We start from the raw sequence: 57,671 nt of genomic DNA, 5'->3' as shown, positions 1-57,671 counted from the left end.
TATAATGCTTTATCGCATAGTCTATATATAGACCCCATATCATGGGTTACGAACAATAGCGTCGTACCCTTTTGTTTCATATCAAATATTCGATCAAAGCATTTTTGCTGGAAAAAAATATCACCAACAGCTAAAGCTTCATCGACTATAAGAATATCAGGTCGAACAGCCGTTGCCAGGCTAAAAGCCAGACGAACTTGCATACCGCTCGAATAGACTCGTACAGGTTGATCAATATAATCACCAATTTCAGCAAAAGACTCAATTTCTGGCATGAGTGCATTTATTTCATTGTAACTAATACCTAAGAGTTGCCCTGACATGTATACATTCTGTCTACCAGTAAAATCAGGGTGGAAACCTATTCCTAACTCAAGAAGTGCAGAAATTCTGCCAGATACAGATACGCTACCATTTGTTCCTGTGGTTGTACCCGTTATAATTTTTAGAAGCGTACTTTTCCCTGCACCATTAGAGCCAATAATACCAACAGACTCTCCAGCATGAATGTCAAAGTTTATATCTTTAAGAACCCATTTTAGTTCGTGTCTTTTAATATTAAATGGAGATATCCACTCTACTAGCCTAGACCACCTAGTGGGATACATCTTATAAGCTTTATTTAAACCGCTAATACTAATCATGGGCATTATAATTCATCCACAATTTCACCAGAATGTTTTCTGAAAAGAGTCAAGCCGAGCCAAACGAACACTCCCCCTACACATAGTGCAGGGATAAGTCCCCACCAATCAGGCCATACTTTTTTCACCATTACTGTATGACATGCTTCAATTATTCCTGTCATCGGGTTATAAGATAAAATGTTTTTAATCTTTTCAGGTAGGATATCTGATGTATATACTATTGGTGTAAACCAAAACCAAAACTGAACAACAATAGAAAAAAGTTGCCCAGCATCACGGAAGAAAACATTTATAACACCAACAGTAATGCCAATTCCAATAGCTAATAGGGATAAAACAAGTAATATTGGTATATATGATAATATCTCTATCCCTGGCATATTACCTGATAAAATTAAAAATATTAAAAATATAGAAAAACTTATTAAAAAGTTAACCAATGCACTCAGTATGGCAACTATAGGAAGGCATAAACGAGGGAATGTTATCTTCTTAAGAAGGTTTGCATTATCAATAAATGTATTTTGAGATCTAAGTACTATCTCACTGAAAAGGCCCCATGTTAGCAATCCAGAACACAAATATATACTATATCCAAAAGAGTTATCTATTCCAGGAACACGAGCCTTCATAACACCGGAGAAAATCACAGTATATACAATGATCATTGCTAAAGGATTAAGAATATTCCATACTGCCCCCAGCAGTGAGTTTCTATACCGACTTTGAAACTCTCGTTTAACACTACTGAGAATGAAACCCCTATATGCAATTATATTTCTTAATATCGTAATAGTCATTGGTATCTCTTTATCAACTCTTCAATTTCTTTTACTTTTTCCCATACCAATTCCTGGTGTGATTTTGTTTCTATATTCAACCGTAATAATGGCTCGGTATTAGATATCCGGATATTAAAACGCCATTCGTTCATATCCATACTCACGCCATCTATATGCTCAATATTGATAGCTTCCGATTTATAATAATCTTCTATTTTAGCTATAATATTATTAGCGCCAGCAACCTTATAATTTATTTCCCCACTGCATGGGTAGTTCTGCATCCTCAAACTAACTAGCTCAGATAACAAAGCCTTCCTTGAAGACAACAACTCTATAACCAATAACCAAGGGATCATGCCACTGTCGCAATAAGCGAAATCGCGAAAATAGTGATGGGCACTCATCTCACCACCGTAAATTGCATTTTCCTCACGCATACGCTCTTTAATAAAAGCATGTCCAGTTTTACTCTGAACGGGGAGCCCACCTGCTTTATTAACCACATCTATAGTATTCCAGATCAGCCTTGGATCATGGATAATCTTATCACCGGGATTTTTTGCAAGGAAAGCGTCAGCTAAGAGACCCACAATATAATAACCTTCGATGAAATCCCCATTTTCATCGAACAAAAAACAGCGATCAAAATCACCGTCCCACGCAATCCCCATATCGGCTCGATGTAATTTTACTGCATCTGACGTTGCGGAGCGATTTTCAGGTAATAATGGATTAGGAATGCCGTTAGGAAAGTGGCCATCAGGCTCATGATGAATCTTTATAAATTCCACGGGGATTTGCTGCTGTTGAAATCTTGCTTCAATCTCATCAATGACATGTCCTGCAGCACCATTCCCTGCATTGACTACTAATTTCAGCGGTTTCAATTCCCCCATATCAATATAAGACATGAGGTGATCAACATATTCATTTAGCAAAGAGCGTTTTGTATAATTGCCTCTGCGAGTAATGGTATTAAATTGACCTAGCACAGCCAAATCATGAATGTCATTTAATCCAGAATCACCACTAATTGGTTTAGCTCCACGCCCTACCAGTTTCATGCCATTATAATCCATTGGGTTATGGCTAGCTGTCACCTCAATAGCACCATCTATATCTAAATGGAAAGCGGCAAAATAGATCTCTTCAGTCCCAGTTACCCCAAGATCGATAACATCAACCCCGGCATCTCTTAAACCATCAGCCAATGATGATTTTAATTCTTCACTACTTAAACGAATATCGCCTCCGACAGCAACCGTTCTTGCATTCAAATATTGTCCAAATGCGCGACCAATACGATATGCGATATTTGTATTTAACTCACTCCCTAGTCGACCTCTAATATCGTAAGCCTTAAAACATGCAAAACTCATTGAATTATCCCCCCATTATCATCGAATCGAACAATGTCATCATCACCAAGGTATTCACCACTTTGTACCTCGATCATTACGAGATCTATAACTCCGGGGTTCTCAACTCGGTGCTGCTCACCAGCAAGAATATAAGTAGATTGATTAGTGGAAAGAAATATATTTTTGTTACCATTGACGATTTTTGCAGCTCCTGACATCACGATCCAGTGCTCACTTCTATGGTGATGTAACTGCATACTTAATTTGGCACCAGGTTTTACAACAATTCGATTAATTTTGAAATTATTCCCTTCTTCCAGGATGGTAGACGTCCCCCAAGGTCGGTGGACAGTTCGGTGAATTTTATAAGCTTGATGCCCTTTAGCTTTAAGCTGATTGTATATCGATTTAACATCCTGGCCGTTATCTTTACTCGCAACCAACAAGGCATCTGGGGTATCAACAATAACCAGGTCATTTACACCTACTGCACCAATAACTCTCTCATCGGCCTTGATGTAACAGTTGCTTACGTTATGAGTAAGCACCTCAGCACAACCTTCTACAGTATTACCATCCTTATCAAGGTCACCTAACTCTCCCAACGCTGTCCAGGAACCGATATCACACCAGCCGATGTCACAAGGAACAACTGCAACTTGTTTGGATTTCTCCATAACTGCATAATCAATAGATATGTCTTCAACCTGAGAAAAAGTTTCCATATCTAATTCAAGCTGTGTCGCACCACTACCTTCAAGGCGGCGAGAAACACTCATACTATGCTCAACATCAGCCAAAACCTGAGGGCATAACGTCTGCATCTCTTTGAGAATTGTTCCGCAAGCAAAGCAGAACATGCCGGAGTTCCACAAATAATCCCCTGACGCGACATATTCTTGAGCTTTACTGAGAGAAGGTTTTTCGACAAACTGCTCTACCTGGTTACCTTCGTATTTGATATAGCCATAACCTGTCTCAGGTTTCTCCGGTTGAATACCGAAAGTAACCAGTTTCGATTGTCCAGCTAACGAAGCTGCCTGAGAGACAGCAAAAGAAAAAGCTTCTCTATTTCTGATAAGATGATCTGCAGCCAGAATCATCAATACGGCATCATCGCCATATTTTTTATGTGCAAGCAGAGCTGCGGACGCAATTGCTGCGGCAGTATTACGCCCTACAGGTTCCAGGATATAAGAAATAGGAGTGGAACCTTTATACACTTCAGAAAAAGCATCAACAGCCTTAAAAAGCAATTCTTTGTTCGTGACAGTGATAATCTCTTTAACACCGTCAAATGATAACGCTCTAAGCAATGCCTTTTGAATCAAGCTTTCTCCATCCGATAAACGGATGAAAGGCTTCGGATGCTGTTCCCGAGATACTGGCCAAAGCCGTGAACCACTACCACCGCACATGATCACGGGAATAATTGCCGTTGACAAACCAACCTCCTGAACATGGTTCTCACCATGGTGGATTTAACTACCTAATACTTATTTGCGATCAAACAGCCCAAAATAAGCATACATTTCAGACGTAAAAGCCCCAAAAAGTACACAATCAAATATTTTTCCCAAAAACCCCTACATAAATATAAAGTTCAATATTTCTCTATGAGGAAAAATCTGCTAATGATGCAACTATTTGACAGAATTGCTTAATATTGTGACAGACAAAGACCCTTACTATTTTATTGCTCTCTGTATTAAAAAGCTGTCCATTATGAGGACCCACAAATGATAGATAACACCAGATCAGTGACTTAACTTGCACGCCCCAAAGATTACCGCCATTTGAGTGTTTTTTAGCCAAATGACTCTTGGTGAAAGCAAGCGATGATACTCAACAAAGTGACTAGGGCTTCAGGCATGCTACCGCCCTTGGGATTTAACCCACGCGTAGACACTGCCCTCAAATTGTCGTTGCACGTGTGATTCTGCTGAAAATATAGTCAGAAACAGGAAAAATAATTCGCGTATTTTACATGTCACAGCAAGGGAGGTGTAGCGCTATTGTCGACTCCCACCTTCCCCAAACCAAAAATTTACGCCTCATTCACAGCAATCGCCTGTGGCGTGAATAGAGTAAAATGGCCTTATGATCACAAATAAAAATAACGATTATTATTCTCATCTTAGATGAATTTTAGGCTAAAAATTTGACTAAAGAGATAATATGTTAATATATAAGATTATTCTGGAAACCATAAATGCAATAGAAACGATATCGCCTTTTAGGCTCTACAAATCGTCCAGAACGGGAATGCACCTATGCCACCGAGGAAACCGCGTTGAGTTCATCATACCGCTGCTGCGCCAGCATGACTTCATCGATGTTCCGCTCCGCCCAGTGGGTCAGTTCATGCACGGTCTTGACCAGTGTCTTACCCAGTGTAGTAATTGAGTACTCCACCGTCACTGGCACGGTAGCAAACACCTGCCGGTGAATCATGCCATCACGTTCCAGGTGTTTGAGCGTTTGTGACAACACTTTCTGCGATACGCCTTCAATATCACGTCTTAGTTGGTTGAACCTGACCGGCTCACATGCCAGCCGATCCAGAATCAGCAGCGACCATTTATTGGACAGACGATCCAGCACCACGCGCGCCGGGCAGGTTTTACTGTAAACACTGAATTCAGGCATCCTATGACCTCTGCTTTCCCAGTTAGTTAAGGTTTTATTCGGTATCTCTCGGTATCCCTACTTACCATAGCGCATGTTATTTCTTTTGGGGAGTTAGTTCTTTTCTGGATGGATAGTTTCTTTTTGATTGGATGGTTTCTATTGGAATGATAGTTTCTTTTTAAAACCTAATAAGGAGGGGAACTTACTTCACAAACCTTGCCAGTATTGAAAAGGAGCATGTGCCATTCCGTGCTTGCATCGTGCTGGAATGACACATCTTTTTGCTGTCTCGCCGGACTATTTGCTCATGGTATCTTTTTTATCTTTACCCATGTTATCCATCTTGCCCATACTGTCCTTCTTCATCTCGTCCGTTTTCATCCCTTCTTTGCACATGCCGTCTTTACACAGGCTGCTATGGGGTTTTCCCATCGCGTCTTTCGTCATTCCGTCGTGCGACATGCCTGCTTTTTCTTTCGTCATCCCGTCATGGCTCATGTTGTCGGCAGCCTGTACATTAGCCATCAACAATGTCGACAAAACGGCAGCAGCAATCATCATCTTTTTCATAGTATTTCCTTTTTTTGGGGTTAGTAGCCACCAAACCAGTTGTAACCTTGATCTTCCCAGTAACCCCCCAGGAAGCGGTTGGTGACTTCGATGGATAAAACATGCTTTGGATTTTTGTAACCGAGCTTAGTCGGGATACGGATCTTCATTGGGAAACCGTACTCGGGCGGCAGGATCTGGTTATCCCAGGTCAACGCCAGTAACGTCTGCGGATGCAATGCCGTCGCCATATCAATGCTGGTGTAGTAGTCGTCCGCACACCGAAAGTTGACGTACTGCGCTCGCTTATCTGCCCCGATCAGTGCTAAGAAATGATGAAACGGTACCCCTCCCCATTTTCCAACGGCGCTCCAGCCTTCCACACAGATATGACGCGTGATCTGACTCACCTGCTGCAGCCGATATAACTCCGGTAGCGTCCAACGACGGGTGTCCCGCACCAGACCCCGGACGTCAAGCTGATAGTCAAGACCATCAACCCGAGGAATATCTTCCTGGCCGTAAAAAGCGTTAAATGGGAAGGGGCGGGTAATGTCTGACTCGCGGTATTCCGGTGCCAGGTTGCGGGGGCTGAACAAGAACCCCTGCACCCGGTCATTAAAACGAGAGATAAGGGACAGCGTACTCTCGACACTTTCGTTGTTGCTGATATCACAACCGGTCAGCATCATGATGCCGCCCAGCGTCAGTCCCTGGCGTAACAGGCGACGGCGCTCTGGGCTGAGCAGTTTTTCGGCCTCTTTCACCAGATAGTGCGCGTCGCCATCGCTGAGAAAAGTGTTTTTCTTCATTGTATTATCCTCAGCGTCCCCTAAGCATGGCCAGCAGCGTGCGGGGAACCAGCAGCACCATCAGTAAATGGATAACCACAAACAACACCATCAGGTTCATGCAGAAAAAATGGACATATCGCGCGGTCTCGTAACCATCCAGCAAGTCTCGCAGCAAAGGTAATTGCACGGATTTCCACAACACCAATCCGGATAGCAACAACCCCATGCCCAACAGAATGGCACCCAGATAAGCCACCTTTTGTATGGCGTTGTAGTGGCTGAGATCGGTATGTTGAAGTTTGCCACGCAACGCCTGCGTCAGGTCATCCCGAAGATGGCGCAGCGACAGGGGAAAAAATTTGCGGCGAAAGCGTCCGTCAATCACGCCAAGCGTCAGGTAAACCACGCCGTTAACCACAAAAACCCACATCATGGCGAAATGCCACTGCAACGCGCCACCCAACCAACCGCCAAGCGTTAACACCGAAGGAAAGGAAAAATCGAACAGTGCAGAAGCGTTGTAGATACGCCAGCCGCTAAACAGCATGCCTGCAACAGCGATAGCATTAATCCAATGACAGCATCGCAACCACAGTGGATGAATATGTTCAGGATTGACAGAGGACATAGCCCGTACTCCATGAATGACAGGCCTGCATCATGGATCGGCGGCGATCACCACATCCTCACGGAAGTTTAAATAAAATGTGATAACTCGCGCTCCACGCCTGGGGTAAGCTTTGGCGAAAAGAGTGTGGGTAGAAAAGCCATGAATAGCGCAAGAAAAATACTGCTGGTAGAAGATGACCACGATATCGCCACGCTGCTGCGGTTAAATCTGCAGGATGAGGGCTACCAGATTAGCCATGAGGTGAATGGCGCGCACGCACTGGTTCAGTTGGAAAAACAGGTCTGGGATGCAGTAATCCTCGATTTGATGCTACCCGGCGTAGATGGGCTTGAGATTTGCCGCCGTATTCGTCAGATGACCCGCTACTTACCCGTGATCATCATCAGCGCTCGAACCAGCGAAACTCACCGGGTTCTCGGGCTGGAAATGGGAGCGGACGACTATCTGCCTAAACCATTTTCGGTGCTGGAATTAGTTGCCCGGGTCAAAGCCCTGTTTCGTCGTCAGGAGGCAATGGGACAGAATATCCGTATGGAAGCAGGCTCTGTTTCCCTTCACGGGCTGGATATCGATCCACTGGCACGGGAGGTATCACTGCATGGCGAGCCGATAGAGCTGACGCCACGCGAGTTCGATCTGCTTTACTGGTTTGCCCGCCATCCAGGAGAGGTTTTTTCACGACTGACACTGCTCGATCGCGTGTGGGGATATCAGCACGAAGGCTATGAGCATACGGTCAATACCCATATCAACCGACTACGAATCAAGATTGAACGTAACCCCGCCGAACCAGAGATTATCCTTACCGTTTGGGGAAAGGGATACAAATTTGCCGCCAACAAATCGGAGTCGCAGCCATGATCCGCCGTTTAAGCCTCAGCCAGCGTCTGACGCTCGCCTTTACCGCGATTCTTCTGCTGTGTGCTGTTACCGCCTGCGGCGTTCAGCTTTATAGCAGCAGCCAGTACGGTAATGCGATGGTCCAACGTCTCTCCGGTAGTCTGGCACAGCAAATTGTCAGCAGTGAATCACTACTGGACGCACAAGGCAGGGTAAACCAACTGTCGTTAAAAACCCTGTTTGACCGCCTGATGACGCTCAACCCCAGTGTCGAGCTCTACCTGGTTTCCCCTGATGGCCAGTTGCTGGCAGATGCCGCCCCACCGGACCATCTCAAACGCCAGCGTGTAGCTATCACTCCGCTGCAACGCTTCCTGAGTGGCGCGAGCTTACCTGTGTACGGCGACGATCCACGCAGCCCAAACAAGCAAAAGGTGTTTAGCGCCGCACCAATAAACCAAAACGGAGAACTGCGGGCCTATCTGTATATCATTTTGCAAGGCGAGGAGCTCAATGCACTGGCAGACAGCGCCTGGCAGAAAACGCTGTGGCGTACCGTGCTGTGGTCGCTACTGATGGTAGCTGGACTCGGCCTGCTGGCCGGCCTGTTGGTCTGGCGGTGGATAACGTGCCCGGTCAGAGAATTGACGACCGAAGTGCGTGGGCTTGAGCGAGATAGCATCAGCACTATCAAGCAGTTAGCGCAAAAGATACCAGAAAACCTGCCAACCAGCGAAGTGGCGCTACTGCGCAATACCTTCATTGAGCTGGCACGGAAAATCGTCAGCCAATGGGACCAGCTTTCGGACAGCGACAGACAGCGGCGGGAGTTTATTGCCAATATTTCACACGATCTGCGTACACCGCTCACCTCGCTGCTGGGTTATCTGGAGACCTTGTCAATGAAAGCGGAGACCCTATCGCCGGAAGATAACCGCCAATACCTGGCGATCGCCCTGCGCCAAGGCCACAAGGTTCGTCATCTGTCACAGCAACTGTTCGAACTGGCAAAACTTGAACATGGTGGAATAAAGCCGCAACTGGAGCGCTTTGCCATCGGTGAATTAATCCAGGATGTGGCTCAGAAATTTGATCTGGCTATCGCCACACGTCAGTTGCAGCTAAAAGTGGACATGCCACCGTCACTGCCACAGATATACGCAGACGTATCGATGATTGAACGGGTTGTAACCAACCTGCTGGATAATGCCATTCGGCATACACCGCAGGGAGGAACTATTCAGCTAAAAGTATGGCAAGAGCATCATCAATTGCAGGTGGAAGTGGCGGATAGCGGGCCGGGCGTCGAGCCAATATTGCGCGAGCAGCTGTTTCAGCGGCCATCGGCGCTCAGTCAACAAAGCGTTCGAGAGAACCGAGGTGGCCTCGGCTTACTCATTGTCCGGCGCATGCTCGAACTGCACGGAGGGGAGATCCGTCTGATTGACGCCGCAGTCGGCGCTAGCTTTCGTTTTTTCGTACCAATCTGAATCTATTCCTGTACCACGCGGTAAAACATGGGGAGCGCCCGCAGTTGAGACAATAGCAGTACATCGCTTACCTAAGCAGCAAGACGTAATAGCAAGAGGAAAGGGCTTAAAGGGACAGAAGAGAAAGGACTTGGAGCGGGCGAAGGGAATCGAACCCTCGTATAGAGCTTGGGAAGCTCTCGTTCTACCATTGAACTACGCCCGCGTAGAAAGTGACTGGCATTATAGCGTCATCTCTCTGGCGGGCAAGATAAAACACGGTTTGATTGCGCGTGTTTTGAGCGGTCGATTCACACCGCTGTCACCAGCAGCGTTTGGTAACCGTTGACGATCACCTGCACGGCAAACACCGCGAATAACACTGCCGATACCGCACTGCAGTAAAACGACAGCCTGCCTTTTAACGCACCACGCCCGTACTTGATTAAGACCGCCATAAACAGCGTCCAGAGTATGCCGCCAATGAAGAATCCCGCCAGAAACAGCGTAATTTGTCTGGCAGAACCATCCGTCGCCTGGGCAATCAACGTCCCACCCACAGCAGCAAACCACAGTAATGCGCTGGGTGACGCCAGTGCCATTCCCATTCCGCTGATAAAATGGCGGCGCGCGGGGGCAGATGCACCAGATGAAGGCTCGCTCACGGTTTCAATAGCCAAACCACGGTGCTGGCGATAGTCGCGCCAGGCGCTACGTGCCATGTTGAATGACAGCCACAACAGTACACCGCCACCACCAATCCACAACAGCCACCGTACTGGGGTGTAGTTAAAGATCACCGCCATCCCTAACACCGACAGGGTCGCATAGAGCAAATCACCAAAGCAGGATCCCAGCCCAATAAAGAACGCCGCGCCTGCGCCGTCCCGAATACCACGATTAATAATGGCAGTGTTGACGATGCCCAAATCCAGACACAGCGACAGCGACAGTAACAACCCACTCAACATCACCAGTAACATATATCCCTCTTCTTATTCTCTTCACTCTGTCTCATGCTGGGCCGATGAATCCACTTTCCTGCGAGCCTTACCGGCAAGACGGCTATGCCGATACAGCGAGATAAATGCGCTACGGCAATGCCGCATCAGGACAAACGACAGTAGCATTCCCCCCACGCCAACGGCAAGGCGAGCCTGTCAGATGATAATGCGCGTAAAAGAGGGAAACACGGGGAGATAAAAAAACGGCTCGTCTGCCTGCTGGCAAACGAGCCGGGATAGAGCGGTGAGGCTTATTTCTGCGGACGCATCGCCGGGAACAGGATCACGTCGCGAATGGTGTGACTGTTGGTAAACAGCATCACCATACGGTCGATACCAATACCCAGACCCGCCGTCGGCGGCAAACCATGCTCCAAAGCGGTAACATAGTCTTCGTCGTAGAACATCGCTTCGTCGTCACCGGCATCTTTCGCCGCAACCTGATCCTGGAAGCGTTGAGCCTGATCTTCTGCGTCGTTCAGCTCGGAGAAACCGTTGCCGATCTCACGTCCGCCGATGAAGAACTCGAAGCGGTCGGTGATTTCCGGGTTCTGGTCGTTGCGACGTGCCAATGGCGACACTTCAGCCGGGTATTCGGTGATGAACGTCGGCTGGATCAGATGGGCTTCCGCCACTTCTTCGAAGATCTCGGTGACGAGACGGCCCAGGCCCCAGCTCTTCTCTACCTTGATGCCGATAGATTCCGCGATGGCTTTTGCCGCGTCGAAGCTATCCAGATCCGCCAGGTTGGTTTCCGGACGGTATTTCTTGATGGCTTCACGCATGGTCAGCTTCTCGAACGGCTTACCGAAATCAAACACCTGGTCGCCATACGGCACCTCGGTGGTGCCCAGAACGTTCTGCGCCAACGTGCGGAACAGTGATTCGGTCAGTTCGATCAGGTCTTTATAGTCCGCATACGCCATGTAGAGTTCCATCATGGTGAACTCAGGGTTATGACGCGGCGACACACCTTCGTTACGGAAGTTACGGTTGATCTCGAATACACGTTCAAAACCACCGACCACCAGACGCTTCAGGTACAGCTCTGGCGCGATACGCAGATACATGTCGATATCCAGCGCATTGTGATGGGTAATGAACGGACGAGCAGACGCCCCGCCGGGGATCACCTGCATCATCGGCGTTTCGACTTCCATAAAATCACGACCGACCATGAACTGGCGAATACCCGCCAGAATCTGCGAACGCACACGGAAAGTGTGGCGAGATTCGTCGTTGGCGATCAGGTCCAGATAGCGCTGACGGTAACGAGTTTCCTGATCCGCCAGGCCGTGGAACTTATCCGGCAACGGGCGCAACGCTTTGGTCAGCAAACGCAGTTCGGTACAGTGGATAGACAGCTCACCAGTCTTGGTTTTAAACAGCTTGCCGCGTGCGCCAAGGATGTCGCCAAGGTCCCACTTCTTGAACTGCTCGTTGTAGACGCCTTCCGGCAGGTCATCACGCGCCACATACAACTGAATACGGCCGCCGACATCCTGCAAGGTCACAAACGACGCCTTACCCATGATACGGCGGGTCATCATACGACCAGCAACCGTCACTTCCAGACCCAGTGCTTCCAGCTCTTCGTTCTCTTTTTCGTCATAGCTGGCGTGCAGTTGATCAGCGGTGCTGTCACGGCGGAAATCGTTCGGAAAAGCGATGCCGGTCTCACGCAACGCCGCCAGCTTCTCACGGCGGGTTCTGAGTTCGTTGTTAAGATCCAGCGCCTGCTCGGCACCCTGATTTTGTGGTTCAGACATGAGATTCCTTATAACCCCGCTTTTAAACTTGCTTCGATAAACTTGTCCAGATCACCATCCAGCACCGACTGGGTATTACGAGTTTCTACCCCAGTACGCAGATCTTTAATGCGGGAATCGTCCAGTACATAAGAACGAATCTGGCTACCCCAGCCGATATCGGACTTATTGTCTTCCAACGCCTGCTTCTCAGCGTTCTTCTTCTGCATTTCGAACTCATACAGCTTGGCTTTCAGCTGTTTCATCGCCTGATCTTTGTTCTTATGCTGAGAGCGATCGTTCTGGCACTGCGTCACGATATTGGTCGGGATGTGAGTAATACGCACCGCGGATTCAGTACGGTTAACGTGCTGACCACCCGCACCAGAAGCACGATACACATCGATACGCAGGTCGGCAGGATTGATCTCGATATCAATATCGTCATCGACTTCCGGGTACACGAAAGCGGAACTGAACGACGTATGGCGGCGGCCGCCCGAGTCAAACGGACTCTTACGCACCAGACGGTGTACGCCGGTTTCGGTACGCAGCCAGCCAAACGCATAGTCGCCCATAATCTTGATAGTGGCAGACTTGATGCCAGCGACTTCGCCTTCAGACTCTTCAATGATTTCGGTTTTGAAGCCTTTGCTTTCCGCCCAGCGCAAATACATACGCAGCAGCATGCTGGCCCAATCCTGCGCTTCGGTGCCACCGGAACCGGCCTGCAAATCGAGGTAACAATCAGCGCTGTCGTACTCGCCGGAGAACATACGGCGGAATTCCAGCTGACCCAGCTTGTCTTCCAGTAGATCCAGCTCAGCGATGGCTTCGTTAAAGGTTTCGTCGTCGTCAGCTTCCACCGCCAGTTCCAGCAGGCCGGCGACATCGTCCAGCCCCTGAACCATCTGATCAATGGTGTCGACAATCATTTCCAGGGAGGAACGCTCTTTCCCCAGCGCCTGCGCGCGTTCAGGTTCGTTCCAAACGTCGGGCTGTTCCAGCTCGGCGTTTACCTCTTCCAGACGCTCTTTCTTGGCGTCATAGTCAAAGATACCCCCTCAGAACGGCTGTCCGGTCAGACAGGTCCTGAATGCGGTTTTTTACCGGATTGATTTCAAACATGGTCGTAAGATCTTAATAGTTGTTTGTCGATGACAGAATGCATGTAAACCGCGAATTGTAGCGGATCCACGCCGTGGTTTATAGCTTTTTACCGATTTTAGCGGGATGTCCCGGCGGATGAAAAGAAAACGCCGGGAAAACCCGGCGTCGATTTCAGCGTCTGTACGCTACAGTGGCCACAGGTGCTCGATCAGCAGTTGTACCGAGCGTTTGCCGCGGAATTCGTTAACGTCCAGTTTATAAGCCAGTTCGACTTCACGCACGCTGCTGTCAGGCCACAGCACGGTATCCACGTTAAACACGATACCATCCAACAGTGGGCCGCCACCCAGAGGCTCCACCATGACCTTGAGATGGCGTTCACCAACCAGCCGCTGTTGCAACAGGCGAAAACGGCCGTCGAAAAGTGGCTCAGGAAAAGCCTGCCCCCACGGCCCGGCCTCACGCAACATCTCGGCGGTGCCAAGCGACAACTCAGGCACGGCTAATTCGCCATCTGACCACACCACGCCTTCCAGTTGTGAAGCATCCAGCCACTCGCCAACCAGATCGGCAAAACGCTGGCGAAACTCGTCAAAGCGATCTTCGACCAGTGACAGCCCTGCCGCCATCGCATGACCGCCAAACTTCAGCATCAGGCCAGGATAACAGGTATCCAGTCGCTCCAGCGCGTCACGCAAGTGCAACCCGGCGATAGAGCGCCCGGAGCCTTTCAGAATGCCGTCGCCTGCCGGTGCAAACGCAATCACCGGGCGGTGAAAACGCTCTTTGATGCGCGACGCCAGAATGCCCACCACGCCCTGATGCCAATCCGGGTGGTACATCGCCAGCCCCAGCGGCAACGTATCACGGCTACGCTCCAGTTGTTCGCACAACTGCAACGCTTCTACCTGCATCCCCGCTTCAATCTCACGGCGACTTTGGTTGAGCGCATCCAGATCGCTGGCCAGCATCCGCGCCTGCACAATGTCATGGCACAACAACAGCTCAACCCCGACGGACATATCGTCCAGTCGACCGGCAGCATTCAGGCGCGGCCCGAGCGCAAAGCCCAAATCAGTGGCGACCAGTTGGGCAGCATCGCGGTTAGAGACTTCCAGCAAGGCGCGGATCCCCGGCCGACATTTCCCGGCCCGGATGCGGCTCAGTCCCTGTGCGACCAGAATACGGTTATTGGCGTCCAGCGGTACCACATCCGCCACCGTCCCCAACGCCACCAAATCCAGCAATTCCGCCAGATTAGGCTCGGCCAGCCCGCGTTCAGTAAACCAGCCAGACTCACGCAGGCGAGCCCGCAACGCCATCATCAGGTAGAACGCCACGCCCACGCCGGCTAACGCCTTCGACGGAAACGCACAATCCACCAGATTAGGATTCACCATCGCCTCTGCCGCTGGCAGGGTGTCCCCCGGCAAATGGTGGTCAGTCACTACCACCTCGATACCTCGCAGGTGCGCATCATCCACCCCAGCGTGGGACGAAATGCCGTTATCAACGGTAACGATCAACTCCGCCCCTTTGGCAGCCGCCTGAGCGACCACTTCGGGACTGAGCCCATACCCATCTTCGAAGCGGTTGGGCACCAGATACTGAACCTCTCGTCCTCCCATACTACGCAGCGCCAGCACCGTCAGCGCGGTACTGGTGGCACCGTCAGCGTCAAAATCACCGACAATCACAATGCGGCGCTCTTCCGCCAGCGCCCGACACAACACGTCGACGGCCTGAGCAATACCGCTCAGCAGACGATAATCCAGCAGCCCGCGCAGACTGCGCTCCAGTTCCTGCGCCTGTCTCACACCGCGCTGGGCGTATAAACGACGTAATAATGCCGGGAGGGAGTCAGGTAACTCCGTCTCCGTCACCGGGCGGCGACGGAGTTGGGTAACAACATTCACGCTTGATTAACCACTCGATTCAATTAGCCGCCTGATTTCAGCGAGGCTTTGTGCGCTTCCAGCATAGCCATCATTTCTTTAGGCGGCTGATACCCCGGCACCACCGTGCCGTCACTCAATACGACAGCCGGTGTCCCCTGCACGCCAAACAGCACACCCAGTTGGTAGTGCGCGCCGATATCCGTTTTACAGGTCGCCGGCGAGACATCATCCCCTTTCATGGCCGCATCAAACGCCTTGTTGCGATCCGCGACGCACCAGATGGATTGCATGTCTTTCGCTGCCTGAGAATTCATACCCTGGCGAGGGAAAGCCAGATAACGCACGGTAATACCCAGCGCGTTGTAATCTTTGATCTGCTCATGCAGTTTGTGGCAGTAGCCGCAGGTGATATCGGTAAACACGGTGATGACGTGTTTCTCCTGTGGTGCCTTATAAACGATCATCTGGTCTTTCAGGGCATTCAGACGATCATTCAAAATATGATTGGTGACATTTACCGGATCCTTACCGCTGACGTCATACAGTGGCCCCTGCAACAGGTGTTTACCGTCGTCGGTGATGTAAAGCACGCCATTCTCCGTCAGCAGGGTTTTCATCCCGCTGATGGGAGAATCTTTCACTTCTGCGTTCTGTATTCCCAAACGGTTCAGCGTCTGCTTAATCGCGGCGTCATCCGCGTGTGCCATGTTGCCGAAAGCCAGCGTCAGCAACGAAAGGAGTATTACACGTTTTTTCATGGAGTTATCCTGTTCTCAGGGCGCAAGCGCCGCGCTTATCCATTATAGGCGGAAACCGCCATTATCATCCTATCGACCCAGAGGCATCACGCCCGGGGATGGTGCTGTTGATGCAGTTGTTTCAACCGCTCCGTCGCAACGTGGGTATAAATCTGCGTGGTGGAAAGATCGCTGTGGCCCAACAACATCTGCACCACTCGCAAATCCGCACCGTGATTCAGCAGGTGGGTTGCAAAGGCATGACGCAAAACATGCGGAGAAAGTTTATTGCTGTCAATAGATGCCAGTGTCGCATAGTGCTTGATACGGTGCCAGAACGTCTGGCGCGTCATCTGCTGGGCACGGTTACTCGGAAACAGCACATCCAGCGTCTGCCCGTTTAGCAACCAGGGACGACTGTACTCCAGATACTGCTCCAGCCAGTACACCGCCTCTTCCCCCAGCGGCACCAGTCGCTCCTTGTTGCCTTTCCCCACGACGCGCACCACCCCCTGGCGCAGACTGACATCGCTCATCGTCAGCCCCACCAGTTCCGATACACGCAGGCCAGTCGCGTACAGCAGTTCCAGCATCGCCTTATCCCGCAGTTCGATCGGCTGATCGGTAACCGGTGCCGCCAGCAGCGCTTCTACCTGTGCTTCAGTGAGATCCTTCGGTAATCGCTGCGGCAGTTTAGGGGAAGACAACGGCGCACTCGGGTCATCTGCTCGTTGCTTTTCCCGGTACAGATACTGAAACAAGCGCCGCATTGCGCTCAGCAAACGCGCTGAACTGGTGGCCTTGTAACCGCCCTCCAGTCGCTCAGCCAGAAAATCCTGCAGATCAGACGGCTGCGCCTCCAGCAGATGACGGTCATGGTGCGCCAGCCACTCCGCCAGCGAGGACAGATCATTGCGATAGGACGACAACGTATTTTCCGCCAGGTTGCGCTCCAGCCACAAGGCATCCAGAAACTGCTCGATTAAGGCCTGATCCTGTTTCTGCATTACTCTCTCCTGCCATGCCGCAGACCATACTCTCCCGCCATTATGCCTGACAGAGTATGTTCGGGGTACAATTCGGTAATCATTCTCAACTTCATCACATCCTGTGGCAAAACGAAGCATGAAAGGGATTATATTTTCTTATTGATGCAGATCACGGAATGCTGTTACCACAAGGCTTGACTTCAGCCGCCGCAGTGGTTTGAAAAGAACTTTTTTCTATGCATAGAATGCGCGTCCGTGTGTTACAAAAAAGCAAAAAAATTATGCAAGCCTCCATCTCATCCACTATTGATACTCAAGCACCAGAAGCGCCAGTCAACTCGCGCAATAAGGTGGTGGTCGCCTCGTTGATCGGTACCGCCATCGAATTCTTTGATTTTTACATTTATGCTACCGCTGCCGTGCTGATATTTCCGCACATCTTTTTCCCGCAGGGGGATGCGACCGCCGCTACGCTACAATCGCTGGCGACCTTCGCCATCGCATTTGTTGCCCGGCCTATCGGTTCTGCGCTATTCGGTCACTTTGGTGATCGTGTCGGGCGTAAAGTGACGCTGGTCGCCTCGCTGCTGACCATGGGGATCTCCACCGTCTTAATCGGCTTGCTGCCGAGCTATGAAACCATCGGCGTTATGGCACCACTGCTGCTGGCGCTGGCCCGTTTCGGTCAGGGGCTGGGCCTCGGTGGCGAATGGGGCGGCGCGGCGCTGCTGGCAACCGAAAACGCGCCGGCGCACAAACGTGCGTTGTACGGCTCATTCCCACAGTTGGGTGCGCCCATCGGCTTCTTCTTCGCTAACGGTACTTTCCTGCTGCTGTCCTGGATGCTCACTAACGAGCAGTTCATGAGTTGGGGATGGCGTGTGCCGTTCATCGCGTCAGCAGTTCTGGTGATTATCGGCCTGTATGTGCGGGTGTCTTTGCACGAAACACCGGTGTTCGCCAAAGTTGCTAAAGAAGGGAAACAGGTACGTGTACCCTTGGGTACCCTGCTGAGCAAGCATGTGAAAGCCACCGTTTTGGGCACCTTCATTATGCTGGCAACGTATACCCTGTTTTACATCATGACCGTCTACTCCATGACCTACGGCACCACCCCAGCACCGGCCGGGCTTGGCATTCCACGTAATAACTTCCTATGGATGCTGATGATAGCGGTGATTGGTTTTGGTCTGATGATCCCGGTGGCAGGCTATCTGGCTGACATCGTCGGTCGTCGCAAGACCATGATCACCGTAACCTGCATTATGCTGGTCTTCGCGATGGCGTTCCCGTCGCTGCTGGGCTCTGGTAACCAGATGCTGATTATGGCCTTTCTGGTCTGCGGCCTGAGCCTGATGGGGCTGACCTTCGGCCCGATGGGTGCGCTGTTGCCAGAGCTGTTCCCCACTGAAGTGCGTTATACCGGTGCCTCGTTTTCCTACAATGTGTCCTCGATTCTGGGGGCATCCGTAGCGCCGTATATCGCCGCCTGGCTGACCAGCCATTATGGGCTGTTCTATGTCGGTGTTTACCTCGCCGCCATGGCCTCGCTGACGCTGATTGCACTGCTGCTGACAAAAGAAACCCGTCACCAGTCTCTCGGTTAAGTCTTACAGGGATGAAGGCGTTGCTTTCATCCCTGTTTTCACTCTGTTGTCGTCCCTGCTTTCTTGCTTACCGTCCTCTCATCTTCCGCCCCACCCTGTACGCTCCCCGGTTATTCCGTTAGGCTAAGCGCACAGCAATATCGCCTTTTATTGATGCAATCACGATCAGACAGCTTATGAAGATAGGACTTTTTTACGGCACCAGCACCTGCTACACCGAAATGGCAGCAGAGAAAATCCGCGACATTCTGGGTGAGGAACTGGTTGACCTGCATAACGTGAAAGACGTTGCGCCGCAGGAGATGGAAAACTACGAGATGCTGATCCTTGGCATCCCCACCTGGGACTTTGGTGAGATACAGGAAGACTGGGAAGCCATCTGGGCGCAATTGCCAACATTGAATCTGAAGGAAAAAATTGTCGCGCTCTACGGTATGGGTGACCAGTTAGGGTATGGCGAATGGTTTTTGGATGCGCTCGGCATGTTGCATGACCAGCTCAAACCATTAGGTGTGCGCTTCATTGGCTACTGGCCAACGGCGGGTTACGATTTCACCAGCCCCAAACCCGTCACCGAAGACGGTAAGCATTTCGTCGGCCTGGCGCTGGATGAGGTAAATCAGTACGACATGAGCGATGATCGTCTTCAGCAATGGTGCGAACAAATCCTGCTGGAAATGGCAGAGTTACTTTGACACGCTGTCGCGTTATTTGATGTCATCAGGCCAGATGAGCATTCAGGCGTGTCTGGCACGCCTGAATCGCACGAATACCGTTCGCCCGTTAATGATGGCGGGAAGATTCCGTTCCATGCAGCGCAGGCTGCTGCAGCTGTTGACGTAACAGCCGCCATTCCTCACTCCCCATACTGTCTGATGCCAGCCACAAACGCTGTTGCCCTTTACCATCCACCGCACGTAGCGATAACAATACGCCGTTGCGCATGAACCACGGTCGCCGGATAATCTGCCAGTCACGTTGCTGCCAGTGCAGTTGGTTATCGCCACGCAGGGAAATCTCCCCCTGGCGCGATTTGATGCTTCGCTGGCTACGCACAAAGTCAAACACGACCAGCGTCACTAACCCGAGCCACAGCGGCGCGTAGCCGTCCGGCCAGGGAGCCAGCAGGATCATCAGCATCAGAAATCCGTGCGTTAGCAGCGAAAACAACTGCATGCGCCAGGATACGCGTAAATCACATTGCCACTGGGCCACGATCTTTATTTCGCGTCTGAATAAGGGAAACCATCCGCTTCAAACCGGGATCACCCGGCTCGCCGTGGTTCATCAACCAATTAAACAAGTCAGGATCGTCACACTGCAGCAGACGAATAAACTGCTGCTTGTCGTCGTCGCTCAGCGTATCGTACTCATGCTCGAAAAACGGCATGATAGAGATGTCCAGTTCGCGCATTCCACGCCTGCACGCCCAGTGAATACGTGCTTTGTTATTGATGTCCATGCTCATGTCGCCTACTTCTCTGTTCTGTCTGGTTATCCGTGCGGGTCGATAACGACCGCCAGTGTAATGCTATTCTACCTGATGCCCTTCAACCAATAGTAACACTTTGACATATTTTCGCGTATTAGCGCCTGTACTATTTTACCGATACCTTGTGTATCGCACGATTCGCGCCATTTTGCTGATTCATGTTACCAGACGCGCTAATCAGCGACCGGATGACAGAACACAGCCTAAACTGCTTGCAAACCGTTGTCGCTCTTTTACCATTGGATGATTCGCTGACATTACGCATCGCAGGATTGTAATATGGCTCATCCGTTTACCGAACAACCGCTGTTTTCTTCTGCTCAACTCCCCGCCACCCTGATGTCGATGGACGACTGGGCGCTGGTTACCCTCACCGGGCCTGACACCGTCAAATACCTTCAGGGGCAGCTCACGGCTGACGTTAATGCGTTGCAGGCCGCTGAGCAGGTACTGTGCGCTCACTGTGACGCCAAGGGAAAAATGTGGAGCACGCTACACTTATTCCATTATGGCGATGGACTGGCTTATCTGGCGCGCCGTAGTGTACGCGATTCTCAACTGGCAGAGCTGAAAAAATACGCGGTGTTCTCCAAAACCACGCTCACCGCTGACGATAGCGTGGTATTGCTGGGTGCCGCTGGCGACAACATCCGTAGTCATCTGGCCCCGCTGTTCGATACCCTGCCCGATGCCGATAACGCCGTCGTACACCACCCCGGCGCAACGCTGGTGCACCTGTCACAGCCTGCCGAGCGTTTCGTACTGGTGCTGGATGCACAACGTGCCGCTGCGGTTATCGACGCACTGCAAGCGCAGATCACGCTCAATGATAGCCGCCAGTGGCTGGCGCTGGAGATAGCAGCGGGCCGCCCCGTCATTGACAGCGCCAACAGTGCGCAGTTCATTCCGCAGGCCACCAATTTACAAGCGCTGCAAGGTATTAGCTTCACCAAAGGATGCTATGCCGGTCAGGAAATGGTCGCCCGAGCCAAATACCGCGGTGCCAATAAACGCGCACTGTACTGGCTGGCAGGCTCTGGCGCACAGACACCTGCGGTGGGTGATGAGCTGGAACTGAAACTGGGTGATAACTGGCGGCGCACCGGTACGGTATTGGCGAGCAGCCAGTTGCATGACGGCACGCTATGGGTTCAGGCAGTATTAAATAACGATCTGGACGCAGACAGCGTACTGCGGGTTCGTGACGATAGCAGCAGCCAGCTTGCGATTCAGCCGCTGCCCTATTCTCTCGCAGAATAACCGATGTGGTAAAAAACCTCAGGGAGCCACCGCTCCCTGAGATTATCAACTCACCGCACTCACTGCGCCGTTACCCCACATACAGGTAAATGGCCAGAAAATGGCATACGCTGCCGCCCAACACAAACCCATGCCAGATAGCGTGATTGAACGGAATCCGCTTGCAGACATAAAACACCACGCCCAGCGTATATATCGCGCCTCCTATCGCCAGCAGCGTCACACCGCCGATGGACAGCTTCATCGCCAGTTGGTACACCACAATCAGCGATAGCCATCCCATCACCAGGTACGTAATCAGTGACAACACTTCGAAACGGTGTGCAAACGCCAGTTTGAAAATGACACCCAGTAGCGCCAGACTCCAGATGGCGATCATCAATCCTCGTGCCAGCGGTGAATCCAGCCCCACCAACAGAAACGGGGTATAGGTTCCGGCAATCAGCAGATAGATGGCGCAATGGTCAAATATCTTTAGCCAGCGTTTTGCGCGTTGATGCGGAATGGCGTGATACAGCGTGGATGCAAGAAATAATAAGATAAGGCTACCGCCATAGAGACTGTAGCTGGTAATGGCCAAAGACGTGGCACCGTTGTTCACTGCCTGTACCAGCAGCAACACCAGCCCGACTATCCCAAACACACAACCAATTCCATGGCTAATGCTGTTGGCGATTTCTTCCGCCAGCGTATACCCGGGTTCCCCCACATTTTTCTTCATGCCAACCTCTTGTCCCATACCTACCTCACTCTGTGTAACTGCGACACACAGACTGTCGCGCCGAGCAAGTTTTGAGCAGATTAACTGAGAACAATTCCAGTGTACACCTGTACGCTAAAATAAAAATCCGTTGCATCGGGGGGATATTCTTGCATGTTCATCGCCCCCTATATCTCCTACAATGACCTCTCTTTATTACAGGAGGTTAACGGATGTCGTCTGCTTTACCCGTACTGGATTTCGGCCCCATGACCGATGTCGTCAAATTTCTGATGGAAATCGACAAACTCAAGAGTGTTCAGCGCCGTTCCAAGGTAATCGGCACTGACCGTCAGGAAGACTCCGCAGAACACAGCTGGCATTTTGCCGTCGCCGTGATGAGCCTGGCGCCGTATGCCGATGACACTATCGATCTCACTCGCGTACTCAAAATGGCGTTGATTCATGACATCGTAGAGATTGATGCCGGTGACGTACTGGTTTACGACCTCAAAGCCCGCGAAGCTATTCAGCAGCAGGAACAGGCAGCCGCCACACGTATTTTTGGTCTGCTACCGCAACCGCAGCATGACCAGTTTCTGGCGCTCTGGCACGAATACGAAGCCGGTGACAGTGCAGAAGCTCGCTTTGCCTTGATGATCGACCGCGTTATGCCCGTACTGATGAACCTGCACAATGGCGGGCAGAGCTGGGTAGAACACGGCATTCGACTGGAACAGGTGTTGAGCCGTAACGATTTTATTCAGGATATTAATCCGGCGCTGTGGGGTTATCTGAAGCAGCATCTGGAAGATGCGCAGGCGAAAGGCTGGCTGAAGTAATCTGCCGCTGGTGCTAAGAGTCGGCACAAAGAAAAACGGGAGGCTCATGCCTCCCGGTTATTCACAACAAGCGTTGCGTTTACTGATACTCACTCATCGGCACGCAAGAACAGAACAGGTTACGGTCACCGTAGACGTCATCCAGACGTTTTACCGCAGGCCAGTACTTGTGGGTCTGCCCGGCCGGGAATACCGCCAGTTCACGGCTGTACGGATGTGACCAGTCGGCCGCCAGTTCGGTCTGGGTATGCGGTGCGTTCACCAGTGGGTTATCGTCATGCGGCCATTCACCGGCGGCAACACGGTCTACCTCCGCGCGAATCGCCAGCATCGCGTCGATAAAGCGGTCCAGCTCTACTTTGCTTTCTGACTCGGTCGGCTCGATCATCAGTGTACCCGCGACCGGGAACGACATCGTCGGTGCATGGAATCCATAGTCAATCAAACGTTTGGCGATATCCATCTCGCTGATGCCAGTGCTGTCTTTCAGCGGCCGAATGTCCAGAATGCACTCATGCGCTACGCGACCATCACGGCCGGTGTACAACACCGGGTAGGCGTCTTTCAGGCGCGTCGCCACATAGTTAGCGTTCAAAATCGCCATCTGGCTGGCCTGCTTCAGCCCCTCAGCGCCCATCATACGGATATACATCCAACTGATCGGCAGGATAGAGGCGCTACCGAACGGCGCAGCGGAAACCGCCCCTTGACGGGTCAGCACGCCGTCCATTTCCACCACCTGATGGCCCGGCACGAACGGTGCCAGATGCGCTTTCACGCCGATAGGCCCCATGCCCGGGCCACCACCGCCGTGGGGAATGCAGAAGGTCTTGTGCAGGTTAAGGTGCGACACGTCCGCGCCGATGTAACCTGGCGAGGTAATCCCCACCTGCGCGTTCATGTTGGCACCATCCAGATACACCTGACCGCCGTACTGGTGGACAATCTGGCACACTTCACGGATGGTTTCTTCATACACGCCGTGGGTAGACGGGTACGTCACCATGATGCAGGAGAGCTTATCCCCCGCCTGCTGCGCTTTTTCCCGCAGGTCGTGCAGGTCGATGTTCCCCTGTTTATCACAGGCCACCACCACCACCTGCATCCCCGCCATCTGTGCGGAAGCCGGGTTGGTGCCGTGGGCGGAACTCGGGATCAGACACAGAGTACGCTCGCCTTCGTTACGGCTTTCATGATAACGACGGATAGCCAGCAAACCGGCGTATTCGCCCTGCGCACCGGAGTTGGGCTGCATACACACCGCGTCATAACCGGTCAGTTGCACCAGCCACTCGGACAACTGTGTGATCAACTGACGATACCCCAGCGCCTGTTCAGTGGGGCAGAACGGGTGCAGCTCAGCAAATTCCGGCCAGGTGATCGGCAGCATTTCTGCCACCGCGTTGAGTTTCATGGTGCAGGAACCGAGCGGGATCATCGCCTGATTCAGCGCCAGGTCCTTGCTTTCCAGACGGTGCAGATAACGCATCATCTCGGTTTCACTGTGGTATTGATTGAACACCGGGTGAGTCAGGATGTCGTCACTGCGCAACAAGGCTGGGGGTATCGACGCCGACTGCCCGCTGACCGCCGCATCCAGCGTGTCGATGTCCAGACCATGCGCGTCACCCAGCAAGACAGCGAACAGCGCCAGAACGTCATCACGACCAGTGGTTTCATCCAATGCGATGCCAACCGCACCATCCAGATCGGCGCGCAGGTTGATACCGGCGCTCACCGCACGCTCCAGTACGGCCGCTTTATCCGCGACCTCAACGGTCAGAGTATCGAACCAGTGTTGATGACGCAGCGTCAGACCGCGCGCCGTCAAACCGGCGGCCAAAATATCGGTCAAACGATGGATACGCCCGGCAATGCGTTTCAGCCCCTGCGGACCGTGATACACCGCGTACATCCCGGCAATGTTGGCCAGCAGCACCTGAGAGGTACAGATATTGGAGTTGGCTTTTTTCCCGGCGGATATGTTGTTCACGAGTCTGCATTGCCATACGCAGCGCGGTGTTACCGGCCGCATCGCGGGAAACACCGATAATACGGCCCGGCATCGCACGTTTGTATTCATCACGACAGGCGAAAAATGCCGCGTGCGGACCGCCGTACCCCATCGGCACGCCAAAACGTTGGGCAGAGCCCAACACAATGTCCGCGCCCTGTTTGCCGGGTGCCGCCAGCAGCACCAGCGCTATCATGTCCGACACCACACTGATGATGACTTTCCGCTCTTTCAGTTCGGTCATCAACGCACGATAGTCGTGCAACTCGCCGGTGGTGCCTGTCTGTTGCAACAACACGCCGAACACGTCGTCGTATTTCACCGCGTCAGCGGCGTTGCCGGTCACTATCTCAAAACCAAAGGTCTGAGCACGGGTACGCACCACATCCAGCGTCTGTGGGTGAACATCGTCGGCGACAAAGAAACGATTGGCCTGCTTGAGCTTGCTAACACGTTTAGCCATCGCCATCGCTTCCGCAGCGGCGGTCGCTTCATCCAGTAACGAGGCGGAAGCCAGCTCCAGCCCGGTCAGGTCCTGTGTCAATTGCTGGAAATTCAACAACGCTTCCAGACGCCCCTGCGATACTTCCGGCTGGTACGGCGTATACGCGGTATACCAACCTGGGTTTTCCAGTACATTGCGCAAAATCACCGGCGGCGTCAGCACGGCGTGATACCCCATGCCGATATAGCTCTTATAACGCTGGTTGCGGCTGGCGATGGCTTTGAGTTCAGCGAGCGCCTGATATTCGGTGGCGGCGTCGCCCACCGCTGGTGGCTGAGGTAACTGGATATCAGCAGGTACGATGTGACGGATAAGTTCGTCCAGCGAAGCCGCACCAATGGCGGTCAGCATCTGCTGTTGCTGAGTCGCTGATGGGCCGATGTGGCGCTCGGTGAACGCACTGCCGTGTTCGAGTTGACTGAGAGTCTGGGTCATGTGGGGGAATTTCCTGCATTTGGCACAGTGATGTGCAGCGCAATTAACTAATTCATAAAACAAGAAAATTATTCAGAAAAACAAGCAAACCATTCACAAAACAAACCAATAGCAAAACCAGGCGGACCATAAAAACGCCCCGTAGCGGGAAGCAAACGGGGCGTCAGGCTTATTCTTCTTCGTCGCTGTCTTCTTCTTCCAGCAGTGCCTGATAGCCAGCGGCATCAAGCAATTCGTTCAGTTCGGCTTCGTCAGAGGCTTTGATGCGGAACAACCAGCCTTCAGCGTAAGGCGCGCTGTTTACCAATTCCGGCGCACCTTCCAGCTCTTCGTTGATTTCCACGATTTCACCGCTGATCGGCGCGTAAATATCAGATGCCGCCTTGACGGATTCCGCAACCGCGCAGTCGTCGCCAGCATTCACCGTACTGCCGACTTCCGGCAGATCGACAAACACCATGTCACCCAGCAATTCCTGGGCATGCTCGGTGATACCTACGCTGTAAACGCCATTGCCTTCCGCCATCACCCACTCATGGGATGAGGTATATTTCAGTTCTGCCGGAACATTGCTCATTGCCACCTTCTCCTTCCATTAATGCCAAAAATTAAAACTGAACCAGCGCTTTGCCTGCGCGGACGAAATTCGGTTTGGTCACGTGCACCGGCATCTCACGATTGCGAATCTGCACGATTGCCTGCTCGCCGATACCGGCGGGCACACGGGCCAGCGCAATGCTGACGCCCAGCGTAGGCGAAAACGACCCGCTGGTGATCACCCCTTCCTGCATCACGCCATGATTATCGGTAAAGCGAACCGGCTGACCGTGACGCAGTACGCCTTTTTCCGTCATCACCAAACCGACCAACTGTTCAGTGCCTTCGGAACGCTGACGTTCAAGCGCATCACGGCCAATAAACTGACGGTCTTCCGGCTGCCAGGCAATAGTCCAGCCCATGTTGGCTGCCAGTGGAGAGATGGTTTCATCCATATCCTGACCGTACAGATTCATGCCCGCTTCCAGACGCAACGTGTCACGTGCACCCAGCCCACAGGGTTTTACGCCAACAGCCAGCAATTGTTGCCAGAAGTTGACCGCGAGTTCCTGCGGCAACGCAATTTCATAGCCTGCTTCGCCAGTATAGCCAGTGGTGGCGATAAAAAGGTCGCCAGCCTGCAAACCAAAGAAAGGTTTCATGCCCGCAATGATGTCACGCTGTGCATCACTGAGCAGGCTACGCACTTTCTCCTGTGCCTGCGGCCCTTGCACCGCAATCAGCGACAGGTCTTCGCGTTCGGTAATCGCAACCTGGAAGGAAGCGGCATGTTCGGTAATCCAGGCCAAATCTTTCTCGCGCGTGGCGGAGTTCACCACCAGCCGGAAATAGTCTTCGGTCTGGAAATACACGATTAAATCGTCAATCACGCCAGCAGACGGCGTCAGCATCGCGGTATAGAGCGCCTTGCCGGGCTGGGTCAGTTTGGCAACGTCATTCGCCAACAGGTAACGCAAAAATTCGCGGACACGGGCACCGCGCAAATCCACGATAGTCATGTGCGACACATCAAACATGCCAGCACTGCTGCGTACAATATGATGTTCATCCAACTGGGAGCCATAATGCAGCGGCATCATCCAGCCATGAAAATCCACCATTTTGGCGCCATCGGCCAGATGCTGTTCATATAACGGGGTGTGGTTTGCCATTCTTTTCTCTCTACGTTAGCCGTGCGTTGTGACGCCAGACCTCACGACGCAAACGTTTATCCTGCACCTGAACTTACCACTGAAGTCGGCGTTCCACCACTCCCATAACCATAAGTTTATCTATATAAAAAGATAAAACCCCAACCAATATACAAAACAGCCACAAAGCATATAATCCTGTTAATTTTTAATTAATTGAAATTAAAAACCAAAAACTAAAGTAAAATTGGCAACAGTCATTATTAAAAAATAGTTTTATGGTGTGATATCAAAACCAAAATCAGTCATTTAAATTAGATAAAGTAATGCGAAAAAACCCTAAAATTAGATTATTTCAGGCAATCGAGGTGCCCTCAATCATCACGTGCACAGGCTGATTTTGTGATCACCATCGTGGACATCTTCCCGCTAACGACAATGTGGAGCGGTTACTGGCAACCGCGAGAAGGCAACCCACCCCATCAGGTTTCACACTGACTGCATCGGCAGGCTCTCCATCCGGCAAAGGTTTGACTTGCATCAATCGAACGTGAGCTTTCGTTTCCCGGCTCGGTAGACAGAACTAGATTGATTATTAACCATCACCGACTACCAGCCGACGGCAAAAAAGGAGAGCTGGTCAGCCACAATATTTAAAAATCAATACATTAAGGGGCGTTCATTGTGACACAGAGAATGATTTTGAATGAAACATCCTACTTTGGCAGCGGCGCTATCCGCCACCTGACAGAAGAAGTACAGCGGCGTGGTTTTCGTAAAGCGCTGGTGGTCACGGATAAGGAACTGGTGAAGTACGGTGTAACCGGCAAAGTGACCGGGTTGCTGGATAAAGCTGGCCTGCCTTACGACCTTTACGATGACGTGATTCCCAATCCAACCATCGCCGTTGTTCGTCACGGGGTTGAGCGCTTTCAGGCATCAGGTGCGGATTATCTGATAGCCATTGGCGGCGGTTCCCCGCAGGACACCTGTAAGGCCATCGGTATTATCATTAATAACCCGGAATTTGCCGATGTGCGCAGTCTGGAAGGGGTCGCCGCGACCCGCAAACCCAGCGTACCGATCTTCGCCATTCCCACTACCTCGGGCACCGCCGCTGAAGTGACCATTAACTATGTCATCACCGATGAGGAGAAACGGCGTAAGTTCGTCTGCGTCGACCCACACGATATCCCGATAGTGTCGTTTATCGATGCAGACATGATGAGCAGTATGCCTGCCTCACTCAAAGCAGCCACTGGCATCGACGCACTGACCCACGCCATCGAAGGGTTTACTACCCAAGGGGCCTGGGAGTTAACCGACATGCTTCACCTGAAAGCCATCGAAATCATCAGCCGTTCGCTGCGTGATTCCGTCGCGGGGAAACTGCAAGGTGTGGAAGACATGGCATTGGGGCAATACATCGCCGGGATGGGGTTTTCTAACGTTGGTCTGGGGCTGGTACACGGCATGGCACACCCGCTGGGCGCGTTTTATGACACCCCGCATGGCGTCGCCAACGCCATTCTGCTGCCTCATATCATGGCCTGGAATGCGCCATACACCGGTGAGAAATTCCGTGCCATCGCGGTAGCGATGGGTGTACCCGGAGCAGACAGCATGCCGCTGCCCAAGGCGCGAGAAGCCGCGATTCAGGTGGTACGGCAACTGGCGCAGGACGTGGATATTCCGGCGCAATTGCGCCAGGTCGGCGTCAAAGAACAGGATATCCCAACGCTGGCGCAGGCCGCGTTTGATGATGTGTGCACTGGCGGCAACCCGCGGCCAGCCACAGTGAAGGAAATAGCAGCGTTATACCAGTCAATCTACTGAAAACATATCGACTGCCTGCTTACTCACAACACTGACCGCTCACTGATGAAAGTGATAACCGGTTCGTTGGTAAAAGCGACAGGGCATGATATAGAGGAGCGAGCGAAAAAATGCGCGTCCTGCCACTATCGGCAGCGTTCCCCACCGCATGGAACATAGAACACGGTGGGGCTTGCGAAGCCCCCTATTTTGGGGCTTCAGGACGCGAGGAGCATCATGAGCGAATTACACTCAAAAAGGCTGCAAATCCTGCAGCAGGTAGGATGAAAGAGCCTGAATGACTGACGATACGACGTCTTAAATCAGGTGGCTGATGTTGACGTTCTCCATCAGGTAATGGTTGTCGGAATAATCCACCGGGATGGCGATAACCGCCGGGCCATCCACGTCCATCGCCTGCCAGAGTTTCGGCACCAGTTCAGCCGCCGATTCCACGGCAAACCCTTTGGCACCGAAGGCTTCCGCATAGGCTTTGAAGTCGATGGGCCCGAACTTGACGCCGGAAGCACGGTGATACTTTTTCTCTTCCTGAATTTCCACCATGTTGTAGGCGTTATCCACCCAGATAATATGCAGGATGTTGGATTTCAGCCGTACCGCCGTTTCCAGTTCCATACTGGATTGCATGAAACCGCCATCCCCCGAGACTGACACCACCTTCTGACCAGGATTGACCAACGCGGCAGCAATCGCCCACGGCAATGCCACCCCCATGGTTTGTTGTCCATTCGTCATCAACACCTGACGGGCACGGAAGCTATAAAGATAGCGCGCCAGCCAGATATGGAAGCTGCCCATATCCACGCACAAGGTCACATCTTTATTGACCAGATCTTGCATGACCCGCACCAGCCGCAGCGGGTGAATGGCAAAGCCGTCCATGTTAATCGCGCGGGTTGCCAGTTGATGGCGCAACTGACGGCGCTCTTCCAAAATTGCCTGAGCTTTTGACGACAGCACAATCGGTGAGGCCAGTTGCTCATTGAGCATATCGATGGTGATGCTGATGTCACCCACCAGTTCCACATCCGGGCGGTAGGCACTTTCCACTTCAGCGGGTAACACATCAATGTGCACCAGCGTCGCCTTACCGGTATTCCACAGCGCCGGGGCATACTCCACCGGGCTGTATCCCACCGTCACGATAAGATCGGCCTGCTGTAACAGCTTGTCGCCAGCCTGATTATTAAACAGCCCAACCCGCCCGGCAAAATGGTCAAAGTGCTGTTGGTCGATCACCCCAGCCGCCTGATAAGTACTGGTGACCGGCAAGCCGCTGTGGTGCAGCAGACGGCGCAGCGCTTCAGCGTTCTTCGGTTGACTGGCCATCAGCCCCAGCAACAGGATCGGGTTCTTAGCATTCTTGATAAGCCCGGCCACCCGCTCGACATCGGCATACGGCGCACTGTTGAGGGTCGGCAACGTGGTTCGAGCCAGAACCGGGCTATCAACCGGTTCGTTAACAATGTCTTCCGGCAGGCTGATAAACGCCGCCCCCGGACGACCAAATTCGGCGGCGCGAAAGGCGTTGGCCATCACTTCTGAAATCGCCGACGACACGGTGATTTCCGCACTGTATTTGGTCACGGGCTGAAACAGGCTAACGGTATCCAGACTTTGGTGGGTCAGCTTCAGGCGATCGGCACGTTTTACCGCGCCTCCCAGCGCCACCATCGGGTCGCCTTCGGTTGTCGCGGTAGCCAGCCCGGTCACCAGATTCGAACAGCCAGGCCCCGATGTCACCAGCGTCACACCGGCTTTACCGGTCAGGCGACCGACAGCCGCCGCCATAAACGCGCCGTTGGCTTCATGCCTGACGGGAATGGTCTGAATGGGTGAGTCCACCAGTGAATCAAACACGCGATCGACTTTTGCACCAGGAATGCCGAAGACATAGTTGACGCCTTGTTGCTCAAGATGTTTTACGATCAGCTCCGCACCGCTCTTCCAGTGCTGTTGACCATCCATATTTTCCATAATGTTTATCCTCTGCATAACAGTGTGCTTGTGCTTTCAGTACCTACACCTATCCGATGTCTCAGCTCTCTACGGAGTGAATGACGCTATCGAGATCGTCAGGGGATAAATTGGCTTTCAGGAAATCCCGGTCACGGGGAAGGTCGATAACCAGCCTGGCGATGGAGCCAAAGGTCAGTACGCCCTCTTCCAATTGATAATCAAGGAGATGCCCACCACCTTTGCGATCGTCGGTGATGAAATGCTCATGATAACCAGCCACATTAATCCCCTGAACATAGGCAGGACTACGGAAACCGATCACGCTGCCCTGACAGTCTTCGAAACGAAACGTCGGTTGTTGGGCAATCGCTTCCAGCATCGGTTTATAAGGTCGTTCCTGGCGGGGTACCGTACGGGTTTCTGCATGGCTAAAACGGCCATCTATCCGCAGGGCACAAAACAGATTATCTGTTGCAATCAATTCATTAATGCGCTGATGAATCGCTTCGCGGCCGATGGTCTGTCCGAAATGAATTTGTTCCGTCGGCCGGAAAAAGGTCATTACCGCGAAGGGGGTTTTCTGGTACGGCAACGCCGCACGTGCGCTACCGTCTTCACGAAGCTGAAAGATGCGGCTATTGAGCGCCACCAGTTCACCATCAAGATCGTTAAACGTTCCTAATCCAAAATCGCCATGTTTAAGCAGCTCCTCCATGGTGGTGTGGCCTTCGTAAACCCCATTAATAAGGCCGCTCATTAATGAAGTCTGATAAATAACGCACTCTGGATGCTGTTCCTGATGATGAAGTGCAAAGCTGGCCAGTTCCCTGACACAGGGGTCGACACAGTTAACATCTTTCATATCCATTCCCTTCCGACGGTGATCAACTTAAATTTATTTAACCTTTCACTTGAATATTGACCGTCGTCACACCAAAGTTCCAATACAGAGAAGTGGCCAATTGGAGATCGAAAATATATGGAATTACGTTATCTGCGCTATTTTGTCGCAGTGGCCTCAACCCGGCATTTCACCCGTGCAGCGGAAAGCCTTGGCATATCACAACCGCCATTAAGTCAGCAGATTCAAAAGCTTGAGCGAGAAATCGGCACACCGCTGTTCAAGCGGCTAACCCGTGGCGTGGAAATGACGGAAGCAGGTGAAGCGCTGTATCAAGACGCCAACCATATTCTTGAACTGACCGATGCCGCCGTGGAAAGGGTGCGCAGCATCGCTCGTGGCGAGAGCGGCGTTATCAATGTCGGCTTTTCCTGTGCCGTGACTTTTCACCCAGCGGTGCTGACACTGCTGCGCCGCTATCGACAACACTACCCCAAAATACGGCTACAACCGCGGGAAGAGCACATCCATGAAATTCTGGAGAGCCTGCGTAACCGCACCATCGATATCGCGTTTGTACGCCTGCCAGACAACATCGGCGAAGAGTTTGAAGGTGAACTACTGGCTAACGAGCCGATGCGTCTGGTGCTGCCGGAAAACCACCCATTTAGCGATCAAGCGCGAATCAATCTTGGGCAGTTGCAGAATGAACCGCTGATTATTTTCCCACGTGAACTCTGCCCCAGCCTGCATGACCTGATTGTCCGCGCCTGTTATCTGTCGGGTTATCAGCCCAAAATCAATCCGCTGGCACCACACCTCACCGCCACCATCAGTATGGTGGCGTCCGGCTTTGGCGTGACCTTCGTCCCTGAATCGATGACCAGCATCCAGACCGGTAATGTGACCTACCACGATACCAACACCCCCCACCTCACCACGCAGATTGCCGTCATCTGGCGTAAACATGACCGCAGTGCCACGCTACTCAACATGTTACAGTTGGTACGCGACTATCTGCGGGCAGCGCCTGAATCTGCCTGACCTCACCACCTGCCGTCGCCAAACGGCAGGTCATAGAAAAATCACACGACATCGGTTGTATAGCGGGAAATCTGATATATGATATTGGTTATCATTATCAACAAGAGAATTCACCATGCTGACTGCCATGATCGCGGCGTGCGGGCTGTGGGGAATAAGCTGGTATTTTGGCAAACGTCTGTCCAGCGCCTGGGGCGTACTGCTACCGGCTGCGTTGATGCCATTACTGGCCCTGCCGGAACTGGATCAAACACACCTAAAATACATCTGTGCGCTGGCCATGCTGCTCACGGTGGGCATGTTGTTCCACCGGCGTATGCGCCACTACCTGCTGCTGCCTTCCTGCATTGCGCTGGCAGGTGGCCTGGCGGCGCTGTCGCTCACGCTCAAAGGATGGCCGCATTGGCCCTGAATCAGCATAACGGTCAGGCGCATGAGGAAATATAAGGGAAAAACGAACAGTAGTAGATGTAGTAGATATAGTTATGGGTGAGTATTGCTGTGTTGAAGCCAAAGAAAGATAAGGAGAGTGGTGCGAAGAGAGGGACTTGAACCCTCACGTCCTAAGGACACTAACACCTGAAGCTAGCGCGTCTACCAATTCCGCCACCTTCGCACTGTGTACTACGATTGCTTACTACAAGATTACTTACTGCGATGATACAACAAGATGCTGATTTGTATCCCAGTGGTGCGAAGAGAGGGACTTGAACCCTCACGTCCTGAGGACACTAACACCTGAAGCTAGCGCGTCTACCAATTCCGCCACCTTCGCAGGTACTGTGAAATACAAATCTGTGGTGAGTTTGGTGCGAAGAGAGGGACTTGAACCCTCACGTCCTAAGGACACTAACACCTGAAGCTAGCGCGTCTACCAATTCCGCCACCTTCGCAAACCAAGCAACATTACGTCACATAATGCCACCACGGAGGCGCATTCTAGAGATTTTCGCACCAACGTCAATCATTATTTCCTTAGCGTTACTGCGTTTGCTGTAAAAACCAGCATTCACCCAAACGGTGGCTGATGAAAGCATTGCGACAACCAGTCGATCACGGCCCGAATGCGCGGTGCCAGAAAACGCCCGGAAGGATACATCACATACAGCGGCATATCGGGCGGTGGCAACTGCGGCAGTATCTCAATCAATTCACCGCCAGCGAGCAACGACTCCAGGCCATAACGGGGAGCCTGAATAATCCCCATCCCGGCCTGACAGGCAGCGATATACGCATCCGCACCGCTTATCTCGACCAGACTGGGCAAGGTACGGGTAACGAGCTGCCCTTGCTGCATGAATTCCAGCGGATAACGCTGCAATGTGCGTAGCGAAAAATACCCGACCATGCGGTGTGTCGCCAGCGCCTCCAGCGAGTCAGGCACGCCGAACTCGGCACAATAGGCCGCCGAAGCACAGGTAACCTGCGGCAGCGACGGTAATGATCGCGCGACCAGTGAGTCATCGTCCACCTGCCAGGCACGTAATACGCAGTCCACGCCTTCTCGCAGCACATTAATCGCCGCATCATTGGCACTCAGCACCAGCGAAATCTGCGGGTAACGGCGGTAAAACGCAGGCAATGACGGGATCACCACCTGCCGGGCCAGCGAGTGCGGCATATCGATACGCACACGGCCGCTAGGCTGCTGGCGCTGATGGGAAAACAAGGCATCCGTCTCGTCGATCTCCGCCAGCAGTTGTACACAGCGCTGATAGTACAGCAGGCCTTCGTCCGTCACCTGCACCTGACGTGTAGTACGTTGCAGCAAGCGCACACCCAGCCTGACCTCCAACCGTTTCAGCGTCTGGCTGACGGTGGCGCGCGGCAATCCCAGCTTTTCCGCTGCCCGACTGAAGCTCTCTGCCTCCACGATACGCACGAAGACCCGCATGGCCTGAACCTGATCCATCCCCGGCTCCATTGTTTGTATTTTACAAACAGTGTTGCATAAAACTGCGAATTTATCTTTTTGATTGAAACAACCACACTGAGAAAACGCCGCTAACAACACGGAGCAAGAAATATGCAACAGCGAAAACTCGGCCCACAGGGGCCAACGGTATCCGCCCTCGGTCTCGGCTGTATGGGGATGAGTGATTTTTATTCCACCAGTCTGGATGAAAACGAGGCCATCGCCACCCTGCATCGGGCGCTGGAACTGGGTGTCACCCTGCTGGACACCGCCGACATGTACGGCCCCCACACCAATGAAATACTGGTAGGCAAAGCCATCAAGGGCAAACGGGATCAGGTGTTTCTGGCTACCAAATTCGGCATTTTGCGCGATCCGGCCAACCCGGCGTTGCGCGGTGTCTGTGGCCGACCTGAGTATATCCGTCAGGCCGTTGAGGGCAGCCTGACGCGTCTGGGTGTTGATGTTATCGATCTCTACTACCAGCACCGTATCGACCCGGCCGTGCCGATCGAAGAGAGCGTTGGCGCGCTGGCTGATTTGGTGAAAGCGGGCAAGATTCGTTATATCGGCCTGAGCGAGGCGTCTGCCGCCACGCTGGAGCGGGCACAGCGCGTGCATCCTATCACCGCACTACAAAGTGAATACTCCTTGTGGACGCGCGATGTGGAGGCAGAGATCCTCCCCACCTGTCGCCGTCTGGGTATCGGTTTTGTGCCTTACAGCCCATTGGGACGTGGCTTCCTGACCGGTGCCATCACGCGCCCGGATACCCTGGCCGCAGACGATTTTCGGCGCAGTAACCCGCGTTTTAGCGATGAGAATTTCGCTAGAAATCTACAACTGGTGGAAAAAATCACGCAAATGGCGCAGGAAAAAGCCGTCACGCCCTCACAATTGGCATTAGCCTGGGTGATGGCGCAAAACGAGCATATCGTGCCGATCCCCGGTACCAAACGTCGTCGCTATCTGGAAGAAAATATCGGTGCGCAGTCGATATCTCTGACACCACATGAACTCGATGAGATTAACGCTATCTTCCCGCCGCATGTCGCTGCTGGCGAGCGTTATGGACGAGAAGGGATGGCGACGATCGATAACGCCTGAGCATCAAGCCTGAAGGTCCGGCCAGAAAGCCGGGCCTTCAAGTGAATTGCGGGTTACTTTCGGGTGAATCAGCGGTTTTTATGGCGACGCAGCACGGCGCGGTACACGCGGAAACGGCCGGTCTGAGCCAGCACCTCATGACTGCCGAATGTCTCGTCCAACAGCGCCGGGTACGGCAGGAAGGCGTTGGCGACGATGCGCAGTTCACCTTCGATGTTCAGATGAGCGGCAGCACCGCGAATCATCATTTCCGCCGCATGCAGGCTGGTTTGCATGCCGTCGTGGAACGGTGGGTTTGAGAGAATCAGATCAAAGCGCCCTTGAATATCCGAGTAGGCATTACTGGCGATAACCTGGCCTTCCAGACCATTCGCCGCCAGCGTCGCCTGGCTGGCTTCCAGTGCCGCCGCGCTCACATCGCTCAGCGTCAGGCGAATTTTCGGCGATAACCGGGCAAACGATGCTGCCAGCACCCCAGCACCGCAGGCAAGATCCAACACTTTCCCTTTACGATGCGGTTCCAGCGTCGAGAGCAGCAACTGGCTGCCGCTATCCAGTCCCTCACGGCTGAATACCCCCGGCAATGTGCGTACCGGCACGCCATCCACATCATATTCCAGCCACCAGTCTTCCAGTGCAAACGCGGAAGCAGCATCCAGACGACCGTGGTACAGCCCGCAGCGACGCGCGCTGTCGATCTTATTGATAGCGGCGATCGGCTCCAAAATACCTTCAGCGCTGCGCACCCCACTACGGTTTTCGCCGACGACAAAAATCTCACAGCCGACCGGCAACAGCGAAAGCAGATTAGACAACTGGAACTGTGCTTCCTGTTTGCTCTTCGGCCAGTAGTAAATCAAGGTGTCACACCCGGCAACCATGTCCGCCTGCGCCAGCAGCGAAAAATGCACGTTGTCGCCCAATACAGGCTGCAACTGCTGCCAATGATGGTATTGCGTGGTGTGCACAGTAACGGCCGCCGCCTCAAAATGCGCAGGTAAGGTATCCTGCAAATCACCGGCAAACAGTACCCGGCGGGCAACAAATTCATCACTATGGCGCAATATCACTTCACTGGCGGGGGTTAATGCTGACATCAGGTCTGGCTCCTCAATAAACTGAGCGGGGATTATAGTGGTTTGTTGGCGCAGGTTCAGCGATTTGTTAGCATAGCGCCGCACAATCGTGCACCGCCATCGCCGGATACGACGATTGGCGACATCGGGCGCGGTTACCCACGGGCACTAATATCGCACGCAGAGTGAGTAAGGCATGACATCAAGACGGGACTGGCTGTTACAGCAACTGGGGATCACCCAGTGGACCTTGCGTCGTCCGTCGGTGCTGAAAGGCGAAATCGCCGTCAGCCTGCCGCCTGATGCCCGGCTGATTATCATCGCCGACCCACTGCCCGCCAGCGATGACCAGCTGTTACAGGATGTCTTGCGCAGCCTGAATCTCTCTTCGCAGCAGACGATAAGCCTGACGCCACGTCAGGCGCAGATGCTACCGGAACATACCCGCTGCCACAGTTGGTGGCTGGGTCAGCCAGTCACCGATGCGCTGGCATTGGATGGCGTGCAACTGACCAGCCCGTCTCTGGCCGAGCTCTCTCACAACGCCGGGGCGAAACGCGCCCTGTGGCAACAGATTTGTCACCATGAACATGATTTCCACCCTGACCACGGCTGACCTGCCGCAGGCGTTTGATATTGAATGCTTAAGCCACGCTTTTCCGTGGAGCGAAAAAACCTTCATCAGCAATCAGGGCGAGCGTTACCTCAACCTGAAACTGTGTCATGACCAGCAACTGGTGGCCTACGCCATCACTCAGGTGGTGCTGGATGAAGCCACGCTGTTCAATATTGCGGTTGACCCGGCGCACCAGCGCCACGGCTACGGGCGTCAGTTGCTGGAACACCTGATTACCGAGCTGGAGCAGCGTGGCATTGTAACGCTGTGGCTGGAAGTGCGCGCATCCAACGCCCGCGCCATCGCGCTGTATCAAAGTTTGGGATTCAACGAAGTCTCGGTACGGCGGGATTATTACCCAACCGCCAACGGCCGCGAAGACGCCATTATCATGGCGCTACCGCTGGGGTGATAAAACCCTTAAGAACAGGATGACGCTTTTCTGGCATCAAAAACTGCGCTGAGGTGGGCGACTTCGCCGGGTGAGCGACAGGACGTCGCGAAAGCCTGTGCCGCGCCTGGAGCGCGTCACAGGCGGCCCGAATCGCGAAGTCGAACGCCGAAGGTAGCGCGTAGCGCCGCAGTTTAGCCACTAGCCAGTGGTCAAGGAGAGGTGGCGCTTGCACCTCTCCTTGTCGTGCGTGCAATGAAGCAGCAAAGAAATTACACCGTTTATCCCGCACGAAATGACTCACTGACCGGACAAACATCACTATTCACAAACAACATAGCTGTTTGTCAACAGTCTCAAGCCTCGGCTTTATCACCCAGCAGTACCGACTCCAGCGCGATTTCGATCATCTCGTTGAAGGTGGTCTGGCGCTCGGCTGCGGTGGTCTGCTCGTGGGTACGGATATGGTCGGACACGGTGCAGATAGCCAGCGCTTTCGCGCCAAATTCCGCCGCCACGCCATAAATACCCGCTGCTTCCATTTCCACGCCCAGAATGCCGTATTTTTCCATCACGTCGAACATGTGCGGGTCCGGCGTGTAGAACAAATCAGCGGAGAACAGGTTGCCAACACGGGCGTTGATGCCGCGTGCTTTCGCCGCATCCACTGCATGACGCAGCAGATCAAAATCGGCAATCGCCGAGAAATCATGATCTTTAAAACGCATACGGTTCACTTTGGAATCAGTGCAGGCACCCATACCGATCACCACATCACGCAGTTTCACATCAGCGCGCACCGCACCGCAGGAGCCGACACGGATGATTTTCTTCACGCCGAATTCGGTTATCAGCTCTTTGGTGTAAATCGAGCAGGACGGGATGCCCATGCCGTGGCCCATCACGGAGATACGACGGCCTTTGTAAGTCCCGGTGAAGCCCAGCATGCCACGCACGTTGTTCACTTCCACCGCGTTTTCCAGAAAGGTTTCCGCGATGTACTTAGCGCGCAGCGGGTCACCCGGCATCAGTACCACGTCAGCGAAGTCACCCATTTCTGCATTGATATGTGGCGTAGCCATCCTTTTTCTTCCTTTTTAAATCCAGTGTGAATTCATGATGATGAAGTATAGCGTCGCGCGGTCAGCGCATCGACCTATCAACGCATCGATCTGTTAAAACAGCGGTGTACCGTAATCCATCGGCGACAGGCCGAAGTAGCGGGTAACCGTCTGGCCGATGTCGGCAAAGGTGGTGCGATGGCCGTAATCACCCGGCTTCACACCCGGCCCGTACATCAGCACCGGTACGTGCTCACGAGTGTGATCGGTACCTGGCCAGGTCGGGTCGCAGCCGTGGTCGGCCGTCAGAATCAGAATGTCATCACCTGTCACGCGAGCGAGCATCTCCGGCAGGCGGCGGTCAAACAGCTCCAGCGCGGCGGCATACCCTGCCACATCACGACGATGGCCGTAAGATGAGTCGAAATCCACAAAGTTGGTGAACACGATGGTGTTGTCACCCGCCTGCTCCATTTCGCTCAGCGTGGCGTCAAACAGCGCATCGATACCGGTGGCTTTGATCTTTTTGGTGATGCCGACGTTAGCGTAGATATCGGCGATTTTCCCTACCGATACCACCTGGCCGCCTTTTTCATCCACCAGCTTTTTCAGCATGGTCGGTGCTGGCGGTTCCACCGCCAGATCATGGCGATTGCCAGTACGCTGGAACTGGCCGACTTTATCACCGACAAACGGCCGGGCGATTACTCGACCAATGTTGTAACCGCCTTCGGTCAGTTCCTCACGGGCGATTTCACACAGTTCATACAGTTTATCCAGCCCGAAGGTCTCTTCATGGCAGGCAATCTGAAATACCGAATCCGCCGAGGTATAGAAAATCGGCTTGCCGGTTTTCATGTGTTCTTCGCCAAGCTGGTCAAGGATCACCGTACCGGAAGAGTGGCAGTTACCGAGATAGCCCGGCAACCCGGCGCGCTCCACCAGCCGGTCCAGCAGCGCCTGCGGGAAGCTGTTGTGTTCATCGAGGAAATAGCCCCAGTCGAACAACACCGGCACCCCGGCGATTTCCCAGTGGCCGGATGGCGTATCTTTACCCGAGGAGATTTCGCTGGCGTAGGCATACGCGCCGATGATATCCGCCTGTGCATCCAGCCCCGGCGGGAACTGCCCGGTGGAGCTTTGCGCCGCCTTGCCCAACCCTAAACGGCTCAGGTTCGGTAACCGCAGCGGCCCCTGCCGACCGGTATCGGCCTTGCCTTGTGCGCAGGCGTGTGCGATATGGCCCAGCGTATCTGAACCCGCGTCGCCAAACCGCTCGGCATCAGCAGTGCTGCCAATCCCAAACGAGTCGAGAACCATAATAAATGCACGTTTCATGTTGTTATCTCCTGCGTCGTGCGTAAGGGCACAGCGTGTACATAAAGTATAAATGCGCGTAGGGCAAAACGGCGACCAACGCTTAGATATCCGCGATATCCAGTCGGCGATAAATCAATGGGCAAGGCGCAGGTGCCTGAGAATCCAGACAGATTGCTTCACGCAACGCCTGTGCCGCCTGCTGCCAGTCCGATTCGGTTCTGGCATGGATAACCGCCAGCGGACGCTCGGCATCAACCCGATCACCCAGGCTGACCATGTCGCTCAACCCTACGCTGCTATCAATGATATCACTGGCCTGACGTCGTCCACCACCCAACGCCACCACAACCATACCCAACGCACGCGCATCCATCGCGCTGACAATCCCATCCCGTTCAGCAAACACGGGTTTACTTAACGTCGCCGGTTGCAGATAACGATCGTAATGCTCGACGAAATCCGCCGGGCCATGTTGAGCGGCCACCATACGGCCAAAGACCTCCGCCGCACGGCCACTGTCCAACGCACTCTGGAGTTTGGCCCGCGCCTCGGCGGCGTCACGCGCCAGATTGCCCGACAACAACATCGATTCACACAGCGCCATCGTCACTTCAAACAGGCGAGGATTACGCTGCTCGCCGGTCAGAAAACGCACCGCTTCGCGGACTTCCAACGCGTTACCCGCACTGGAAGCGAGCACCTGGTTCATGTCGGTTAACAGCGCACTGGTACGGCAACCGGCATTATTGGCCACACCAACAATCGCCTTCGCCAGTTGTTCAGACTGTTCATAGGTCGGCATAAACGCACCGGAACCGACCTTAACATCCATCACCAGCGCATCCAGCCCTTCCGCCAGCTTTTTCGCCAGAATGGAAGCAGTAATCAGCGGGATGGAATCCACGGTAGCGGTGATGTCGCGGGTGGCGTAAAAACGCTTGTCTGCCGGGGCCAGCGAACTGGTTTGCCCGATAATCGCTACCCCGACCTGACGGATAATCTGACGAAATACCTCGTCATCAGGGAAGATATCCAGCCCCGGAATGGACTCCAGTTTATCCAGCGTGCCACCGGTGTGACCCAATCCCCGGCCAGAGATCATCGGCACATAGCCGCCACAAGCCGCCACCATCGGCCCCAGCATCAGCGATGTCACATCGCCAACGCCACCGGTAGAGTGCTTGTCCACCAGCGGGCCATTCAGGTGTAAGCCGGACCAATCCAGCACGGTGCCGGAATCGCGCATCGCCAGCGTCAGCGCCACCCGTTCATCCATCGTCATATCGTGAAAGAAGATGGTCATCGCCAGTGCGGCGATCTGCCCCTCTGACACGGTGTTATCGCGCACGCCGTTAATAAAAAAGCGAATCTCTTCCGCACTGAGCGGATGGCCGTCCCGTTTTTTACGAATAATTTCCTGAATCAGAAACACGATAGCTTCTCCTGTCTGGTGCTGAGGTACGCCTGCGTCGCGCCGGTAGCACGAACCGCATCAGTAACTGCTGCGCGCCTGCCCGACGGCGTGGCCCAGTGTAGTCAGCAAGCTGTCGAGCAAACCGGACGCGCCGAAACGAAAATGACGGGCATCTGCCCAACCTTCGCCCATGATAGTGTCGGCCAGTTGCAGATAATCGGCGGCATCTTGTGCCGTACGCACGCCACCTGCCGGTTTAAACCCAACCTGCTCGCCAACGCCTTTATCACGAATGACACTCAACATTACCTCAGCCGAATGCAGCGTAGCGTTTACCGCGACTTTTCCGGTCGAGGTTTTGATGAAATCCGCACCGGCATCAATAGCTATCTCACTGGCTTCACGGATCAGTGCGTCGGTTTTCAGCTCGCCGGTTTCAATGATCACTTTCAGCAGCACACCGGCGGCCGCACAGGCCGCTTTACAGGCTTTCACCAGCTCGAAACCGACCTCACGGTTACCCGCCATCAACGCCCGATACGGGAACACCACGTCGACCTCGTCAGCACCATAAGCGATGGCCGCGTTGGTTTCCGCCAGCGCGATATCAATGTCGTCGTTACCGTGTGGGAAATTGGTCACGGTGGCGATACGAACATCCGGCGTGCCCTGCTCACGCAGCACCTTACGCGCCAGCGGTATAAAACGCGGGTAGATACAGATAGCAGCGGTTTTCCCCGCCGGGCTATTGGCCTGACGACACAGGGCCGTCACCTTTTCATCGGTGTCGTCATCATTCAGGGTAGTTAAATCCATCAATCCCAGCGCACGCTGCGCTGCTGCAGTTAAATCAGTCATACAAGGCTCCCGCTTATCGACCACACGGTCATCTCTCCGGCGAATACCGCTATTTCACCCGGAGATGACAACCCATTTTGTGGTTTTATTCACATAAAAAAGAAATTACACACACATAATTCACGATAGATGTGAATATTATCACAATAAAGCCCAACACATCGCGACGGATTGTGCCGTGCTATCACGGCAACGCTTATCCCCGCTAACGCGGGGAACACCTGGGCGGCTGGAAAAACACGCTGGAGCTGATCGGTTTATCCCCGCTGACGCGGGGAACACTGTAATAACGGCAGGCTGACCGAATCGATTTCCGGTTTATCCCCGCTGGCGCGGGGAACACATTAAACATGACGCTGGTAAATGGCGATTTAGCGGTTTATCCCCGCTGGCGCGGGGAACACGCGGTTATTGCTGCCAGCGCCGGTGCGCCGTACGGTTTATCCCCGCTGGCGCGGGGAACACCAGCACTGCTGCTATTAACGGTATCACGCAAACGGTTTATCCCCGCTGGCGCGGGGAACACCGTATCGGGCGCGGCAATGTCATAGCGCAACCCGGTTTATCCCCGCTGGCGCGGGGAACACCCATCAGACTCTAGCCGTCAGGCCCGAAACCGCGGTTTATCCCCGCTGGCGCGGGGAACACTCTAAAAGTATATACTTGTTTTCTAATGACTTTTAAAGCCTGAAAAATTCCACCAACTTTTTCACGTTATTAAAGAGCGCTAACCGATTGATAAATAAAGGTGGTGATTTTACTCACCCATATCCACCGATGATGCTTGTCAAACAGGCAGCCTTTATCGGCTTGTCACCGTAAAATAAGCGCTAAACCACGAAAAGGAAATGGCGTGAACAACAGTGAGACTATCTGGTTTGTCTATCTGCTGCGCACCGGCAGCGGGTGGCTTTATACCGGCATTACTACCGACGTCGACAGGCGTCTGGCAGAGCATCAGAATGGCAAAGGTGCGCGATCACTGCGCGGAAAAGGGCCGTTGACGCTGGTGTATCACTGTGTGGCGGGTGATCGCTCGACGGCGCTGAAGTGGGAATACCGCATCAAGCAACTGAGCAAACTGCAAAAAGAAAGGCTGGTGCAACACCAGCCTTCGACACTGACCGATTTTCTGCCGTGCGTTAAAAACGATTAAACGGTTCGGCGTACTCCACCAGGCCGCTGGCACCCTGAAAGTGGTTATCTGCCAGCGGATAGACCTGAAAATCCGACTCGTAACCCAGCCAGCGGCAATACAGTTGCTGCGCCGCCGCCGGTACAAAGCCGAAACGCGCGTAGTAACGTGGGTTGCCCAGCACCACCACTGCGGTGTAGCCGAACTCGTTAAGCGCATCCAGCCCCTCGTACACCAGCTTCTCGCCAATACCCTGACAGCGGTGGTTTTCGTCCACCGCCATCGGTGCCAGCGCGACCCACTGTAAATCTTCGCCGCCCAGCGTGACCGGGCTAAACGCGGCATAACCGATGACACCGCCCTCGTCGTCAGTCGCGACGATCCCCAGCGTCAGCTGGCCATCTTCACGCAACTGATGCACCAGCTCCGCCTCCGCACTGGTCGGGAACGAGCGCCGCAGTAAAGCATCAATCCCCGGTGCATCCACCGGAATCTCAACGCGAATCAACATGATACTGGCGCGTGCGGGCTAACCGGCTCCGCGCCCTCCTGTAAACCGGCTGCGACAAATCCCGCCAGTTGCAGCAATGCCACCCGCAACGGCGCAGGCATATTTTCCAGCTCGATAGCGTCCATCAGGTTTTTGACGTACAGCCCCAGCTCGGTATCGCCTTCAATACGCAGACGACGCTGGAAAAACAGCGTATCCGGGTCTTCCCGGCGAGCGGCGATCAAAATCAGATCGTTGGCATCGGCGCTAAAGCTGACATCCGCCAGCTCGTTATGGCTGATTTCCAGTCGGTTATCGCGCAGCGTAACAAACCACTGCAAACCGATATCACGGACTTCAACCCGTAACCAGCGACCCTCCAGAAAATCCAGCTCGCCTTCTTCCAATGCCTGACGGAACTGCCAACCCAGCAGTTGCTCCAGCACCCGGCGTTGCAGGAAGAAAGGCGTTAACGTTAACGGCTTACTCAGTAAACGTGGCCCCTGACGCACAATCTGCGCCCGTAATTTTTCCAACACTGGCGTACTCCTCATAAAGCAATGCTGCCTGACCGACATGGTCATTATTCTGCCATAGAACGGGAAACGGGCAGCAAGGGTCTACATCAATAAAAGTGCCGGAAGCGTTCTTTTAACGTCGTCTGGCGACACCCGCAGGAAAAGTCACACGATGGTGATGAAATAAATTTAGCGTGTTCTGCGCGAAATCACGACCGCAAAGCGCCAGCAATTCCCCGATATGCTGGTTTAAATCAAAGTTGCTGGCAGCCGGGTTCACTAAGATTCTGTCTCATTGCAAACCGGCCCGCTGCCTCAGGCCGTGATGAAAGGACGTAAGAATGGAACTGCTTTGCCCCGCCGGTAACCTGCCGGCATTGAAAGCCGCCATCGATCATGGCGCCGACGCGGTGTACATCGGGCTAAAAGACGACACCAATGCCCGCCACTTCGCCGGCCTCAATTTCAACGACAAAAAATTGCAGGATGCCAGCGACTACGTGCATCGCCACCGTCGCAAGCTGCATATAGCCATTAATACCTTCGCCCACCCGGATGGTTACCCACGCTGGCAGCGCGCGGTGGATACCGCCGTGCAAACCGCAGGGGCCGATGCGCTAATTCTGGCGGACCTGGCGATGCTGGAATATGCCGCCGAGCGTTATCCGTCGGTAGAGCGCCATGTGTCGGTGCAGGCCTCCGCCACCAACGAGGAAGCCATCCGCTTTTATCAGCGCCACTTTGATGTCGCCCGTGTTGTGCTGCCGCGCGTGCTGTCCATCCATCAGGTCAAACAGCTGTCGCGTACCAGCCCGGTGCCGCTGGAAGTGTTCGCCTTCGGTAGCCTGTGCATCATGGCCGAAGGGCGTTGTTACCTGTCGTCTTACCTGACCGGCGAATCCCCCAATACCGTGGGTGCCTGCTCCCCGGCACGCTTCGTGCGCTGGCAACAAACGAAAAACGGTATGGAATCGCGGCTGAATGACGTGTTAATCGACCGCTATCAGGACAATGAAAACGCCGGTTACCCGACGCTGTGTAAAGGCCGTTATCTGGTGGATGGACAGCGCTATCATGCGCTGGAAGAACCCACCAGTCTGAATACGCTGGAACTGCTGCCGGAATTGATGGCGGCGAATATCGCCTCGGTGAAAATCGAAGGCAGACAGCGCAGCCCGGCCTATGTCAGCCAGGTAACCCAGGTGTGGCGGCAGGCGATAGACCGCTGTAAAGCTGACCCGGCACATTTTACCCCCACCGCCGAGTGGATGGAGGCGCTGGGTGCCGTTGCCGAAGGTACGCAGACCACACTGGGCGCTTATCATCGCCAGTGGCAGTAGTCAGGAGACATCAATTACATGAAATATTCACTGGGCGCGCTGCTCTACTATTGGCCGAAAGCCGACATTGAAACCTTCTATCGTGCTGCGCTCGACAGCAGTGCCGACATCATCTATTTGGGTGAAACCGTGTGCAGCAAACGCCGGGGAATGAAAGTCGGCGACTGGCTCACACTGGCGCGTGAAGTCGCTGCCAGCGGTAAACAGGTGGTGATGTCCACGCTGGCGTTGCTACAAGCGCCTTCCGAATTGAACGAACTGAAAAAGTACGTGGAGAACGGCGAGTTTTTGCTGGAAGCCAACGATCTTGGTGCGGTCAATATGGCGGCAGAACGTAACCTGCCGTTTGTAGCCGGTCATGCACTGAACTGTTATAACGCTTACACTCTGCGGTTGCTGCACAAACAAGGCATGATGCGCTGGTGCATGCCGGTCGAGCTGTCGCGTGACTGGCTGCAAAACCTGCTCAATCAATGTGACGAGCTGGGTTTTCGCCATCAGTTTGAAGTCGAGGTGATGAGTTACGGCCATCTGCCGCTGGCCTATTCCGCCCGCTGTTTTACCGCCCGTTCGGAAAACCGCCCCAAAGACGAATGCGAAACTTGCTGCATCCAGTATCCACAAGGACGCCAGATGTTGTCGCAGGAAAATCAACAGGTATTCGTACTTAACGGCATCCAGACGCAGAGCGGCTACTGCTATAACCTCGGTAACGATCTGGCTTCTATGGAAGGGCTGGTGGATATCGTGCGTCTGTCACCTCAAGGGCTGGACACACTGGCGATTATCGACCGTTTCCGCGCTAACCAGCACGGTGAACAACCGCTGACGCTGGAAAATCAGCAGGATTGCAACGGCTACTGGCGACGCGTCGCCGGACTGGAACTGGTCAGTTAACACCAATGTCAAGGCGATGCGCACGCATCGTCCGTTGCCATTTGTTAAGATAGCGTAACATCTTATCTGTGTTTATTTGGGCTGATGCGTCAGCCCCTCAACCTGACGAGTGACGCTTATGACCGCTACCGTTCCTTTCTCGCTACTCGATCTGGCTCCCATCCCGCAGGGCAATACCGCCCGTGATGCGTTCCACCATTCTCTGGATTTGGCGCAACATGCGGAAAAGTGGGGGTATCAGCGCTATTGGCTGGCGGAACACCACAACATGACCGGTATCGCCAGCGCGGCCACCTCGGTGTTGATCGGTTACCTTGCCGCAGGAACACAGCACATCCGGCTGGGTTCCGGTGGTGTGATGCTGCCCAATCATGCACCGCTGGTGATAGCCGAACAGTTCGGCACGCTCGAATCGCTCTATCCTGGCCGTATTGAACTCGGTCTGGGGCGTGCACCGGGTACCGATCACCGCACCATGCAGGCGTTACGCCGCCACCTGAATGCCGACATTGATGATTTTCCCCACGACGTGCAGGAACTTCAACGCTACTTCGCCCCAGCTCATCCGGGCCAACCCGTGCAGGCAGTACCGGGACAAGGGCTGAACATTCCCATCTGGCTATTAGGTTCCAGCCTGTACAGCGCCCAGTTAGCGGCCTCAATGGGGTTACCGTTTGCCTTCGCCGCCCATTTTGCACCGGATATGCTGTTACAGGCCTTGCAGCTTTATCGTGACACTTTCCGCCCTTCGGCCCAACTGGAAAAACCGTACGCGATGGTGTGCGTGAATGTTGTCGCCGCCGATAGCGACCGTGACGCCCGTTTCCTGTTTACGTCATTACAGCAGCAGTTTATCAACCTGCGGCGTGGTACGCCGGGACCGCTGCCCGCACCGGTAGCGTCGATGGAAACACACTGGTCCGCTGCCGAGCAATTTGCTGTTGAGCAGACATTGCGGCTGGCTATCGTGGGTGATACCGCTAAAGTGCGTCGCGGCCTGCAAACCTTGCTGCGGGAAACCCAGGCGGACGAGCTGATGATCAACGGCCAAATCTTCGATCATCAGGCACGGCTGCGCTCCTTTGAGCTGGTCGCGCAACTGCAACCGGATATGGTGCGGGAAGCACGCATCCAGTAACCGTCAGATTGATGCCATAAAAAAACCAGCCCGAAGGCTGGTTTTTCACATCAATCACTGAGGTTATCAGCAACGGATATTATCAGGCATCGTTGAAACGACGCGGTGCACGCTGACTATCGCGGTTACCGTTACCACGACGCTCGCCGCCTTCACGACGTTCACCGTTAAACGGACGGCCACGACCGCCACCGGTACGATCGCCAAATCCACGGGCACCACGTTCGCCACGCTCACCACCATCACGGCGCTCACGGCGTTCATGCGGCTGAGCCTCACCCATCAGTTGCATATTCATCGGCTTGTTCAGAATACGCGTACGGGTAAAGTGCGACAGCAGGTCTCCCGGCATACCTTTCGGCAGCTCGATAGTGGAGTGCGAAGCAAACAGTTTGATGTTACCGATGTAACGGCTGCTGATATCGCCTTCGTTAGCAATCGCGCCTACGATATGACGTACTTCTACGCCATCGTCACGGCCCACTTCGATCCGGTACAGATCCATTTCACCGACGTCACGACGTTCACGACGAGCCGGGCGTTCATCACCACGCGGAGCACGATCGTTGCGCTCACCACGGCGTTCGAAACGCTCATCACGATCGCGGAATTCGCGACGCGGACGGCGCTCAACCACCGGATCCGGCGGCAGAATCAGCGGACGTTCACCCTGCGCCATCTTCAACAGTGCGGCGGCCAGTGTTTCGATATCCAGCTCTTCCTGCGGTTGCAGTTTGCCAAGCAGCGCACGGTACATGTCCAGATCGCTGCTTTCCAGTTGCTGCTGCACTTTGGCGGCGAATTTCGCCAGACGGCGCTGACCAAGCAGTTCGGCGTTCGGCAATTCAACTTCCGGGATCGTCAGCTTCATGATGCGTTCGATATTACGCAGCAGGCGACGCTCGCGGTTTTCCACGAACAACAGCGCACGACCAGCACGACCGGCACGGCCAGTACGGCCGATACGGTGTACGTAGGATTCGGAATCCATCGGGATATCGTAGTTCACCACCAGGCTGATACGATCAACATCCAGACCACGTGCAGCAACGTCAGTCGCAATCAGGATATCCAGACGACCGTCTTTCAGACGCTCCAGCGTTTGCTCACGCAGCGCCTGATTCATGTCACCGTTCAGCGCGGCGCTGTTATAGCCACTGCGCTCCAGCGCTTCGGCCACTTCCAGCGTAGCGTTTTTGGTACGCACGAAAATGATCGCGGCATCAAAGTCTTCGGCTTCCAGGAAACGGATCAGCGCTTCGTTTTTACGCATGCCATATACCGTCCAGTAGCTCTGGCTGATATCCGGACGCGTGGTCACGCTGGACTGAATACGCACTTCCTGCGGATCATTCATAAAGCGACGAGTAATACGGCGAATCGCTTCCGGCATAGTAGCGGAGAACAACGCCGTCTGATGCTCAGCCGGGATCTGCGCCATGATGTTTTCTACATCTTCGATGAAGCCCATGCGCAGCATTTCGTCGGCTTCGTCCAGCACCAAACCACTCAGGTTGGACAGGTCCAGCGTACCGCGTTTCAGGTGATCCAGCAGACGTCCCGGCGTACCGACAACCACCTGCGGCCCCTGACGCAACGCACGCAACTGCACGTCATAACGCTGGCCACCATACAGTGCGACCACATTGACGCCCTGCATGTGTTTGGAAAATTCGTTACAGGCTTCTGCAACCTGCACCGCCAGTTCACGGGTCGGTGCCAGCACCAGCAACTGCGGTGCTTTCAGATCAGCCTTGATATTGTTCAGCAGCGGCAGGGAAAATGCCGCGGTCTTGCCGCTCCCGGTCTGCGCCATACCCAGTACGTCGCGCCCGTTGAGCAGATGAGGAATACATTCCGCCTGAATCGGGGACGGTTTTTCATACCCCATCTCAGACAGTGCATTCAGAATAGGAGCAGACAGCCCCAAGCTAGCAAAAGAGGTTTCAAACTCTGCCATGTAAACTTTGCCTCACTTCAAAATGGCGGCCAGTCTACATAACTTGTCGAGAAAATACTCAATCATTTTCATTGAAAAGTGTGAACCGGCTCAAATTGGATTAAAAAGCGAACAAAAAAGCCTCGCCCGTTAAGGCGATGAAGAAATCGTCATGATCTCTGGCTGAAAGGTGTTCGTCAGCTATTGCTGGTCCGATCCTGATAGGTCGTCTTGCTCTTGGCCTAACTGCGCCAATTCCAACAATGCATAGCGGTGCTCAACAAAATTGTGAACATTGTTAGCAACCGTCAGCTTGAACAACGCCTCGGCGGTGTTCTTGTCCCCCAGACTTAGGTAGTGCTTACCTAAATAGAAGTCAGTTTCACTGAGATGCTCGGCGAGCGAAGTGTTATCCTTAGCTTCTTCCTGTACACGCTGCATCAGCGCTTTTTCGCTGATGTTGCCCAGGTAGAATTCGACAATCGTCCATCCCCACACACCTTTCTTTGCACCCTCGTAGCGTTCTTTCAACGCCAGTTTGGCCTTCTCGGGATTGATTTCTCTCTCCACCAGATAAAGCCACAGGGAACGGAAAGGATCATTAGGATCGTCGCGATAAAACGCTAGCAGATCATCCTGCGCCAACTGGTAGCGACCGCCGTAGTACAAAGCGATGCCCCGATTCAAACGCGCATAATTGTAAGTTGGATCAAGCTCTAATACAGAATCAAACGCTTCATAGGCAGCATCAAAATTGCCTGCCTGCGTCAAGTAAATGCCGAGATAGTTAAATACCTCCGGCATATCGGGACGGATAGAAAGCGCTTGTGAAAAATCATTTCGCGCCAACGCCCGTAACCCGAGGCTATCATACAGCACTCCGCGCTCATATAACAGCTGTGCTCGCTCATCGGGAGTAATTGCCCGGCTCGCCAGGATTTGCTCCATGCGCGCCAGAATGACTTCCTGCTGCAACGTAGGCTGCAACGGAACCGCCAGCAATGCATCTTTGCGCCAATCCGTGTTGCTGCATCCTGCCAGCATAATTGCTGTCGCAACATAACACCAGCGCAAGAAAGGCTTCATTTCCCACTCCCGAAGACAAACATTTGATGAACATCCTGTCCCCGACTGCTCAGCATAAGGATATCCGTTCCTTATAATACACGCAGCTCCTTCACACTGTAAGGAGCTGCCAATCGATTATCCGTTATTATTCTGCCTCGGAAACCGGTGTAGTTTCCTGAGGTTGAGCCGTTGCTTCTTTTATGCTCAAACGGATACGACCCTGACGGTCCACTTCCAGTACCTTGACCGGTACTTCCTGGCCCATCTGCAGATAGTCGGTCACTTTCTCAACACGCTTGTCGGCGATCTGAGAAATATGTACCAGACCTTCTTTACCGCCACCGATGGCAACAAACGCACCAAAGTCAACGATACGAGTCACTTTACCCTGATAGATACGGCCCACTTCGATTTCAGCCGTGATCTCTTCGATACGACGAATCGCGTGTTTGGCTTTTTCGCCGTCGGTCGAGGCGATCTTCACCGTACCGTCATCTTCGATCTCGATAGTCGTACCGGTTTCTTCAGTCAGCGCACGGATAACAGAACCGCCTTTACCGATCACATCTTTGATCTTGTCAGTGCTGATCTTGATGGTGTGAATACGCGGTGCGAATTCGGAGATATCGCCACGCGGCGTGCTGATAGCCTGTTCCATCACACCCAGAATGTGCAAACGCGCACCCTTGGCCTGATTCAGCGCCACCTGCATGATTTCGCGGGTGATACCTTCGATTTTGATGTCCATCTGCAACGCGGTCACGCCTTCGCGGCTACCGGCTACTTTGAAGTCCATATCGCCCAGGTGGTCTTCGTCACCCAGAATATCAGACAGAACAACGTAGTTCTCGCCTTCCTTCACCAGACCCATCGCGATACCGGCAACAGCCGCTTTAATCGGCACGCCTGCATCCATCAGCGCCAGAGAAGCGCCACAGACGGAAGCCATGGAAGAAGAACCGTTGGATTCGGTAATTTCAGACACAACACGTACGGTGTACGGGAAGGCTTCCGGTTTCGGCATAACCGCCAGTACACCACGTTTAGCCAGACGACCGTGACCGATTTCGCGGCGTTTCGGCGACCCAACCATACCGGTTTCACCCACGGAGTACGGAGGGAAGTTGTAGTGCAGCAGGAAGCGATCGGTACGCTCACCGGTCAACTCATCAATGGTTTGTGCATCACGCTCAGTACCCAGCGTCGCGGTAACCAACGCCTGAGTTTCACCACGGGTGAACAGCGCGGAGCCGTGAGTACGCGGCAGCACGCCAGTCCGTACATCCAGACCACGGATCATATCTTTTTCGCGACCGTCGATACGCGGTTCGCCACGCAGCACACGGCTACGTACCACGTTCTTCTCGATGCTGCCGAGGATGTCACGCAGTTCGTTTTCGTCCAGCGTTTCATCTTCTGCCAGCAGGGCCGCAATCACGTCAGCTTTGATGGTATCAACCTGCGCGTAGCGTTCCTGTTTTTCAGTGATGCGATAAGCGTCGCCCAGACGAGCTTCAGACAGCGCCTGTACACGGTTGTGCAGTTCGACGTTCACGTCCGGTGCCTGCCAGTTCCACTTCGGTTTGCCAGCTTCTGCCGTCAGCGACTTGATGTTTTCGATAACAATCTGTTGTTGATCATGACCGAATACCACCGCACCCAGCATTTGATCTTCGCTCAGCAGGTCTGCTTCGGATTCCACCATCAGCACCGCGCCTTCGGTACCTGCTACTACCAGGTCCAGGCGGCTGGTTTTCAGCTCTTCAGTCGTCGGGTTCAGCACGTACTGATCGTTGATGTAACCAACGCGAGCGGCACCAATCGGGCCATTGAACGGGATACCCGACAGACTCAGCGCTGCAGAAGCACCGATCATGGCAACGATATCCGGGTTAACCTGCGGATTCACGGAAACCACAGTGGCAATAACCTGGACTTCGTTAACGAAACCATCTGGGAACAGCGGACGAATCGGGCGGTCAATCAAACGGGAGATCAGCGTTTCGCCTTCGCTCGGGCGGCCTTCACGGCGGAAGAAACCACCGGGAATACGACCCGCAGCGTAAGTACGCTCTTGATAGTTAACAGTCAGCGGGAAAAAGTCCTGCCCCGGTTTAGCGTGTTTGGCACCCACAACAGTTACAAATACTGCGGTGTCATCCATGCTAACCATAACAGCAGCGGTGGCCTGACGGGCCATCATGCCGGTTTCCAGCGTTACGGTATGTTGGCCGTACTGGAATTTACGAACGATCGGATTTAGCAAAATACTATCCTTTACCAGAGGCGCACACCATATCCCTGATATGGCGCACCAGTTAAATACTCGATCCGCTCATTACATCCTCGCGACTAATGACAGACTTTATTCTGATAAAGCTATTCTCGATGCAGCTATTTCTCATGCACCACGTATAGCAACAGAAATAAATAAAGCCTCTCATTAGCCGCGCGAATCGCTGTAATTACGGATCCTATTCACAACAGCAATACATTACTCTGTTTTGCTGGTACTTCCTAGAAGAAAGGGGCCCAAAGAGGCCCCTTTCTCCTGAAACTCGTCGAATTAGCGACGCAGACCCAGACGTTCAATCAGGGTGGTGTAGCGTGCCAGATCTTTACGCTTCAGGTAGTCCAGCAGCTTACGACGCTGAGAAACCATACGCAGCAGACCGCGGCGGCTGTGGTGATCTTTCTTGTGCTCAGCAAAGTGACCCTGCAGATGATTAATCTGCGCAGTCAGCAGAGCAACCTGGACTTCGGTAGAACCGCTGTCATTCGTGCCACGACCAAATTCCGCAACGATTTTCGCTTTTGCTTCAACGCTTAGAGACATGATTTACTCCAAAATATTATAGATAGAACGGGCGCCGATCTCTAATTCAGCTGCCCAAGATTTAAGCCGCACTATTTTACTCTTAGCGCTATATAATCGCAAGGCGCTCAGACACCCGTCGGCTCAGGGTTTTCTACTACCAGACGACGCGGCGCCACTCGCCCTTCATCATCGATTTCGCCCATACCGATAAAGCGACGTTCGTCACCCTCAGTGATACGCACCATGCCATCTGTCGGCACAGCGGTAGCACGCACGGCCTGCCCCAGTTTAAGGTAACCCGCCACTACCGGTGACAGATTCACCTCAGGAAATGCCTGCACAGCGGTATCCATCGGCAACAGCAGTACATCCAGCAAGTCACCAATCGGTTGTTCTTGTGCTTCTGCCTGTTCACGCAATGCCTGTAATTGCTCCAGCGTGACCATACGTTCAGTAGGATACGTCGCCACCTGCAAACGACGCAGATACATCACATGAGCGCCACACCCCAGCTTCTCACCCAGATCATCAATGATGGTACGGATGTACGTTCCCTTGGAGCAGTGGATTTCCAGTTCCAGCTCATCGGCTTCCCAGCGGATAAACTGCAACTCATAGACGGTGATATCACGCGCTTCCCGCGGCACAACCAGCCCCTGACGGGCGTACTCGTAGAGCGGGCGGCCTTGGTATTTCAGAGCAGAATACATCGACGGTACCTGCTGGGTATCGCCGCGAAAGCTGTCCAACGCCAGCATTAACGCATCATGCGTGAATGTGACGGAGCGTTCCTCGATAATGTTACCGTCGGCATCCGACGTGTCGGTCCGTTGCCCCAGACGGGCTATCACCCGGTAACGCTTATCTGCATCCAGCAGGTATTGGGAAAATTTGGTCGCTTCACCCAGACATATCGGCAGCATACCGGTCGCCAGTGGATCCAGTGCGCCCGTATGCCCGGCTTTGTTAGCATTGAAGAGACGTTTTACCTTCTGCAGGACATCGTTAGATGACGCCCCTTGCGGTTTATCCAGCAGCAGAACGCCGTGGATATCACGACCACGACGGCGAGGACGCGACATTACGCCTCCTGCTCATCATCTGTGTCAGATGTACGACGCTCGGCATCGCGTTTAACCACGCGGGTCACCAGATTGGACATCCGCATCCCTTCAACCAGAGAGTTGTCATAGGAGAAGGTCAGTTCAGGCACGACGCGCAGACGCATTGCCTTACCCAGCAGCATACGGATAAAACCGGATGCATCCTGTAATGCCTTCACCCCGACTTTAACCTGCTCCGGCTCGTTGTCATTCAAAAAGGTCACAAATACTTTGGCGTAAGCCAAATCGCGTGACACTTCTACGCCAGATACTGTTGCCATACCTACACGCGGATCTTTCACTTCACGCTGAATAATAATGGCGATTTCTTTTTGCATTTCCTGCGCCACACGCTGCGTGCGGCTGAATTCTTTTGCCATGATGAATCCTCAAAGAAAAATTGGGGGGCACTCGGCCCCCCAGCATGAAAACATCAGGTACGTTGTTGCACGTATCACTCGATGGTGCGTTTGATCTCAATAATTTCAAATACTTCGATCATGTCACCGGTGCGAACATCGTTGTAGTTCTTCACGCCGATACCACATTCCATGCCATTACGGACTTCGTTGACGTCATCCTTGAAGCGACGCAGGGATTCCAGCTCACCTTCAAAGATAACCACGTTGTCACGCAGCACGCGAATCGGGTTGTGACGTTTCACCACCCCTTCGGTCACCATACAGCCAGCAATCGCGCCGAACTTCGGTGATTTGAACACATCGCGCACTTCCGCCAGACCGATAATTTCCTGCTTGTATTCCGGCGCCAGCATACCGCTCATTGCCTGTTTCACTTCGTCGATCAGATCATAGATAACGGAGTAGTAACGCAGATCCAGGCTTTCTGCTTCAACGATACGACGGGCAGAGGCATCCGCACGGACGTTAAAGCCAAGGATAATCGCGTTGGACGCAGCAGCCAGTGTGGCATCGGTTTCGGTGATCCCACCCACGCCGGAGCCCACAATCTTGACTTTGACTTCGTCGGTAGACAGCTTCTGCAACGAATCGGAAATGGCTTCCACAGAGCCCTGAACATCGGCTTTCATTACGATGTTCAGTTCGGATACTTCGCCTTCGTTCATGTTGGCGAACATATTTTCCAGCTTGGACTTCTGCTGACGCGCCAGTTTCACTTCGCGGAATTTACCCTGACGATAAAGCGCAACTTCACGTGCTTTCTTCTCGTCGCGGACTACAGTCGCTTCGTCACCCGCAGCCGGTACACCGGACAGACCCAGAATCTCTACCGGAATAGACGGACCTGCTTCAGTAATTTCGCGCCCCAGCTCGTCACGCATGGCACGAACACGACCGTATTCAAAACCACACAGTACGATGTCGCCCTTGTTCAACGTCCCTTCGCGAACCAGCACGGTAGCCACCGGGCCACGGCCTTTGTCCAGGAAGGATTCGATGACCACACCACTGGCCATACCGCTGTGAATAGCTTTCAGTTCCAGTACTTCAGCCTGCAGCAGGATAGCTTCCAGCAGTTCGTCGATGCCTTCGCCACTCTTGGCAGAAACATGTACAAATTGGGACTCGCCACCCCACTCTTCCGGCATAATACCGTACTGAGAGAGTTCGTTTTTAACGCGATCCGGATCAGCTTCCGGTTTATCGATTTTGTTAACAGCCACAACCACCGGCACTTTGGCCGCTTTGGCGTGCTGAATAGCTTCAATCGTCTGCGGCATCACGCCGTCATCAGCAGCAACTACCAGAACCACGATATCGGTCGCCTGAGCACCACGAGCACGCATGGCGGTAAACGCCGCATGCCCCGGGGTATCCAGGAAGGTAATCATGCCGTTATCCGTTTCAACGTGGTAAGCACCGATATGCTGGGTAATACCACCCGCTTCGCCTGCCGCCACTTTGGTTGAACGAATGTAGTCCAGCAATGACGTCTTACCATGGTCAACGTGACCCATGATGGTGACCACCGGCGCACGTGATTCGGATTCGGAGGACAGACCGGTATCACGGTCGCTCATTACCGCTTCTTCCAGCTCGTTTTCACGGCGCAGGATCACTTTGTGACCC

General features: G+C 53.4%; 53 protein-coding genes, 4 tRNA genes, 1 pseudogene and 1 CRISPR repeat array (2 of these 59 cut by a window edge). Of the genes and pseudogenes, 16 read left to right on the top strand and 42 right to left on the bottom strand.

Annotated elements, in window-relative coordinates; genetic code table 11:
- The 8 genes from DZE2538_RS21405 to DZE2538_RS03270 all read right to left on the bottom strand — a co-directional run.
- A protein-coding gene (locus DZE2538_RS21405; protein ID WP_038915579.1) for an ABC transporter ATP-binding protein crosses the window boundary here: on the bottom strand, window positions 1–650 show its 5' portion. It extends 580 nt beyond the left edge of the window; the window shows 650 of its 1,230 coding nt (coding positions 1–650); the start codon lies at window positions 648–650; its stop codon lies off the left edge, out of view.
- On the bottom strand, window positions 650–1,447 hold the full coding sequence (locus DZE2538_RS03300; protein ID WP_038915578.1) for an ABC transporter permease: 798 nt from the start codon (window positions 1,445–1,447) through the stop codon (window positions 650–652). Before DZE2538_RS03300 ends, DZE2538_RS21405 begins: the two co-directional genes overlap by 1 nt.
- Window positions 1,444–2,811, bottom strand: coding sequence for a phosphohexomutase domain-containing protein (locus DZE2538_RS03295; RefSeq protein WP_038915577.1), 1,368 nt, complete (start codon window positions 2,809–2,811; stop codon window positions 1,444–1,446). Before DZE2538_RS03295 ends, DZE2538_RS03300 begins: the two co-directional genes overlap by 4 nt.
- Window positions 2,808–4,238: a mannose-1-phosphate guanylyltransferase/mannose-6-phosphate isomerase gene (locus DZE2538_RS03290; RefSeq protein WP_080638942.1), complete on the bottom strand. Its 1,431-nt coding sequence runs from the start codon at window positions 4,236–4,238 to the stop codon at window positions 2,808–2,810. The genes DZE2538_RS03295 and DZE2538_RS03290 overlap by 4 nt, the downstream gene beginning before the upstream one ends.
- An 826-nt stretch (window positions 4,239–5,064) precedes the next feature.
- Window positions 5,065–5,442 carry a winged helix-turn-helix transcriptional regulator gene (locus tag DZE2538_RS03285; protein ID WP_012883386.1) on the bottom strand — a complete coding sequence of 126 codons (378 nt, stop codon included), beginning with the start codon at window positions 5,440–5,442 and terminating at the stop codon, window positions 5,065–5,067.
- 279 nt (window positions 5,443–5,721) lie between these two features.
- Complete coding sequence (locus DZE2538_RS03280) at window positions 5,722–5,994, bottom strand: hypothetical protein (protein WP_019846271.1); 273 nt, start codon at window positions 5,992–5,994, stop codon at window positions 5,722–5,724.
- A gap of 20 nt (window positions 5,995–6,014) precedes the next feature.
- Window positions 6,015–6,785, bottom strand: coding sequence for a molybdopterin-dependent oxidoreductase (locus DZE2538_RS03275; RefSeq protein WP_038915575.1), 771 nt, complete (start codon window positions 6,783–6,785; stop codon window positions 6,015–6,017).
- 10 nt (window positions 6,786–6,795) lie between these two features.
- The gene (locus DZE2538_RS03270) at window positions 6,796–7,395 is read right to left on the bottom strand and encodes a cytochrome b/b6 domain-containing protein (protein ID WP_038915574.1); all 600 of its coding nucleotides are present in this window, start codon (window positions 7,393–7,395) and stop codon (window positions 6,796–6,798) included.
- Window positions 7,396–7,536: 141 nt separating this feature from the next.
- Between DZE2538_RS03270 and DZE2538_RS03265 the strand changes: the two genes are divergently transcribed.
- Together DZE2538_RS03265 and DZE2538_RS03260 are read left to right on the top strand one after the other, a co-directional pair.
- Window positions 7,537–8,259: a response regulator transcription factor gene (locus DZE2538_RS03265; RefSeq protein WP_038915573.1), complete on the top strand. Its 723-nt coding sequence runs from the start codon at window positions 7,537–7,539 to the stop codon at window positions 8,257–8,259.
- Window positions 8,256–9,728, top strand: coding sequence for a sensor histidine kinase (locus DZE2538_RS03260; RefSeq protein WP_038915572.1), 1,473 nt, complete (start codon window positions 8,256–8,258; stop codon window positions 9,726–9,728). The genes DZE2538_RS03265 and DZE2538_RS03260 overlap by 4 nt, the downstream gene beginning before the upstream one ends.
- Window positions 9,729–9,859: 131 nt before the next feature.
- Here DZE2538_RS03260 and DZE2538_RS03255 read toward each other — a convergent pair.
- The 7 genes from DZE2538_RS03255 to xerD all read right to left on the bottom strand — a co-directional run bounded on the left by DZE2538_RS03255 (window position 9,860) and on the right by xerD (window position 17,211).
- A tRNA-Gly gene (locus DZE2538_RS03255) sits at window positions 9,860–9,933 on the bottom strand.
- 85 nt (window positions 9,934–10,018) lie between these two features.
- Complete coding sequence (locus DZE2538_RS03250; protein ID WP_038915571.1) at window positions 10,019–10,690, bottom strand: LysE family translocator; 672 nt, start codon at window positions 10,688–10,690, stop codon at window positions 10,019–10,021.
- Window positions 10,691–10,962: 272 nt separating this feature from the next.
- Window positions 10,963–12,480 (bottom strand): lysine--tRNA ligase, encoded by a 1,518-nt coding sequence (gene lysS, locus DZE2538_RS03245; protein WP_016943583.1) that lies wholly within the window; start codon window positions 12,478–12,480, stop codon window positions 10,963–10,965.
- Window positions 12,481–12,488: 8 nt separating this feature from the next.
- Window positions 12,489–13,587, bottom strand: a protein-coding gene (gene prfB / locus DZE2538_RS03240) for a peptide chain release factor 2 (protein ID WP_152486115.1) whose coding sequence is annotated in 2 segments (ribosomal slippage) — window positions 12,489–13,511 and window positions 13,513–13,587 — 1,098 coding nt in all. Because the reading frame shifts where the segments join, the coding sequence is not laid out codon by codon here.
- A gap of 167 nt (window positions 13,588–13,754) precedes the next feature.
- Window positions 13,755–15,485 (bottom strand): single-stranded-DNA-specific exonuclease RecJ, encoded by a 1,731-nt coding sequence (recJ, locus tag DZE2538_RS03235; RefSeq protein ID WP_038915569.1) that lies wholly within the window; start codon window positions 15,483–15,485, stop codon window positions 13,755–13,757.
- A 23-nt stretch (window positions 15,486–15,508) separates the two neighbouring features.
- A complete protein-coding gene (gene dsbC, locus DZE2538_RS03230; protein ID WP_019846265.1) occupies window positions 15,509–16,225 on the bottom strand; it encodes a bifunctional protein-disulfide isomerase/oxidoreductase DsbC in 717 nt (238 codons plus the stop codon).
- A gap of 86 nt (window positions 16,226–16,311) precedes the next feature.
- Window positions 16,312–17,211 (bottom strand): site-specific tyrosine recombinase XerD, encoded by a 900-nt coding sequence (xerD, locus tag DZE2538_RS03225; RefSeq protein ID WP_016943580.1) that lies wholly within the window; start codon window positions 17,209–17,211, stop codon window positions 16,312–16,314.
- A 263-nt stretch (window positions 17,212–17,474) separates the two neighbouring features.
- Here xerD and DZE2538_RS03220 point away from each other — a divergent pair, with 263 nt between their 5' ends.
- Window positions 17,475–18,800, top strand: a complete 1,326-nt coding sequence (locus DZE2538_RS03220; protein ID WP_012883374.1) for an MFS transporter — start codon at window positions 17,475–17,477, stop codon at window positions 18,798–18,800.
- A gap of 176 nt (window positions 18,801–18,976) precedes the next feature.
- Window positions 18,977–19,495, top strand: a complete 519-nt coding sequence (fldB, locus tag DZE2538_RS03215; protein ID WP_038913161.1) for a flavodoxin FldB — start codon at window positions 18,977–18,979, stop codon at window positions 19,493–19,495.
- A gap of 88 nt (window positions 19,496–19,583) precedes the next feature.
- Here fldB and DZE2538_RS03210 read toward each other — a convergent pair whose 3' ends face one another.
- Together DZE2538_RS03210 and sdhE are read right to left on the bottom strand one after the other, a co-directional pair.
- Window positions 19,584–20,015, bottom strand: coding sequence for a protein YgfX (locus DZE2538_RS03210; RefSeq protein WP_038915568.1), 432 nt, complete (start codon window positions 20,013–20,015; stop codon window positions 19,584–19,586).
- On the bottom strand, window positions 19,996–20,262 hold the full coding sequence (gene sdhE, locus DZE2538_RS03205; RefSeq protein WP_016943577.1) for an FAD assembly factor SdhE: 267 nt from the start codon (window positions 20,260–20,262) through the stop codon (window positions 19,996–19,998). Before sdhE ends, DZE2538_RS03210 begins: the two co-directional genes overlap by 20 nt.
- 309 nt (window positions 20,263–20,571) lie before the next feature.
- On the opposite strand from sdhE, the gene ygfZ reads away from it, so the two are divergent.
- The gene (gene ygfZ, locus DZE2538_RS03200) at window positions 20,572–21,552 is read left to right on the top strand and encodes a tRNA-modifying protein YgfZ (protein WP_038915567.1); all 981 of its coding nucleotides are present in this window, start codon (window positions 20,572–20,574) and stop codon (window positions 21,550–21,552) included.
- A gap of 70 nt (window positions 21,553–21,622) precedes the next feature.
- Here the strand turns inward: ygfZ and trhA are convergent, their stop codons facing one another.
- Entirely contained in the window at window positions 21,623–22,273 is a 651-nt protein-coding gene (gene trhA, locus DZE2538_RS03195) for a PAQR family membrane homeostasis protein TrhA (protein ID WP_038913159.1), read from the bottom strand.
- 212 nt (window positions 22,274–22,485) lie between these two features.
- Between trhA and DZE2538_RS03190 the strand changes: the two genes are divergently transcribed.
- On the top strand, window positions 22,486–23,094 hold the full coding sequence (locus tag DZE2538_RS03190; RefSeq protein WP_019846260.1) for an HD domain-containing protein: 609 nt from the start codon (window positions 22,486–22,488) through the stop codon (window positions 23,092–23,094).
- 79 nt (window positions 23,095–23,173) lie between these two features.
- On the opposite strand, the pseudogene gcvP reads toward DZE2538_RS03190, so the two are convergent.
- From gcvP to gcvT, 3 genes and pseudogenes are all read right to left on the bottom strand, one after another.
- A pseudogene (gcvP, locus tag DZE2538_RS03185) lies at window positions 23,174–26,048 on the bottom strand (aminomethyl-transferring glycine dehydrogenase).
- A 169-nt stretch (window positions 26,049–26,217) separates the two neighbouring features.
- Window positions 26,218–26,625 (bottom strand): glycine cleavage system protein GcvH, encoded by a 408-nt coding sequence (gcvH, locus tag DZE2538_RS03180; RefSeq protein ID WP_012771094.1) that lies wholly within the window; start codon window positions 26,623–26,625, stop codon window positions 26,218–26,220.
- Window positions 26,626–26,656: 31 nt separating this feature from the next.
- Window positions 26,657–27,757 (bottom strand): glycine cleavage system aminomethyltransferase GcvT, encoded by a 1,101-nt coding sequence (gcvT, locus tag DZE2538_RS03175; RefSeq protein WP_038913157.1) that lies wholly within the window; start codon window positions 27,755–27,757, stop codon window positions 26,657–26,659.
- Between the two features lie 663 nt (window positions 27,758–28,420).
- On the opposite strand from gcvT, the gene fucO reads away from it, so the two are divergent.
- Window positions 28,421–29,572 carry a lactaldehyde reductase gene (gene fucO / locus DZE2538_RS03170; protein WP_152486114.1) on the top strand — a complete coding sequence of 384 codons (1,152 nt, stop codon included), beginning with the start codon at window positions 28,421–28,423 and terminating at the stop codon, window positions 29,570–29,572.
- A 297-nt stretch (window positions 29,573–29,869) separates the two neighbouring features.
- On the opposite strand, the gene alsS is transcribed toward fucO, so the two are convergent.
- Together alsS and budA are read right to left on the bottom strand one after the other, a co-directional pair.
- Window positions 29,870–31,549, bottom strand: coding sequence for an acetolactate synthase AlsS (alsS, locus tag DZE2538_RS03165; protein WP_038915564.1), 1,680 nt, complete (start codon window positions 31,547–31,549; stop codon window positions 29,870–29,872).
- A gap of 61 nt (window positions 31,550–31,610) precedes the next feature.
- Window positions 31,611–32,399: an acetolactate decarboxylase gene (gene budA / locus DZE2538_RS03160; protein WP_012883363.1), complete on the bottom strand. Its 789-nt coding sequence runs from the start codon at window positions 32,397–32,399 to the stop codon at window positions 31,611–31,613.
- 111 nt (window positions 32,400–32,510) lie between these two features.
- Between budA and DZE2538_RS03155 the strand changes: the two genes are divergently transcribed.
- Together DZE2538_RS03155 and DZE2538_RS03150 are read left to right on the top strand one after the other, a co-directional pair.
- Complete coding sequence (locus DZE2538_RS03155) at window positions 32,511–33,416, top strand: LysR family transcriptional regulator (RefSeq protein WP_019846253.1); 906 nt, start codon at window positions 32,511–32,513, stop codon at window positions 33,414–33,416.
- Window positions 33,417–33,531: 115 nt separating this feature from the next.
- Entirely contained in the window at window positions 33,532–33,828 is a 297-nt protein-coding gene (locus DZE2538_RS03150; RefSeq protein WP_019846252.1) for a DUF1435 domain-containing protein, read from the top strand.
- A gap of 118 nt (window positions 33,829–33,946) precedes the next feature.
- Here the strand turns inward: DZE2538_RS03150 and DZE2538_RS03145 are convergent.
- From DZE2538_RS03145 to DZE2538_RS03130, 4 genes are all read right to left on the bottom strand, one after another.
- A tRNA-Leu gene (locus tag DZE2538_RS03145) sits at window positions 33,947–34,032 on the bottom strand.
- Between the two features lie 73 nt (window positions 34,033–34,105).
- Window positions 34,106–34,191, bottom strand: a tRNA-Leu gene (locus DZE2538_RS03140).
- A gap of 32 nt (window positions 34,192–34,223) precedes the next feature.
- Window positions 34,224–34,309 (bottom strand) — tRNA-Leu (locus DZE2538_RS03135).
- Between the two features lie 116 nt (window positions 34,310–34,425).
- Window positions 34,426–35,328, bottom strand: coding sequence for a LysR family transcriptional regulator (locus DZE2538_RS03130; RefSeq protein WP_019846251.1), 903 nt, complete (start codon window positions 35,326–35,328; stop codon window positions 34,426–34,428).
- 114 nt (window positions 35,329–35,442) lie between these two features.
- Here DZE2538_RS03130 and DZE2538_RS03125 point away from each other — a divergent pair, with 114 nt between their 5' ends.
- Window positions 35,443–36,438: an aldo/keto reductase gene (locus DZE2538_RS03125; protein ID WP_038915563.1), complete on the top strand. Its 996-nt coding sequence runs from the start codon at window positions 35,443–35,445 to the stop codon at window positions 36,436–36,438.
- Between the two features lie 68 nt (window positions 36,439–36,506).
- On the opposite strand, the gene rsmC is transcribed toward DZE2538_RS03125, so the two are convergent.
- Window positions 36,507–37,535 carry a 16S rRNA (guanine(1207)-N(2))-methyltransferase RsmC gene (gene rsmC, locus DZE2538_RS03120; protein WP_038915562.1) on the bottom strand — a complete coding sequence of 343 codons (1,029 nt, stop codon included), beginning with the start codon at window positions 37,533–37,535 and terminating at the stop codon, window positions 36,507–36,509.
- A gap of 175 nt (window positions 37,536–37,710) precedes the next feature.
- Here rsmC and DZE2538_RS03115 point away from each other — a divergent pair, with 175 nt between their 5' ends.
- Complete coding sequence (locus DZE2538_RS03115) at window positions 37,711–38,130, top strand: DNA polymerase III subunit psi (RefSeq protein WP_038915561.1); 420 nt, start codon at window positions 37,711–37,713, stop codon at window positions 38,128–38,130.
- Window positions 38,099–38,542 carry a ribosomal protein S18-alanine N-acetyltransferase gene (gene rimI / locus DZE2538_RS03110; protein WP_016943562.1) on the top strand — a complete coding sequence of 148 codons (444 nt, stop codon included), beginning with the start codon at window positions 38,099–38,101 and terminating at the stop codon, window positions 38,540–38,542. The genes DZE2538_RS03115 and rimI overlap by 32 nt, the downstream gene beginning before the upstream one ends.
- A gap of 335 nt (window positions 38,543–38,877) precedes the next feature.
- Here the strand turns inward: rimI and deoD are convergent, their stop codons facing one another.
- The 4 genes from deoD to deoC all read right to left on the bottom strand — a co-directional run bounded on the left by deoD (window position 38,878) and on the right by deoC (window position 43,174).
- Window positions 38,878–39,603: a purine-nucleoside phosphorylase gene (gene deoD / locus DZE2538_RS03105; protein WP_012883356.1), complete on the bottom strand. Its 726-nt coding sequence runs from the start codon at window positions 39,601–39,603 to the stop codon at window positions 38,878–38,880.
- 93 nt (window positions 39,604–39,696) lie between these two features.
- The gene (gene deoB / locus DZE2538_RS03100) at window positions 39,697–40,920 is read right to left on the bottom strand and encodes a phosphopentomutase (protein ID WP_038915560.1); all 1,224 of its coding nucleotides are present in this window, start codon (window positions 40,918–40,920) and stop codon (window positions 39,697–39,699) included.
- 82 nt (window positions 40,921–41,002) lie between these two features.
- A complete protein-coding gene (deoA, locus tag DZE2538_RS03095) occupies window positions 41,003–42,334 on the bottom strand; it encodes a thymidine phosphorylase (RefSeq protein WP_019846246.1) in 1,332 nt (443 codons plus the stop codon).
- Between the two features lie 60 nt (window positions 42,335–42,394).
- Window positions 42,395–43,174 carry a deoxyribose-phosphate aldolase gene (gene deoC / locus DZE2538_RS03090; RefSeq protein ID WP_038915559.1) on the bottom strand — a complete coding sequence of 260 codons (780 nt, stop codon included), beginning with the start codon at window positions 43,172–43,174 and terminating at the stop codon, window positions 42,395–42,397.
- A gap of 192 nt (window positions 43,175–43,366) precedes the next feature.
- A CRISPR array of direct repeats spans window positions 43,367–43,822; the repeat unit is 29 nt; unit sequence CGGTTTATCCCCGCTGGCGCGGGGAACAC.
- 205 nt (window positions 43,823–44,027) lie between these two features.
- Here deoC and DZE2538_RS03085 point away from each other — a divergent pair.
- Window positions 44,028–44,330 carry a GIY-YIG nuclease family protein gene (locus DZE2538_RS03085; RefSeq protein ID WP_023638905.1) on the top strand — a complete coding sequence of 101 codons (303 nt, stop codon included), beginning with the start codon at window positions 44,028–44,030 and terminating at the stop codon, window positions 44,328–44,330.
- Here DZE2538_RS03085 and DZE2538_RS03080 read toward each other — a convergent pair.
- Together DZE2538_RS03080 and ubiT are read right to left on the bottom strand one after the other, a co-directional pair.
- The gene (locus tag DZE2538_RS03080) at window positions 44,317–44,820 is read right to left on the bottom strand and encodes a GNAT family N-acetyltransferase (protein WP_012883351.1); all 504 of its coding nucleotides are present in this window, start codon (window positions 44,818–44,820) and stop codon (window positions 44,317–44,319) included. The two genes, DZE2538_RS03085 and DZE2538_RS03080, sit on opposite strands and share 14 nt — an antisense overlap.
- Window positions 44,814–45,338, bottom strand: a complete 525-nt coding sequence (gene ubiT, locus DZE2538_RS03075) for a ubiquinone anaerobic biosynthesis accessory factor UbiT (protein WP_012883350.1) — start codon at window positions 45,336–45,338, stop codon at window positions 44,814–44,816. The genes DZE2538_RS03080 and ubiT overlap by 7 nt, the downstream gene beginning before the upstream one ends.
- Before the next feature lie 320 nt (window positions 45,339–45,658).
- On the opposite strand from ubiT, the gene ubiU reads away from it, so the two are divergent.
- The 3 genes from ubiU to DZE2538_RS03060 all read left to right on the top strand — a co-directional run bounded on the left by ubiU (window position 45,659) and on the right by DZE2538_RS03060 (window position 48,692).
- Complete coding sequence (ubiU, locus tag DZE2538_RS03070) at window positions 45,659–46,657, top strand: ubiquinone anaerobic biosynthesis protein UbiU (RefSeq protein ID WP_012883349.1); 999 nt, start codon at window positions 45,659–45,661, stop codon at window positions 46,655–46,657.
- Window positions 46,658–46,675: 18 nt separating this feature from the next.
- Window positions 46,676–47,554, top strand: coding sequence for a U32 family peptidase (locus DZE2538_RS03065; RefSeq protein ID WP_038915558.1), 879 nt, complete (start codon window positions 46,676–46,678; stop codon window positions 47,552–47,554).
- A gap of 118 nt (window positions 47,555–47,672) precedes the next feature.
- A complete protein-coding gene (locus tag DZE2538_RS03060; RefSeq protein WP_038915556.1) occupies window positions 47,673–48,692 on the top strand; it encodes a luciferase-like monooxygenase in 1,020 nt (339 codons plus the stop codon).
- An 82-nt stretch (window positions 48,693–48,774) separates the two neighbouring features.
- On the opposite strand, the gene DZE2538_RS03055 is transcribed toward DZE2538_RS03060, so the two are convergent.
- The 8 genes from DZE2538_RS03055 to infB form a co-directional block, all read right to left on the bottom strand.
- Window positions 48,775–50,652, bottom strand: coding sequence for a DEAD/DEAH family ATP-dependent RNA helicase (locus DZE2538_RS03055; RefSeq protein ID WP_023638902.1), 1,878 nt, complete (start codon window positions 50,650–50,652; stop codon window positions 48,775–48,777).
- 12 nt (window positions 50,653–50,664) lie between these two features.
- Window positions 50,665–50,724 (bottom strand): protein YrbN, encoded by a 60-nt coding sequence (yrbN, locus tag DZE2538_RS21420; RefSeq protein ID WP_107760761.1) that lies wholly within the window; start codon window positions 50,722–50,724, stop codon window positions 50,665–50,667.
- Window positions 50,725–50,832: 108 nt separating this feature from the next.
- Entirely contained in the window at window positions 50,833–51,717 is an 885-nt protein-coding gene (gene nlpI / locus DZE2538_RS03050; RefSeq protein ID WP_019843804.1) for a lipoprotein NlpI, read from the bottom strand.
- A gap of 127 nt (window positions 51,718–51,844) precedes the next feature.
- Entirely contained in the window at window positions 51,845–53,965 is a 2,121-nt protein-coding gene (gene pnp / locus DZE2538_RS03045; RefSeq protein WP_038913144.1) for a polyribonucleotide nucleotidyltransferase, read from the bottom strand.
- A 300-nt stretch (window positions 53,966–54,265) separates the two neighbouring features.
- Window positions 54,266–54,535: a 30S ribosomal protein S15 gene (gene rpsO / locus DZE2538_RS03040; RefSeq protein ID WP_012771120.1), complete on the bottom strand. Its 270-nt coding sequence runs from the start codon at window positions 54,533–54,535 to the stop codon at window positions 54,266–54,268.
- Between the two features lie 107 nt (window positions 54,536–54,642).
- The gene (gene truB, locus DZE2538_RS03035; protein WP_038915555.1) at window positions 54,643–55,599 is read right to left on the bottom strand and encodes a tRNA pseudouridine(55) synthase TruB; all 957 of its coding nucleotides are present in this window, start codon (window positions 55,597–55,599) and stop codon (window positions 54,643–54,645) included.
- Window positions 55,599–56,000 carry a 30S ribosome-binding factor RbfA gene (gene rbfA, locus DZE2538_RS03030; RefSeq protein ID WP_019843801.1) on the bottom strand — a complete coding sequence of 134 codons (402 nt, stop codon included), beginning with the start codon at window positions 55,998–56,000 and terminating at the stop codon, window positions 55,599–55,601. Before rbfA ends, truB begins: the two co-directional genes overlap by 1 nt.
- A gap of 74 nt (window positions 56,001–56,074) precedes the next feature.
- Window positions 56,075–57,671 carry the 3' portion of a translation initiation factor IF-2 gene (gene infB / locus DZE2538_RS03025; protein ID WP_038915554.1) on the bottom strand. 1,121 nt of this gene lie beyond the right edge of the window, so 1,597 of the gene's 2,718 nt are visible here — the last part of the coding sequence; its start codon lies beyond the right edge, outside the window; it ends in the stop codon at window positions 56,075–56,077.

The organism is Dickeya zeae NCPPB 2538, from assembly GCF_000406165.1.
GTDB classification, from domain to species: Bacteria; Pseudomonadota; Gammaproteobacteria; order Enterobacterales; family Enterobacteriaceae; genus Dickeya; species Dickeya zeae.
The sequence above is the reverse complement of the archived record's forward strand: the minus strand, read 5'-3'. Positions and strand labels throughout refer to the sequence as shown.

Coding starts and splice junctions, on each gene's coding strand:
- dsbC (WP_019846265.1), bottom strand. CDS start 16,225: ATGAAAAAACGTGTAATACTCCTTTCGTTGCTGACGCTGGCTTTCGGC.
- ygfZ (WP_038915567.1), top strand. CDS start 20,572: ATGGCTCATCCGTTTACCGAACAACCGCTGTTTTCTTCTGCTCAACTC.
- rpsO (WP_012771120.1), bottom strand. CDS start 54,535: ATGTCTCTAAGCGTTGAAGCAAAAGCGAAAATCGTTGCGGAATTTGGT.
- DZE2538_RS03220 (WP_012883374.1), top strand. CDS start 17,475: ATGCAAGCCTCCATCTCATCCACTATTGATACTCAAGCACCAGAAGCG.
- DZE2538_RS03260 (WP_038915572.1), top strand. CDS start 8,256: ATGATCCGCCGTTTAAGCCTCAGCCAGCGTCTGACGCTCGCCTTTACC.
- DZE2538_RS03125 (WP_038915563.1), top strand. CDS start 35,443: ATGCAACAGCGAAAACTCGGCCCACAGGGGCCAACGGTATCCGCCCTC.
- deoC (WP_038915559.1), bottom strand. CDS start 43,174: ATGACTGATTTAACTGCAGCAGCGCAGCGTGCGCTGGGATTGATGGAT.
- rbfA (WP_019843801.1), bottom strand. CDS start 56,000: ATGGCAAAAGAATTCAGCCGCACGCAGCGTGTGGCGCAGGAAATGCAA.
- DZE2538_RS03270 (WP_038915574.1), bottom strand. CDS start 7,395: ATGTCCTCTGTCAATCCTGAACATATTCATCCACTGTGGTTGCGATGC.
- alsS (WP_038915564.1), bottom strand. CDS start 31,549: ATGGAAAATATGGATGGTCAACAGCACTGGAAGAGCGGTGCGGAGCTG.
- DZE2538_RS03115 (WP_038915561.1), top strand. CDS start 37,711: ATGACATCAAGACGGGACTGGCTGTTACAGCAACTGGGGATCACCCAG.
- budA (WP_012883363.1), bottom strand. CDS start 32,399: ATGGATATGAAAGATGTTAACTGTGTCGACCCCTGTGTCAGGGAACTG.
- DZE2538_RS03190 (WP_019846260.1), top strand. CDS start 22,486: ATGTCGTCTGCTTTACCCGTACTGGATTTCGGCCCCATGACCGATGTC.
- nlpI (WP_019843804.1), bottom strand. CDS start 51,717: ATGAAGCCTTTCTTGCGCTGGTGTTATGTTGCGACAGCAATTATGCTG.
- deoB (WP_038915560.1), bottom strand. CDS start 40,920: ATGAAACGTGCATTTATTATGGTTCTCGACTCGTTTGGGATTGGCAGC.
- deoD (WP_012883356.1), bottom strand. CDS start 39,603: ATGGCTACGCCACATATCAATGCAGAAATGGGTGACTTCGCTGACGTG.
- DZE2538_RS03130 (WP_019846251.1), bottom strand. CDS start 35,328: ATGGATCAGGTTCAGGCCATGCGGGTCTTCGTGCGTATCGTGGAGGCA.
- sdhE (WP_016943577.1), bottom strand. CDS start 20,262: ATGGACATCAATAACAAAGCACGTATTCACTGGGCGTGCAGGCGTGGA.
- DZE2538_RS03275 (WP_038915575.1), bottom strand. CDS start 6,785: ATGAAGAAAAACACTTTTCTCAGCGATGGCGACGCGCACTATCTGGTG.
- DZE2538_RS03265 (WP_038915573.1), top strand. CDS start 7,537: ATGAATAGCGCAAGAAAAATACTGCTGGTAGAAGATGACCACGATATC.
- lysS (WP_016943583.1), bottom strand. CDS start 12,480: ATGTCTGAACCACAAAATCAGGGTGCCGAGCAGGCGCTGGATCTTAAC.
- DZE2538_RS03285 (WP_012883386.1), bottom strand. CDS start 5,442: ATGCCTGAATTCAGTGTTTACAGTAAAACCTGCCCGGCGCGCGTGGTG.
- DZE2538_RS03060 (WP_038915556.1), top strand. CDS start 47,673: ATGACCGCTACCGTTCCTTTCTCGCTACTCGATCTGGCTCCCATCCCG.
- DZE2538_RS03080 (WP_012883351.1), bottom strand. CDS start 44,820: ATGTTGATTCGCGTTGAGATTCCGGTGGATGCACCGGGGATTGATGCT.
- gcvT (WP_038913157.1), bottom strand. CDS start 27,757: ATGGCAAACCACACCCCGTTATATGAACAGCATCTGGCCGATGGCGCC.
- DZE2538_RS03155 (WP_019846253.1), top strand. CDS start 32,511: ATGGAATTACGTTATCTGCGCTATTTTGTCGCAGTGGCCTCAACCCGG.
- DZE2538_RS03295 (WP_038915577.1), bottom strand. CDS start 2,811: ATGAGTTTTGCATGTTTTAAGGCTTACGATATTAGAGGTCGACTAGGG.
- DZE2538_RS03150 (WP_019846252.1), top strand. CDS start 33,532: ATGCTGACTGCCATGATCGCGGCGTGCGGGCTGTGGGGAATAAGCTGG.
- rimI (WP_016943562.1), top strand. CDS start 38,099: ATGAACATGATTTCCACCCTGACCACGGCTGACCTGCCGCAGGCGTTT.
- ubiU (WP_012883349.1), top strand. CDS start 45,659: ATGGAACTGCTTTGCCCCGCCGGTAACCTGCCGGCATTGAAAGCCGCC.
- DZE2538_RS03280 (WP_019846271.1), bottom strand. CDS start 5,994: ATGAAAAAGATGATGATTGCTGCTGCCGTTTTGTCGACATTGTTGATG.
- DZE2538_RS03065 (WP_038915558.1), top strand. CDS start 46,676: ATGAAATATTCACTGGGCGCGCTGCTCTACTATTGGCCGAAAGCCGAC.
- DZE2538_RS03300 (WP_038915578.1), bottom strand. CDS start 1,447: ATGACTATTACGATATTAAGAAATATAATTGCATATAGGGGTTTCATT.
- rsmC (WP_038915562.1), bottom strand. CDS start 37,535: ATGTCAGCATTAACCCCCGCCAGTGAAGTGATATTGCGCCATAGTGAT.
- fldB (WP_038913161.1), top strand. CDS start 18,977: ATGAAGATAGGACTTTTTTACGGCACCAGCACCTGCTACACCGAAATG.
- trhA (WP_038913159.1), bottom strand. CDS start 22,273: ATGAAGAAAAATGTGGGGGAACCCGGGTATACGCTGGCGGAAGAAATC.
- truB (WP_038915555.1), bottom strand. CDS start 55,599: ATGTCGCGTCCTCGCCGTCGTGGTCGTGATATCCACGGCGTTCTGCTG.
- DZE2538_RS03250 (WP_038915571.1), bottom strand. CDS start 10,690: ATGTTACTGGTGATGTTGAGTGGGTTGTTACTGTCGCTGTCGCTGTGT.
- gcvH (WP_012771094.1), bottom strand. CDS start 26,625: ATGAGCAATGTTCCGGCAGAACTGAAATATACCTCATCCCATGAGTGG.
- xerD (WP_016943580.1), bottom strand. CDS start 17,211: ATGCAGAAACAGGATCAGGCCTTAATCGAGCAGTTTCTGGATGCCTTG.
- DZE2538_RS03055 (WP_023638902.1), bottom strand. CDS start 50,652: ATGGCAGAGTTTGAAACCTCTTTTGCTAGCTTGGGGCTGTCTGCTCCT.